This is a genomic window from Massilia sp. CMS3.1 (assembly GCF_051262535.1).
GTDB lineage: Bacteria > Pseudomonadota > Gammaproteobacteria > Burkholderiales > Burkholderiaceae_D > Telluria.
On the sequence record NZ_JBIMES010000017.1, the window covers coordinates 1 to 57,671 of the forward strand.

A 57,671-nucleotide genomic window follows, 5' to 3' on the forward strand; every position below is an offset into this window, starting at 1 on the left:
GAGCCCGCGGCCGGCGCTCCGCCGCCGAGGCGCGAGCCGGTGCGCCTGCGCTGGTGGCTGCTGGCGCTGGCGGCGCTGTGGGCGATCTGGTTGCTGGCCAAGCCGTCGACGCGGCGCATCGAAGCGCAGATGGACAAGGCGGTCGCGTTGGCGGTCGACTGCAAGCCGCGCGAAGCCCAGAGCGAACTGATCGCCTTGCGCGCAACGAAGGCCACGCCCGAACAGCTGCAGCGCGTGCAGAAGGCGCTCAACGAGGCGAGCGCCACCTGCACCCGCAAGCGCCAGCGCGACAAGGCCTGGCGCGAGGCGAAGACCTCGGTCGAGTCGGCGCTGTCCGGTTCTGCGGTCGAGCGCGCCCGTTCGCGCCTGCGCGCCTTTACCAAGCGCTGGGGCGAGGACGATGCCACGCGCGCCATGAAGGAAGAGATCGACGCGCGCCAGCCCGAACATCCGCGCGCCGACGAGGTCGAAGAAGGGAAGATGCGCTAAGAAACACGCGCAAGGTGTATGCTTGTGGAAACACAATCACTGGAGCAAAGCATGAAAACGACAACCATGTTCAGTGCGCTGCTGGTCCTGGCCATGGCGGCCGGCTGCGCACCCGACGAGAATGCAGTAGGACCTGCGCAAAAGGCCGGCAAGGCAATCGACGACGCCGGCGACAGGGTCGCCGCAGGACTGCGCGCGCCGCTGGAAAAGGCGGACGAGGCGGCGAAACAGCTGGCCGAGCGCGCCGAGGAAGAGCGCCGCCAGATCGCCGAACGGACCGACGAGGCGCGCGAGAAAATCAGGGACGCGACCCAGGAAGCCGGTCGCGGGCTGGAAAAGGCCACCGGCAAGGTCGGCGAGAAGGTCGAGCGTGCCGGCGAGAAGATGCAGGAAGCGGCGCGTTGAACCAAGCGGCGGGGGCGCCCGGCGGGACCTAGGGTCAGAGGCACACTGTAGCGACACAAACCTACGCGCTTATTCTTACATCCGGATACCCCCCCGTCACGATCGACATTTCCACGAACCCCGCGCGCCAGGCCTGCTCCAGGTTCTGCTCGACTTCCTCCATCGAGGTGCGCCCGAAGTTGGTAAAGCCGCGCACGCCATACGCCCGGTTGCGGCCGTGGCCCTTGGCCATGTACAGGGCCATGTCGACCAGGTTGACGGCGCGTTCCCATGGCAGCGCCTTGCCGTCCGGCGCCAGCGGGTAGGGCGCAAAACCGATCGACACGTTCACCGAGAGCGTCGTGCCCTGGAACTCGATGCTGGTCTCGCTGATGCCGTTCAGGAGACGGCGCGCCACGTCGTCCAGGCCGCTCAGCGGGATCGCCGGCAGGAAGGCCAGGAATTCCTCGCCGCCCCAGCGCACGATCATGTCGGTCTCGCGCAGGATCTCGCGCAGGCTGTCCGACATCTTGATCAGGACCGCGTCGCCGGCGCCGTGGCCCCAGGTGTCGTTGATGTGCTTGAAGTGGTCGACGTCCATCAGGAACAGCGCGCTGACCATCTCTTCGCCCGAGGTGCCGGCGCCGCGCTTCTCATCGACGCGGTGCCCGCGCATGAAGTCCTGGAAGTGGCGCCGGTTGTACAGACTGGTCAGCGGATCGCGCACGCTTTGCTGCTTCAGTTCCTGGTTCTTCAGGAACAGCTGCGCATTCGCGTGGCGCACCTTGCGGTACAGGAGGCCGACCACGACCGATGCCAGCGCGAACACCACGGCCAGCAGCCACCAGACGCGCTGCTGCAGGCGGCGGTTGTCGATCTCGACCGACTTGACCTGGTTCTCGCGCTCGAGCAGCACGATCTGGCGTTGCTTCTTGTCGGCGTTGTATTTTTCCTGAAGCTCGAGCATCGCCTTCTGGCGGCGCTTCTCGAACAATTCGTTCGAGAGCGTGCGCTCGCGGTGATAGGCGGCGACCGCCCCGGCGTAATCGCCCGCATGTTCGAGCGCGCTGCCGTATTCTGACAGCACGGTTTGCAACTCCGGTTTGTCGCCGGTCTGGAGGTAGACGTCCAGGCCGGCCTCGAAACTGCGTTTGCCCTCTGCCAGCTGACCGGTCGACAGGTAGGCCTGGCCCAGGTTCACGCGCGCTGTGGCCAGCGCCACATGATCGTAGATCTGTTGCGCAGCCTCGATCGCCTGCAGCGAATACGACTTCGCATTGCGATAGTCGCGCATCTTCAGGTAACAGTCCGACAGGTTCACCAGCGAACGCACGACCAGCGACCGGGCGCCGATCTTGCGCTGCAATTCCAGCGCCATCGTCTGCGCCTTGAGCGCGCGCGCCAATTGGTTGGTATCGACGGCCAGGCCATACTCGGTGCTCTTGAGCGTTGCCATGCGGCCCGGGGAGTTGGTCTTCCTGGCCGCTTCCGTCGCTTCCGCCAGCGCTTCGAAGCCCTTGTCGTACTCGCGCATCTGGCCATACAGGCGCGCCAGCGAATTGAGCACCATGACCAGATGGATCGCGGTGCCGTGCTGGCGGGCGTACGCCAGGATCGCCTGGGTCTTCTCTAGGGAAACGGGGAAATTGCCGTCCTCGGCATGCGCCTCGGCCGACGACACGCCGACGCGCACGCGCAGTTCGACGTTGTCGGTGGTGAGGGCCAGGCGTTCGGCTTCCCAGATCAGCGCATGCGACAGGGCCAGCTCGTTTTGCGCGTACTTGATATAGCCCTTGCGCACCAGGCCCTTGGCCAGCACGCCATTGTCGTTCGCGGCGCGACCGAATTCGATCAGCTCCTCGCACGTGGCGAGCGCCTTTTCATGCTGACCGACGCCCCCGTAGGCGACGCACAACTGCGCCAGCATCTCACCCTTGTCCTGAACCGATGCCGCACGCGCCTCGCGCTCGAGCGCGAGCAGCATCGGCAGCGCGCGTTCGGGAATGAAACGGTTGATTTCACGGATGTCGGCGAGGCGCTCGTTCAGCGGCGCGGCAGCCTGGCCCCAGGCACACGAGGAGGCCAGCAATAACGAGGCCAGCAGCGTCGCGATGCGACGGCGTGGCTGTCTGGTCGTGCGTGCTGCCGGCATAGCGCTCTTTCGATGGGGTGGCCGGAATCGCGTGAGGACGCGTTCCCATCTGTCATTATATTCTTGTTGCAGAGCAGAAACATCGTTTTTTTCACGCCGATATCGCAAAAAAGCGACGCTGGGAAGGCGATATCGGCGTCAGGTGATGTCGTCTCCAGCCGGCCACTCCCTGCTTGCCGAGGGCGCTGGCTCTGACTGTCGCTTAACTGCCGCGCGCCCGCGTGGTAAGCTGAACGACTATATGAAAAGGGAAAGTTAATGAACGGAATGGTGAAGACCGGCATTGCCGGCCTCGACGAAATACTGCATGGTGGCTTTCCACGGAATAACAACCTGATCGTCGAGGGCCCTCCTGGTTCCGGCAAGACCACGCTCGGCCTGGGCTTCATCTACCATGGCGCGCTCGATTATGACGAGCCGGGCGCCATCGTGTCGTTCGAACTCGACCCGGCCAAGCTGCTGCGCGACGCCGCCGGCTTCGACTGGGACCTGCAGGGCTTGATCGACCAGGGCAAGATCAAGATCATCCAGACCAGCCCGGCCGTGCTGCTGAGCGAATTTCGCAGCGATGACGGCGCCTTCACCGCGTCGCTGGTGGCGATGGGTGCGAAGCGCCTGCTGATCGACGGCCTGACGCCGCTGCGCCTGTATGCGGAGGCGAAGGATATGCCGTTTCGCGAAGACGTGCACCTCCTGATCGAAGGCTTGACACGCCTGGGCGTGACCACCATGGTCACCGCCGAAAAGGACGAGTCGATCACCGGCGTGCTGGCGCACGAACGGTTTGTGTTCGACACCATCATCTCGCTCACGCGCGAAGAAACGCGGCGCCGCGTGCAGCGCCGCCTGACGGTGATGAAGTCGCGTGGCCAGGACTTCATCGGCGGCAGCCACACGATGCGCATCGAGCCGGGAGTCGGCGTGCACGTGTACCGCCGCGCCCAGTCGCGCCCGCTTGCCGCGGAAAACCAGCCGACCTCGGAAGAGCGCCTGTCGACCGGTTCGCCGGCCATCGACAAGATGATGGACGGCGGCATCTATAAAGGCTCCGTCACGCTGGTGAGCGGCATTTCCGGCACCGGCAAGACGGTGCTCAGCGTGCAGTTCCTGACGAATGCGATCAAGGAAGGCCACAAGACCCTGCTCGTGAGCCTGGACGAGCATCCGGCCCAGCTGATGCGCAACGCGAAATCGCTCGGCTTCGACCTGCAGGCCGTGGTCGACGCCGGCGACATGTTCATCTATTACGAGTCGCCGCTGGAACTGGAACTCGATGTCCACTTCGACCGCATCGTCAAGCTGGTCGAAGAGAAGGGGATCAACTGCGTGGTGTTCGATTCGATCGCCGTGTACGAGATGACCAGCCGCAGCGAGGTGGCCGATTACCTGTACGCGCTGGCGACCTATTTCAAGAACCGCCTGGCCACGACGCTGTTCAACTATGAAAGTCCGGAATTGCTGGGCGTGTCGCAGATCAGCGAAGAGCTCAAGGGCTCGCACCTGGTCGACAACATCATCCTGCTGAACTACGTCGAGGTCTCCACCATCCTGCGCCGCGCGATCGCTGTCCCGAAAGTGCGCGGCAGCCGCAACCTGCAGGTGACACGCGAGTACACCATCGGCGTCGGTGGCCTGCTGCTGATCGACGAGAGCGACAGCGAGACCCGGGCGAGCGCAGTTCCGCAGCTGCCGTTTTCCTCGTATTACGGCTTGCTGTCGCGTTCACCGTCGCGCCAGAGCCCACAGATCGAGGAAGCCCTCGCTGCCGGCGCACCCATGCCGGAATCAGCGGACCTCCCGACCGAAAAGCCAGAGTGATCACTGTCAACCTGCCGGGTAATGCCCCGGTCGATTGGGAAGACTGGGACACGCCGCTGACGCAGTTCGCGGCGGCGACCGGCCTTGTGACGTCCGCCTTCGACACGGAGGGTGTACGCCGCATCGGGCCGAAGACCGGCTCGCGCCTGGCGAGCTTGCTGGCCCGTTCCAGCCTGTGGGCCGTCGATGGCCCCGGCACGGCGATCGAGCGCACGCTGGTGGACGCAAGTTGCGCCGACGGCAAGCCTGCCTCGGCGCAGTTCGGCGGCCTGCGCGTGTGCTCGCTGCCGCTGCTGCTGCGCGGCGAGGTCTACGGCGTACTGGTGTTCGGCTGGCGCTTCGCCGACTTCAGTTCACCGCTCGAGTGCGAGCGCATCGCCAAGCAAGTCGGCCTCCCGGGCCACCTGCTGTGGAGCGAAGTACGGCTCGATGCGCCGGTGTCCGAACAGCGCATGGGCACCTACGCGGCGCTGCTGGGTACGCTGGCGGCCACACTGGACCGGCAGCGCGAAACCATCGATGACCTGACGCGCGTGAACCGCACGCGCGAGCTGTTCCTGGCGACGGTGTCGCACGAAATGCGCACGCCGTTGTCGGCACTGTCGCTGCGCATCGAGCTGATGCTGCGCACGATGCCCGATCTGCCGCCAAAAGCGATCAGTGGACTCGAATCGATGCGCGTGCACGTGCGCCAGGAAACCGCCATGGTCGACGACCTGATCGACGCCGCGCGCACGCTCACAGGCCAGATGTCGATCACGCGCACGCAGGTCAATCTGGGGCAGGTCCTGCGCGACGCCATCTCGACCGTGGAAACCTTCGCGCACACCAAAAATATCCGGATGCTGGTCACCCCGAGCAATTACGGCGACCATATCCACCTGGACGCGGACGGCCGCCGCCTGCAGCAGGTGATTTGGAATTTGTTGATTAACGCGACCAAGTTCACGCCCGAGGGCGGCGTGATCCGCATCACGATCGGACGCATTGAAAACATGGTCGCGATCGACATCGCCGACTCCGGCCAGGGCATCGAGCCGGACGACCTGCCGCACGTGTTCGGCGCATTTACCCTGCAACAGCAAAACAACGCCACCGGACTCGGACTCGGACTGTACATCGCACGCCGCATCGTCGAGCTGCACGAAGGCTCCTTGAGCGTCAGCAGCGCCGGCCGTGGCCAGGGCGCGACGTTTGCTATCCGGCTGCCGTCCCACGGCTGGGGGCAGACCTGACCCCAGCTTTTTATACCGCCAGCTGCTGCAACAAATACAGGCGCTGATACAAGCCGCCCTCGATGCGCATCAGCGCGTCATGTGCGCCGGATTCCGTGATGCGCCCGTGATTCAACACCACGATCCGGTCGGCATCGCGAATCGTCGACAACCGGTGCGCGATCGCGATGATCGTCACATGGCCGCGTAATTCGTCCAGCGCTTCCTGAACGATCTGTTCGGTGGCGCTGTCGATGCGCGAGGTCGCTTCATCGAGCAGCAGGATGCGCGGCTCGCCGGCCAGCGCGCGGGCGATCGCAATGAGCTGCTTCTGGCCTGATGACAGGCGCGAGCCGCCTTCGCCGAGCGAGGTGTCATATCCTTCTTCGAGCGCCGTGATGAAATCATGCGCGTGTGCGGCGCGCGCCGCCGCTTCGATGCGTTCAAACGAGAGGCCGCGCCCCATGTCGATGTTCTCGCGCGCCGATGCGGCCAGGATGAATGGATCCTGCGGCACCAGGCCGACCTCGTTGCGGAAATGTTCGTTGTCGATACCGGCGATCGGTTCGCCGCAGATCTCGATGCGCCCAATCTCGGTCGGGTAGTAGCGCAGCAGCAGCGACAACAAGGTCGATTTGCCGCTGCCGGTGTGGCCGACGATGCCAAAAAAAGCGCCTTGCGGGATGTCGAGCGTGATGTCGTGCAGGACGTTCTGGCCCGGCACGTAGGCGAAACTCACATCGCGCACACGTACCGCCGGGGCGTCAGGGCTTGCCGCGAGCCGTGTCCCGAGCGCGCGGCCGGCCGCGTGTTCGGCCGCCCCCGCTTCGTCGAGCAGGTGCGACACGCGGGCCGTCGCCACCACCGCCTGCTGCAGGCCGCTGAACTGCATCGTGATCTGGATGAGCGGCTCGACCACGCGCGCGATATAGCTGATGAAGGCGTACAGCACGCCGACTTCGACCGCGCCGATGTCGCGCTGGCCGAAGCTGAAGATGACGACGGCCAGCAAAATGACATTCAACAGATCCAGTGCCGGGCGCAACAGGAAAGCGTTGGCCTTCAGCTCGGCCAGGCGCGAATGATAGTGCTTGTCGTTGGTGGCCGCGAAGCGTTCGCCGAAGCGGCCGGCCGCATTGCTCGCCTGGAGCACGGTCATGCCGCCGATCGACTCGGCCATCTGGCCATTGATCTCGCTGCGCAGGGCGCGCGCGCGCGTCACCGCAGGCGCGGACAGGCGCTGGTACAGCCAGACGATGGCCAGCACCGCCGGCAAGAGCGCGAGCACGATCAGCATCAGGCGCCAGTCGAGCCAGGCCATCGCGATCATGGTGCCGACCAGCACGATGCTCGAATCGAGCAGGACGAACAGCACCTGGATGTACAGCGTCTTGACCGCTTCGGTGTCGTTCGTCACACGGCTGACCAGCTGGCCCGTGATGGCGCGGTCGAAGAAGGCCATCGGCAGGCGCATGACGTGGCCGTAGACCCATTCGCGCAGGCGGCGCACCGATCGCATCGCCATGCCTGAGAGGCGAATCAGCTGCAGGTAGCGCAGCCAGGACGCGGCCCAGCCGGAGAGCAGCACGCCGCCCAGCAGCAGCCCCATGCGCGTCCAGTCGGCGTTACGCGGCAGCAGGTGGTCGTCGATCAGGGCCTTGCCGAGAATCGGGCCGATGACTTCCAGGCCGGCGGCGAGCATCAGCCACAGCGTCGCCAACATCAGCTGGCGCCGGTCCGGCCAGGCGGCGCGGCGCAGCAGGGATGCCGCTTGCGTGACCTGGGCGCGGCCGGGTTTTTCGATCATACTAGCTTGCGTCAAGGCTGGCCTCCAGTTGTTGGTAGCGCCACTGGCTGGCATACCAGCCATCCAATGCGAGCAGGGTGTCGTGGTCGCCCGATTCGACGATCCGGCCGTCCTTGAGCACCACGATCTGGTCGGCGTTGACGACCGCCGACAGGCGGTGGCTGGCGATGATCGCCGACAGTCCGGGGCGCGCCGCGCGCAGCTCGGCCAGATGGTCGAGGATGCGCGTCTCGGTGCCGGTGTCGACCGCGGATAAAGCGTCATCGAGCAGCAGCAGCGAGCTCTCGGCGAGCAGCGAGCGCGCGATCGCCACGCGCTGGCGCTGGCCGCCCGAGAGCGTAATGCCCTTTTCGCCGACCGCCGTATCGTAGCCCTGCGGGAAGCGCAGGATGTCCTCGTGGATCGCTGCCATGTCGGCCGCGCCCTCGATCTCGGCGCGGCTGGCGCCAGGGCGGGCGAGGGCGATGTTCTCGGCGATGCTGGCCGAGAACAGGAACGATTCCTGCGGCACCCAGCTGGTCGCCGCGCGCAGCGCATCGAGCTTGTAGGCCTCCAGTGGATGGCCGCCCCAGGTCACGGCACCGCTTTGGGGCGTGGCCTGGCGCAGCAGCACGCGCAAAAGCGTCGACTTGCCGGAACCGGTCGGGCCGACCAGGCCCAGCGTCATGCCGGGACGCAGCGCTACCGACACGCCGTCGAGCGCCGGCTTGTCCGCGCCGCCATAGGCGAAGCGCACATCGCGCAGCACGAGCGGACCGTCCTCGATGCGCTCAAGCTTGCCTTCGTCGACGACCGTGAGTGGCGCATCGAGCATCGGCTGCAACCGGGCCAGGCCCGCGCGGCCCCGTTCGATCAGGGACAGCACCCAGCCGGCCGCGAACATCGGCCAGATCAGCTGTCCGAGGTACATGGTAAAACTGGTCAGCGCGCCGATGGTCAGCTGATTGTTCCAGACCAGGTAGCCGCCCAGGCCCAGGGTGAGCGCGCTGGCGGCAGTGAGCGTCAGGCCGACCGCCGGTTCGTAGGCCGCTTCCCATTTCTGCGCAGTCAGGCTGGCGTCGGCCGCCTTGCCGGCAAGTTCCGAGAACTGCTGCGCGCTGCGCGCTTCCAGGCCGAGGGCGCGCACGGTGCGCACGCCCGAAAGCGATTCCTGCACATGGTCGTTCAGCGCCGAGAACCGTTGTAACGAATCCGTTTCGGCCGTATGGATGTGGCGCGAGATATACCAAAAGGCCAGGCCCATCAGCGGGAAGGGCAGCAGCGCGACCAGGGCCAGGCGGTAGTCGACCCCTAACAGCATCACGCCCAGCACCATGACAAGGGTGAGCGTCCCATCGAAGCCGGCCAGCATCGCTTCGCCGGCGGCCATCTCGATGGCGTCGATGTCGTTGGTCGCCAGCGCCATCAGGTCGCCGGTGCGCTGCTTCTGGTAGAAGGCCGGGCCCTGCGCGGAGAGACGCGCGTACAGGCGCGTGCGCAACTCGACGCCGAGGCGGTAGGCGGCCGAATACAGTCGGATGCGCCAGGAGACGCGCAGCACGTAGATCGCCACGCCGAGCGCCAGCAGCTGCATGATCCCGATGGCGAGGTCGTGGCTGGACAAGCTGTGCGCGGCCAGGCCGTCGATCATGGCGCCGACCTTGCGCGGCACCCAGACCGTGCACACGGCCACACCCACCAGCATCACCGCCGACGAGGCATAGGCCTTCCAGTGGCGCAGCACGAAGCTGCCGACCAGGCTTGCTAAACTCATGAGTTTCCTTGCGGTTGATGGCCGCGCCGCACAAATAGAAAAGCGGGCCGAAGCCCGCTAGTTTACTTTCTTTGGAAGTCAGGCGCAGCGCGCCTCGCATCCTGGATCAGTTCTGCTTGCGACGGCCCTTGCTGCCACGAATTTCCGTAACCTTGGTCGTCGTCGTGGTGTTGGCCACTGGCGGCGCGGCATCGACCGGCTCGACCTTCGGCAGCTCGATCTCGACCGAGACTTCCACTGGCACGCTGGCGGCCACCGGGTGCGGCGGCGCGATCGACATGTCGGTGATTTCGCTCGCCGCCTGGGCGATCGCCGTCGGCGCGGTGCTCGGCTCGATGTCGGAGGTGACGATCACGAAGGCGGGCGCGCTCTCCGGCTCGGCGACCGGCGCGTTGAATGGCGCTGGCTCCGCAGTCACTGCCGTTTCGGGCGCAGCCGCTGCAGTTGGCGCAACTGGCGCGGCTGGTGCCGCTTCAGGGCGTGCCGGCGTGAAGCTAGCGACCGCCGCCTCGACCGTCTGCTGCGCCGCAGCGGTGTTTGCCGTCGTGATCGCAGTGATCGCATCGGCGCTATAGCTGCGCAGCGGCGCGAACTTGGCGCCGGCGGCGATGGAGAACAGCTCGCGGCCGTAGTCGAAGATCGTGTGCAGCTGCTGCTCTGATTGCGAACTGAGTTGGGTCCCGAGCGCGAGCAGGTCGCGCGCTTCGCGTGCGGCCAGCAACTGGCGCATCGCGGCGGACGACTGTTCGATGGCGGTACGCGAAGCCTGGAACTGGAGCGCGAAGATGCGGCTGGTCTGGTCGAACGCCTGATCGCTGAACGTGCGCATCAGGTTGAGTCCATTGTCGAGCTGGGTCTGGCGTGCTGCTGAGAACTGTTCTGGAAGTGAAGTCATCTGAATCCCTTATCGATCGGTTATGGCGCACTGCAACATAATCAAGTGTAGCCCTGATATTCAGCGATGCCAATCGAATTCGATGAGTGTGTTATCTACGCAATATTGCAACGCAGCATCGTTACAATTTGGCACATAGAACACCACCGAAGGCGATGCGAAAATCGCTACAATTATTCATCATCACAGGAGCGTCCATGGACCTTGTCATCCGCAATGCCACTCTGGCCGACGGCCGCCGGAATATCGACATCGGGGTGATCGGCACCCGCATCGCCGCCGTCGAAGCGAACCTGTCCATACAGGGCGCACGCGAAATCGACGCCGGCGGCGACCTGGTCACGCCGCCCTTTGTCGACGCCCACTTTCACATGGATGCAACGCTCAGTTATGGTCTGCCGCGCGTCAACCAGTCCGGCACCTTGCTTGAAGGCATCGCGCTGTGGGGTGAGCTGAAACCGCAGCTGGCGCAAGAAGCACTCATCGAACGGGCGTTGCATTATTGCGACTGGGCCGTGGCGCGCGGCCTGCTGGCGATCCGCACCCACGTCGATATTTGCGACGACCGGCTGCTCGCGGTTGAGGCCCTGCTCGAAGTAAAGCGGCGCGTCGCGCCGTATATCGACATGCAGCTGGTCGCCTTCCCGCAGGACGGCCTGTTGCGCAGTCCGGGCGCCTTCGACAACCTCAAGCGCGCCATTCGCATGGGCGTCGACGTTGTCGGCGGCATCCCGCATTTCGAGCGCACCATGGCGCAGGGTGCGGAGTCGGTCAGGCTGCTGTGCGAATTCGCGGCCGAGCGCGGCTTGCGCGTGGACATGCATTGCGACGAGACCGACGATCCGCTGTCGCGCCACATCGAGACGCTGGCCTATGAAACCTGGCGCCTTGGCCTGCAGGGCAGGGTGGCCGGTTCGCACCTGACCTCGATGCACTCGATGGACAATTATTATGTGAGCAAGCTGCTGCCGCTCATCGCCGAATCGGGCGTGGCGGCGATCGCAAACCCGCTCATCAACATCACCCTGCAGGGCCGCCACGACACCTACCCGAAGCGGCGCGGCATGACGCGCGTGCCCGAACTGCTGGCGGCCGGCGTCGATGTCGCTTTCGGTCACGACTGCGTGATGGACCCGTGGTACGGGCTCGGTTCGGGCGACATGCTGGAAGTGGCGCACATGGGCCTGCACGTGGCCCAGATGACGGGGCAGGAAGCGATGCGCCAGTGCTTCTTGGCCGTGACCGAGACGCCGGCACGCATCCTCGGGCTCGAGGGCTACGGCATCGCACCGGGCTGCAAGGCCGACTTCGTGCTGCTGGGCGCCTCCAGCACGGTCGAGGCGATCCGCCTGCGCGCCGCGCGGCGCTTTGTCGTGCGCCGCGGGGAGGTCGTCGCCGAAGCGCCGCGCGCCACCTCGACGCTGCACCTGGCCGGACGCCCGGGCGCGGTCGACTTCCGTATCGGGCGCTGACTTCGCTTGCGCGAATGCTAGAATCGCCAGCCCGTTTCAGTCATAGAGAATCGTTGCCGAACCGTGAAAGATATCCAGATCCGCCCCGCCACCAGCGCCGATTTCGACGCCATGTGGACCATCTTCAGCGCCCATGTGAATGCGGGGGAGACCTACCCGTTCGAGCCTGATACCACCCGCGAGGCGGTGCAGGCCTACTGGTTCGGCCATGGCGTCACCAGCCTCGTGGCGGTGCTGGGCGAGCGCGTGCTGGGCATGTACCGCGTCATGTCGAACCAGCTCGGGCGCGGGCGCCACGTCGCCAACGCCTCCTACATGGTCAGCCCGGCGGCGCAGGGCGTGGGCGTGGGCCGCCTGTTGGGCGAGCACAGCCTGCTCGAAGCGCGCGGCCAGGGCTATCTGGCGATGCAATTCAATTACGTGGTCAGCACCAACACCGCCGCCGTCATGCTGTGGAAGAAGCTCGGCTTTTCAATCGTCGGCACGCTGCCCAAGGCATTCCGCCACAGGCGCCTCGGCTATGTCGACGCCTACGTGATGTACCAGTTACTCCAGGATCCCGACCACTGGCCCACGGCCGACGGGTAGGGCGCGCTCCAGGAGGCGTACGGGACAGCACCCTGCAGCGCCCAATGGTAGGATGGTTGTCAGTTCGATCACTTACGAAAGCCGCCCCTGTCCATGCTACCCGCCGAAGCCGGTCCCAACGCAGCCTTCTACGTTGTCCTGAACGCCGGTTCCGGCCATTCCGAAACCGCCTTGCGCGAGTCGACCATCCGCGATGTGCTGGGTGACGCAGGGCGCACCTGCCATCTCGAGATCGTCGACGACCCCGCCAAACTCTGCGACATCGCGCGCCGCATGGCGACCCAGGCAAAAGAGAATGGCGGCGTCGTGGTCGCGGCCGGCGGCGACGGCACCATCAACACGGTCGCGCACGAGGCGGTGCGCCAGGGCTGCCTGTTCGGCGTGCTGCCGCAGGGGACCTTCAACTATTTCGGGCGCACCCACGGCATCCCCGAAGAACTCGATGAAGCCGTACGCGCGCTGCTCGATGCCCGCGTCACGCCGGTCCAGATCGGGATGGTCAACGACCGCATCTTCCTCGTCAACGCCAGCGTCGGCCTGTATCCGCAGCTGCTCGAAGCGCGTGAGGAGGACAAGCGCCAGTACGGGCGCAGCCGCATCGTCGCCATTCTGTCGGCGCTGAAAACCACGCTCGGGCGTTACCGTCCGCTGCGCATCGCGATGGATGCCGAAGGCATCACGCGCAAACTGCGTACGCCGACCCTGTTCGTCGGGAACAACCGGCTACAGATGGAGCAGGTCGGGATGGAGCCGATGAGCGTGGCCCTGGAGGAGGGCGAGCTGGCGGCGATCGCGCCGCGCCAGGTCGGCAAACTCGGGATGCTCGGCCTGCTGCTGCGCGGCGCGCTCGGGCGCCTGGGCGATGCCGACAACCTGGTCGCCTTTTCCTTCAAGCGCTTGAGCGTCAAGCACGCCGCGCTGTCGCCACGCCGGCGCATCAAGGTCGCCACCGACGGCGAAGTAACGCACATGCGCATGCCGCTCGAGTTTCGCGTGGTCGAGGGAAGGCTGATGCTGCTCAAACCCGCAGCCGCCCCTGATGCTGGCGCCGACGCCAAGGCGTAGTGCGCGCCCGTGCGCTTGGTGTATGTGAAAAAATAAGCGATGACTATCCGACCGGACTTCGCGGCGCTGTTTGCGGCGTCGCCCTACCCCTACCTGCTGATCGATACGGACTTCATCCTCATCGGTGCGAATCCGGCCTATTTGCGCGCGACCGGAAGGACTGCCGATGACCTCGTCGGCAAGCATATCTTCGACGCTTTCCCGGCCAACCCGCTCGACCCCGATTCGACCAACCTCGATGAAGTGCGGGTCTCGATCGAGTTCGCCATCTCGACGCGCCAGCCCCATACCAGCGCACTGCTGCGTTACGCGATTCCCGTCGAGACGCCCGATGGCCCCGGTTTCGAGGAACGCTATTGGAGCGCGGTGCACAGCCCCGTGTTCGACGACGACGGCAAGGTCATCTACGTGTCCCAGAACGCGATCGATGTGACGGACCTGTACCGTTTCGACGTCGCGACCAGGAAGTACTACCTGAAGCAGGATGCGAATGCCGTGCCGGACATTGCACAGATGAACCGGCCGCAGATGCACGAGGCGATGACGCGCATCCTGAATGCCGAACGCAGCGGACTGCAGATCCTGTTCGACCAGGCGCCCGGTTTCATCGCGGTGCTGACCGGCAAGGACCATACCTTCGACACGGTCAACGAAGCCTTCTATCGGCTCGCCGGCCATCGCGACATTGTCGGCAAGCCGGCACTGGACGCGCTGCCGGAACTCGCAGGGCAAGGCTACAAGGAGCTGATGGACGAGGTGTGCCGGACCGGCGAGCCGGTGGTCCTGCGCGAACGCCGGATCGCCTTGCGGCGCGATGCCGGCGACGCGCTGGAGGACCGCTATGTGGACTTGCTGTTCCAGCCGATCATCGGCCCGGACAAGCGGGTGAGCGGCATCTTCGCACAGGGGAACGACGTCACCGGGGCCCACCGTGCCAACCAGGCCCTGTCCGAAAAAGTGCAACAGCTCGAAGAGATCCGCGCAAACCAGACCTTCCAGCTGGCGCTCGCGGACCGGATCCGCCAGCTGGACAACCCGGAAGACGTTACCGCCGCCGCCGCCGAACTGCTGGGACGCAAACTCGGCGTCTCGCGCGTGCTGTATGCGGAAGTGGACGACGAACGCGGCACACTGTTCATCCATCGCGACTGGACCGTCGAAGGGTTCGCCAGCCTGGCAGGTCAAAGCAAGACCATGGACGACTTCGGGCCGGCGATGATTGCGGACCTGCGCGCCGGCAAAGCGGTCATCAACGGCGATGTGGAGCAGGATCGCCGTACCGCCGGCTACCTCGGCGCCTACGAAAAGATCGGGGTGCGCGCCGACTTGCTGGTGCCGCTCGTCAAGGCCGGGCGACTGCGCTGCGTCCTGACGATCCACAGCGCGACGCCACGGGTCTGGCAGGAGGAGGAATGCAGGCTGGCCCGGGAAACGGCCGAGCGCACCTGGTCGGCCGTGGAGGCGGCGCAGGCGCAATCGGCCCTGCGCACGGAACGCGACCAGAGCCAGTACATCTTCGACAGCATGGCCGAAGGTTTTGCGATACTCGACCGCGACTGGACCATCCTGCGCATGAATGCGGAAGGGCTGCGCATTACCCAGCTTTCCGCTGCACAGGTCATCGGGCGCAACCACTGGGACCTGTTTCCCGAACTCAAAGGCACGAATACCGAAACGGTCTATGCCCGGGTCATTGAAACCGGCAAGACGGAGATCATCGAAATTCCCCATATGCTGCCTGACAAGACGCACATATGGAGCGAAATCCGCACCCACCGCTCGCTCGATGGCGGCATCGCGTTCTTCTTCCGCGACGTCACCGAACGCAGGAGGGCGCAGGAACAGCTCGAGACCGCCGACCGCCGCAAGGACGAATTCCTGGCCATGCTCGCACACGAGCTGAGAAACCCGCTGGCGCCGATCGGCGCGGCCGCCCAGCTGCTGCAGATGGCCAAGCTCGACGAGGCGCGGGTGCGCCATACGAGCCAGATCATCGGGCGCCAGGTCGAGCACATGACACACCTGATCAACGATTTGCTGGACGTCTCGCGCGTGACGCGTGGTCTGGTCACGCTCGACAATGCGCCGCAGGACGTCAAGCAGGTCGTCACGGAGGCGGTCGAGCAGGTCACGCCCCTGATCCAGGCGCGCCAGCACCGCCTGGCTTTGCACCTGCCGCCCGATACGACGCTGGTCATGGGCGACAAGAAGCGCCTGGTGCAGGTGTTGACGAATATCCTGGCCAACGCCGCCAAGTACACGAACGACGGCGGCAACATCACCGTAAGAACGCATGTGGACGAAGCGCATGTTCATGTCGACGTGATCGATGACGGCATCGGCATGGCGCCTGAGCTGGCAGCCCATGCATTCGAGCTGTTCTCGCAGGCCGAGCGCAGCTCGGACCGCTCTGCCGGCGGGCTGGGCCTCGGCCTGGCGCTGGTGAAAAACCTGACCGAACTGCACCGCGGAACCGTGGCCTGCCGCAGCGAAGGGATGGGCCACGGCAGCACGTTCAGCGTCTGCCTGCCGCGCCTGCATGTGCAGGAGTGCCCGGACGACGGTGCGCATGAAGCGCTTTCCCTGACGCCGGGCAGCCGCTCCTTGCGCGTCCTGATCGTGGACGACAATGTCGATGCCGCCACGATGCTGGCGATGCTGCTGGAAGCATCGGGCCACCGGGTCCTGGTCGAGCATGAGGCAAGCGCGGGGCTGGCACGGGCACAGGCGCAGCGCCCGGACGTCTGCCTGCTCGACATCGGCCTGCCCGAAATGGACGGCAACAAGCTGGCCCAGCGCATGCGCGCGCTGCCCGAAACGGCAGGGGCGGTGCTGATCGCGGTGACAGGCTATGGCCAGGAAGGCGACCGCCGGCGTTCACTGGCGGCCGGATTCGACCACCACCTGGTCAAGCCGCTCGATCCGAAGCAGTTGTTTGCGATACTCGATACGGTGTGAAGCTGGCGCAGGCGTCCTTCACGCGTTGAATCGGCACAAGATCAGGTGCGCAGCCGATGGTCGCGCGTTTTCAATTCACTTGCTGCACCCGGACGCCGAACAAATCGAAACGGTTCGACGGCCCTGTCGCGCCGCCGGCGCCGCTGAAGCTGGCATTGCTCTCCAGGTAGCTCATGTTATAAAAATCGCCAAGGCGCAGGCGGTAGGCGCCAGGCTGCAGGCGTGCGTGGAGCGGCGTCGACAAGCCCGCCGGCGCTGCGCCGCGCCCAGGCAGCGTGTGCGGCAGCTGGATCACACCTCCCGCCACCGTGCGCCCGGCCGCGTCCTCGATCGCTAACCATTTCACGCCGCCGCTGATCCCCAGGTTGATCTGATGCGCCTCGTTCCGGTAGCGCAGTTGGAATGCATACTCGCCGCCGCTGTCGATGCGCAGGTCGCGCAGCTCGAAACGGTCTTGTGGGGCGCCCCAGCCGGCGAGCCGGGCCACTGCTCCTGGCCTCGCTTTCAGGTTCGACGACACGCGTGGGTCGGAGACAAGAATGTCGCTCGCGGTGCCGGCGCAGCGCGGGGCACTGTGGTGACTGCGGTTGCCGGAGACCGGGTACGCGGCCTCGATGGCGTAGCAGGCGTAGGGGTGCGGCGCGGGGTCGGTCCAGGCGCCGGGCGCGACCTTGGCGGCGACCTGTTTGCCGTCGCGGTAGACGTGGTAGACGGTGCCGGCGCCATTCCCCCCGCTGCCGAAGCGCAGGCGCGCGTGTCCGGCCGCATCGCGTTCGACGGTGTGAATAGCGGGTTCGCGCGGGCCGAACACGGCCGGCGATTCCACATACGGATCAGCGTTTACGCGCGTCATCGCGTGCTCGCCCGCGACCACGGCGCCGAGCGCGATCTCGATGGTGTCGCCATCCTGCAGGCGCGCCCACGGGATGGTGGCCGCTACTTGGGCGCCGTTCAGCAGCACCTTGTCGACCTTGTGATAGCCCTGGGCGCTGCTGGCGGCCGGCAGCAGCAGGCGCACCGATACGCGCGCACCGTGCAGGCGCAGATTGTGCAGCGTGGCTTGAGCTGTCCCGGCAAAGCGCTCGCGGCGCACTCTGGTGGTCACAAAAGGCTGCAGCTTGACCCCCTCATCGGTGGCGCTGACGCCGAACACGTTCTCGACCACCATGCCGAGGTAGGCGCCGACGGACCACAGCTGGCGCCGCGAATTGATGACGGGGCCGATCAGGGACGGGTTCTTCTCGTCGAGCAGCAGCGGCTGGCCCGAGAGCCACTCCAGGTTTTCCATGTTCGACATGTTCAGCGCAGCGCCGCGCATCAACGAATCATAGGCCGCGTCGGCCACGGCCACATTCCCGACCTGGGCCGCCGCTTTCAAGCCATAGCCGGTGACAAAAGGCCACATCGCCCGGTTGTGGTAGACCGGCATGCCCGGCTGCTGCGGCCAGATCACGGGTGGGCCCATCGGGCCGTGCGGATAGCGCGCGAGGATGCTGCTCGCCTGGTTCGCGCTGGCGATGCCGGTGACGATCGCCAGCGACTGCCCCAGCCAGTCGAATTTGTGCAGCGGCGCCTTGTCGAAGTGGGCGGCGGTGAGGCTGCTGTACATGCCGGCGTCCGGCAGCCAGAGGCGCTCGTTGATGGCGGCTTTCAGTTGCGCGGCCCAGGCCTCGTAACGCGCCGCGCGCACCGCGTCGCCGGCGTCGCGCGCCAGGCGCGCGGCGAGCGTCAGCGCCTTGTAGTGGGCGGCGTTGGTCGAGACCGATTTGGCCCCCGCCATGGCCGCGAGGTCGTTCGTGATCCAGGCGGCGTAGCTCTGGTCGCGCCAGTCGAGGAAGGATTGTTCGCCCGTGTACAGGCCATCGCTCCCGTCGAAGGCGGCGATGCGGTCATTCTCGATCGTGTTCGACAGGGCCCTCAAGGCGCGTGCGGCAAACGCCGCGCGTTCTTGCGCGGGCAGGGTGCGCAGGACTTCCTCGGCTGCGAAGGCCCATGCGACGCGGTCGGTGCTGACCGGCCAGCTGCCGCCGCTGCCGGTGTCCTGCACGATCTGCAGGCCGTCCTTCATTCCCGCCACCTGCGGGGCCTTCGGCAAGCCGGCGCGAAAACCCGCCAGCTTGAATTCGAGCGAGTTGCGCACGCGCGCCGGGTCGAGCAGGCCCAGCCCCAGGTCGGCCGCGTACGATAAGTCGCGCGTCCAGACGTAATGCCATTTTTCGCCGGTCTCGAAGCATTCGCAGGCAATGGCGGCGCCGCCCTTGTAATTGCCATCGCGGATCTCGCTCACCGCGTTCTGGCGCATCTCGTGGGCGGCCAGCGCGAACAGGGCGTCGAACGCGAGGTTACCGCTGCGCACATGAGGCAGGTCGGCGCTTTCGGCATACGTCGTGTGCTGCGGCACCGGGTCGCGCAACTGCATGGTGCTCGAGTGGGTGTAGCTGCGCAGCTGGGCTTCGGGGTCCTTCAGTGAAAAGCGCGCGGTCTCCCCCTTGCCGTCCCAGGTAGCAAATGTCAGCGTGGCGACGCGTGCGCGGCCCGCATGCGGGTCAGGCGCCGGAGCGCCCTTGCGTTCGGCCAGGCGCGTGATGCGCAGGACGGGGACAGCGGGTTTGCCGGCATCGAGCGTGAAGCGGTAGGTGCCGGTGCTGCGCACGAAGAGCGTCGCTTCCGGGCCGGCGCGGGTGGCCAGGCGCAGCGCCTGACCCGGCTTGACGGCGACGCTGCCCTCGACGCTCGGCACCCATTCGCGGCGCCAGTCGCGCGTGCCGAGTTTGAAGCCGTGGTTGCCGGGGCTGACCAGGATGTCGGCTTCGTAGATGCCTTTGCCCTTGTGCTGCAGGGCGTTATCGAGGCCCCAGCCATTGAAGCCGCCGCGGATGAAGAAGGCGTCGCGCAGCGGGCCGGGATCGGCAGCGGCCGCGCTGCTTGCGGCGAGGAGGGCGGGCAGCAGCCAGCGTGGCAAGCTCATGGGAGCGTTCTTCTCATATTTAACGGTATTCGTGTCGTTCGATGATGCCACGTAGCGCATCCTGCGAGCGCAGCACGGGGAAGTCTTGGCTGCGGTAGCGCTTTGGCGTGACGAAGCCCAGCGTGCCGATCGTGCTTGCGTACGAGGGGCGCGCTTGCTTGACTGCCAGCGTACGCCCGTCGAGTCTTGCGCGCCGCGTCGCCAATGTCAGCGTGACCGCCTTGCCCGGCGCCAGCGTGAACGCGGTCTGCGAACGGCTTTTGTCAGGATTCAGCCAGGCCATGCGCAGGGTACGCGGCTTCTCGCCGCGCAGGGTAAAGGTCCAGCGCTGGCTGCCTTTGGCCCGCACGAAATCGACTGCGATGTCTTCATCGACACCAAACGGGAGCAGGGCGCCGAAGCGGGACCACGCTGCGGGAATCGCCGGCTCGAAAGCCAGCGTATCGTTCGGCAGGTCGGGCCGGAAACCGACGTAATCCTGGTAGCCGTTGCGCGCGTATTCCGCCACGCTCCAGGACTGGGCGAAGGTGCCGGAGGGTTGCAGGCGGCCGTTCTCGTGCGGCAGCGCGTCGAGGTTTTCGCTCATGTTGCCCAATGTGCCGAGTCCCAGGATCTGCTTGCCGAGGTGTTGGGAGAGCGCCCAGCTCAGGTCCTGGTAGCCGAAGCGGTTCAGCGCCGTGACCGTAAAGCCCGCGTTCCAGCCCCAGATCGTGCCGTTGTGATAGGCCGCATCCTTGTGGTGGAAGGCCGCGTTCTCGTGGCGCGGATGAAAATACGGGTCGTCCTGGCTCAGCGAAGCGATACCGTAGGGGTAGAGCAGCTGGGTGACGGCACTCTTCGTCACGCGCGCCTGCACTGCGCCGGGCACGAAATCATCGAAGGGGATGGTCGCGACCATCAACTGGTTCGGGCGTACTTTCAGGTCGCGGCTGCCGTCGGCGCGCAGGCGGTCGGCCATGAGCTTGCCGTCCCAGAACAGGCGGAGAAAACTGGCCCGGGCCTTGGCGGCGAGCGCGTTCCATTCGCGCGCGCGTTTCTGGTCGCCGGCCTGGGTCGCCAGCCAGGCGCCGGTGTCCAGGGCCGTGTACCAGAGCGCCTGGATATCGTTCGCGCGCGGGCCCCGGTCCGACCAGGGTTGGTGGGTAGCATTCTCGACGCGCGCATCCATCCAGGTATCGGAAGCAGCATGGCGCAGCAGGCCGTCGGCGTCGACATAGTTCGCGATCGCGCCCTCGAAATAGGGCACCGCCAGCTTGTACATGTCGGCGGCAAAGGCTTTGTCGCCCGTATAGCGGATGTATTCGTGCGCTTCGCGCAGCATCCACGGCGTGCCGTCGACCGTGTTGTAGATGATCTCGTCGGGCGAGACCCGGTTCGGGATGCGCCCGTAATCCTTGTCGCGTGGCGTAGCCAGATTCTGGAAGCGCGCGAAGTTCGCCAGCACGGCCTTCGCGTCGGCGAATTGGCCCGACACCAGCAGCGTGCCGGGCAGGGCGATGAAGGTGTCGCGGCCCCAGTTTTCGCGGAACCAGGGTAGGCCGGCCCAGATGCCGGCGCCGTATTCGTCGACCACGAACAGGCGCGAGGCCGCCTTGGCCCAGTTCAGCGCCTTGTTGTAGTCGAGGTCGCTGGTGGCGAGATAGCTGCGGGTCAGGGCTGCGTAGCTGGCGCGGCGTTCGTCGCCGATCGGGTCGCCACTTGCCAGGGCACGTGCGCGGCCGGCCGCTTGCGCCGCGCTCCCACCAAAGGCGGCCACCACGGTGAACGAGGTCGTGGCCGCGCTCGCGCGCAGCAGCAAGCCTTCTTCCAGCGTAAATGGGCGGTCGGCGGCGAGCGCCATGAACTGCGTGGCGCCATTTCCCGGGGCGACGATGACGACGCCATCGCTGAACGTCAGCGCGCCCGCCGTCCTCAACAGCGGCTTCAAGCCCAGCATCGCCGGCCGCTCGGATGTGAGGCGCAGCGCCAGCGCATGCTTTTTCGACAGTAGCGCCAGTTCCTCGAGGCTGCCGTTGGCGTAGCGTACGCGGTGGCCGAAGGGCAGCACCTGTTCGCGCCCTGTTGCGCGCTCGTTGCGCGCGCCATCGACCACGCTGACGTAGTTGTGGAAGACGGTCCCGCTCTTGACCACATAGCCCGCCCCGGCTTCATGGCTGTGCGTGAAGCCTTCGAAATAGCCGGCCAGGTTGTCGCCGGCGACGAAGCGCGCTTGCCGGCCAGGCGCGGCCTCGATCGCCATCGCGTCGAAAAAGGCATCGACGCCGGGTTTCTCGACGGCGGCGGCGGGCGCCAACAGGAGGGCGAGGCAGAAGGAGAGAATGGAGCGCCGCATCATGCCCCCGGCAGTTCGACGAGAAGTGTCGCTTTCGGCGCCAGGCGCAGTTCGCGCGTCAGGTCGACCGTTTTGCCGCTCAGGATGTCGACGCCGGAAGCCGTCCCCTTCAGCATTTCCTGGAAGCGCGCAACCGGCAAGCGCATCTCCTTGTCGTTGTTGTTCATCGCGACCATGATGCGCTTGCTGTCGTTATAGCGGAAGTAGACCCAGGTATTGTTCTCGGGGCCGAAGTGCATCAGGCTGCCGGTATGGATGACGGGTTCGCCCTTGCGCCAGGTGGCGAGTTTGCGCACCAGGTCTTGCGCCGCGCGCTGGCGGGCACCGAGGCCGGTGCCTTCGAAAGCGTCGACCTTGTCCCCAAGCCAGCCGCCGGGGAAGTCACGGCGGTAGCTGGCGTCGTCGCGCCCCTTGACGGTGCTGGTCATCAGGATCTCGTCGCCGGTATAAAACTGCGGGATGCGCGGCATCGTCATCAGGAACACCATGTTCATGCGGTAGCGATCGACGTCTTCGCCGGCGATGCTGTACATGCGCGCCATGTCGTGGTTGCCGCCGAAGAGAACCAGCTTTTCCGGTTCCGGATACAGGTAGTCGAGCGAGAGCGTCTGGTAGACCTCGTTGAATCCCTTGTCCGGCGTGACGATCGCGGTGCGCATCGCTTCGACCAGCGGGAAGTCCATCAGGCTCGGGAGCGAGGACGTGTAGCCGTCGAAGTTCACCTTGCCGCGCTGCCAGCGCGCCACCACCGGCACCAGCGTACTCCACTCCTCCCCCACCAGGTTCAGGTTCGGGTATTCAGTCATCAGGCGCTTCGTGTACTCGGTGAGGAAAGCGCCGTCCGAGTAACTATAGGTGTCGATGCGCAGGCCCGACAAACCCGCGTACTCGATCCACCAGATGTTGTTCTGGATGAGGTAATTTGCCACCAGCGGATTGGTCTGGTTCAGGTCGGGCATGCTCTCCACGAACCAGCCGGCCGTGAAGTTATGGCTGTCGGCTTTGGCGGCGTATCTGTCCTGCACCGAGACGCGGTGGTGCGTGGTCGGCACGAACTGGTTGCCGAAGTTGATCCAGTCCGGCGTCGGCAGGTCCTTCATCCACCAGTGGTGCTTGCCGATGTGCGACAGCACCACGTCCTGGATCAGGCCGATGCCGCGTTTTTTCGCCTCGTGCGACAGCCGCACGAAGTCCTCGTTTTGCCCATAGCGCGGATCGATCCGGTAGTGATTCGTGGCCGCATAGCCGTGGTACGAATACGCCGGCATGTCGTTCTCGATTAGCGGCGTGGGCCACAGTTGGGTGAAGCCGAGGCCGGCGATGTAGTCGAGGCGGTCGATCGCACCCTGGATGTCGCCGCCATGGCGTCCGCCCGGATGCTTGCGGTCTGCCTTTTCCAGCATGCCGGGGACGCTGTCGTTCGACGGGTCGCCGTTGGCGAAGCGGTCCGGCATGATCTGGTAAATGGCGTCGGCATTGCCGAAACCCTGGCGCTGCGCTGAACCGGATTCGCGTGCGCGCAGCTGGTACGGCTGGCGCAGCAGGCCGCCGGGGCCATCGAACACGATGTCGAAGCTGCCGGGCTTCGCATCGGGCGCGATCTCGAGATCGATGAACAGATAGTTTGCGCTATGCACCCGCGTACTGGAGACGATGCGCACACCGGGATAGTCGATCTTTGGCTGCATGCGCCCGATTCCCGCGCCATGCACCATCAGTTGCACACCCTTGTGCTGCATGCCGGTCCACCAGAAGGGCGGCTCCAGATGCGCGATCGCCGGCGCGCCCATGGCGGGCTGGAGAAAGGCAGCGGCAATAAAAAGTGTTGCAAAAGTGCGTCGCATGGCGGGACTCGGCTGAAAAAGGTGGAGACGGAAAAGCGACAAGGATAAAACCCGTAGTTTGCCTACATAGAAAGCAGCCCAGCATGACACTGATGTGCATTTTCACTCTAGGATGACGTGAGAATACTATACAAGCAGCATGACATCAAATCGACAAGCTTGCTAGTTTAAGTACATACGCAAGCGCGCTTGCGCGCAAGGTTCCGAACCCGTCCGTCGGCCAGGCCGGAACGCCCGTACAGATCAAATGTCGTCGACATCGGAATGACATCGATACCATTTTGGAATTTGCACCAAAACAGTGCATTTACGCACTGGCTTGGTGAATAGCAAGCAACATGTAGTCCGACTACACGTGTTGACGGAGGCATTTGTAGCTGCGATACAACGCCAGCATGGTTCGCTCTATAGGCGCGCCCGGGAGAGGCAGGAGAAACGTAGTTCGGATGAACTCCCGTTGACAGTGCATCTAGTTTTAGTACAGAATTCTTGCCAGAACGTCTAAAAAGACGTTATTTCCAGATCCCGTGCCATGGCTGTGCAGCTGTCTTCGGGAAAATTACATAGATTGATCTGAGGGACACATGAATATCTTCGCAAACAAGCGCGCCGCCCGTACGGGCTCTGGATTCCAGCTCAGCCCGGTTGCGGCCGGCTGCGCTATTTTTGTGTCGGCCATGGCCGGCAATGCTGCCGCCCAGACCGCCGTCACCGAACCTGCCGCCGAAGCGCCGATCCAGACCGTCCAGGTCACCGGCATTCGCCGCGCGATCGAGACTGCGATCGCCACCAAGCGTGAGGCGACGGGCATCGTCGAAGCCATCTCCGCCGAAGACATCGGCAAGCTGCCGGACATCTCGATCGCCGAATCGCTGGCCCGCCTGCCGGGCCTGTCGGCGCAGCGCGTCAATGGCCAGGCGCAGCAGATCAGCATCCGCGGCACCTCGGGCGACCTGTCGACCGCACTCCTGAACGGCCGCGAGCAGGTCAGCACCAGCTCGGACCGTACCGTCGAATACGACCAGTACCCATCGGAACTGATCAACGCGGTCACCGTCTATAAGACGGCCGACGCCGGCGTCGTCGGCCAGGGCCTGTCGGGCACGGTCGACCTGCAAACCATCAAGCCGCTGTCGCTGCGCGAACGCGCCATCAGCGTCAACGTGCGCGGCGAGAAGAATTCGGCTGGCTCGATCAGTGCCGGCTCGCCGGACACGGGCAGCCGCATCAGCGCTTCCTATATCGACCAGTTCGCCAACCGCACCATCGGCGTGGCCATCGGCTACGCACGCCAGGACAAGCCGAACGTCTCGCGCCAGTTCGAGACCTGGGACTGGGTCGACAACAGCCGGGTAGTGCCCGGCTCGACCGTGAAGGTCCCGAAGGGCATCAAGGCGCTGGCGACCACCGGCGACCAGGTGCGCGATGGCATCATGGGCGTGCTGGAATACCGTCCGAACAAGATGTTCAGCTCGACCCTGGACATGTACCACTCGCGCTTCGACCAGACCGAAATCCGCCGCGGCATGGAAATCCCGCTGCAGGATGACGGCGACGTGCGTTTCTCGAACCCGACCATCGTGAATGGCGTGATGGTTGCCGGCAATGCCAACAACGTCAATCCAGTCGTGCGCAACAACCGTTTGAAGCGCGACGACAAGCTGTCGGCGATCGGCTGGAACAACCGCTTCACCAGCGGCGACTGGGTCGGCATCATCGACCTGTCGAGCTCGAAGGCCAAGCACAAGGAAGAACTGATCGAGATCAACGCCGGCCGCGCAAGCCGCCAGACTCTCGGCTTCAACTACGGTGATGGCACCATCCCGAACCTGAACCTGTCGGGCAGCTACGACGATCCGTCGCAGATCGCCATCGGCGGCCAGTTCGGTGAAGGCTATGTGAATGCCCCGAACCTGACCGACAAGCTGAACTCGGCCCGCGCCAGCGTCGAGTACAAGTTCGCCGAAGGCGCGTTCTCGAGCGTCGAAGTCGGCTTCAACGTCTCGAAGCGTTCGAAGGACAAGGAGCATCTGGAAACCGGCTTCTCGAAGCTCGGCAACGGTACCTTCGCATCGAACGTCGTCAATGGCTCGCAAGACCTGTACGGCCTGCCGAACACCCTGAGCTGGGACATCGACGGCGTGCTGGGCCAGAACTTCGGCCCGTTCACCCCGGCGATCCTGGTGCCATGGGGCGCGACCAAGAACTGGACCATCGACGAGAAGGTCAAGACCGGCTACGTCAAGCTCAACATCGACACCGAACTGATGGCGATGCCGTTGCGCGGTAACGTCGGCGTCCAGGTCGTCAAGACCGACCAGAGCTCGACCGCCAACACGCTGCGCGCCTGGCCGTTCGCCGACCTGGTCCCGCTGACCGACGGCAAGCAGTACACCGACTACCTGCCAAGCCTGAACCTGTCGTGGAGCCTTCCGGACCAGCAATTCGTCCGCTTCGGCGCCGGCAAGACCCTGGCGCGCGCCAAGCTCAATGAGCTCAACGCCGCACTGGAAGTCGGCCTGACCGCGCAGAGCACCGGTACGCCCTACGGCAATGGCGGTAACGCCCAGCTCGACCCATGGCGTGCCAAGGCAGTCGACCTGTCGTACGAGAAGTACTTCGGCAACAAGGGTTATGTCTCGGTCGCCGGTTTCCACAAGAAGCTCGACTCGTACATCTACCAGCTGACCGGTCCGCGCGATTTCTCGGAATACCGTTTGGTGGGCGCGACCAGCAATATCGGCACCATTACCCAGCCGAGGAATGGCGAGGGCGGCAAGCTGCAGGGCCTGGAACTGGCTGCTTCGGCTCCGCTGGAGATGCTGCACCCGATGCTCAATGGCTTCGGCGTCAGCGCCAACGCCTCGTTCACCAACAGCGAAATCGAGGTCAAGGACCAGCGTTTCGGCAGCCTGGCCATCCCGCTGCCTGGCCTGTCCAAGCGCGTGATCAACCTGACGGCCTACTACGAGATGAACGGTTTCTCGGCCCGCGTCAGCGAGCGCTATCGTAGCGACTACGTCGGCTCGATCGGCGGCATCGGCGGCGCGACCGAACTGACGTTCGTGAAAGCGGACAAGGTTGTCGACCTGCAGCTGGGTTACGACTTCCCGCAAGTCAAGGGCTTGTCGGTGCTGTTCCAGGTGAATAACCTGACCGACACCGCCTTCGAGACCTATGCCGGCACTCCGGATCGCCCACGTGGTTACACGAAATACGGTCGTCAAATGCTGCTGGGCCTGAACTACAAGCTGTAATTTCAGTCCCCTGCCGCACCCGGCCCTTGCAGGCTTCGTTGCCTGCAAGGGCTTTTTCTATTGCAAAACTCGTGACGTGTCGGCAATCGCCCCACGTCCACGCGGGCGACAGTGTAAACTGTCGGTTTCGTATTAACTTAAGAGCAACTCATCCATGTCTGACACCCCACTCCCAACGTTTTCCGACCTGAACCTCTCTGCGCCTATTTTGAAGGCACTCAAGGACGTCGGCTACGAAGCACCGTCGCCGATCCAGGCTGCCACCATTCCGCTGCTGATGGAAGGCCGCGACGTGCTGGGACAGGCGCAAACGGGCACCGGCAAGACCGCCGCATTCGCGCTGCCGGTTCTCTCGCGTATCGACACCAAGCAATCGGCGCCCCAGGCGCTGGTGCTGGCGCCGACGCGCGAACTGGCGATCCAGGTCGCCGAAGCCTTCCAGAGCTACGCCGCCCACATGAAGAACTTCGCTGTCCTGCCGATCTATGGCGGACAGAGCTACGGCCCGCAGCTGCAGGCATTGCGCCGCGGCGTGCAAGTCATTGTCGGCACCCCGGGGCGCGTGATCGACCACATGCAAAAGGGTTCGCTCGACCTGTCGCAGCTGAAAACCCTGGTGCTGGACGAAGCCGACGAAATGCTGCGCATGGGTTTCATCGACGATGTCGAGCAGATCCTGAAGCAGATTCCGGCAGAGCGCCAGATCGCGCTGTTCTCGGCCACCATGCCGCCGGCGATCAAGCGCATCGCCAAAACCTACCTGCGCGACCCGGCCGAAGTGACGGTCGCCGCCAAGACCGGCACCGCCGACAACATCACCCAGCGCTACTGGCTGGTGTCGGGCATGCAGAAGCTTGAAGCGCTCACGCGCATCCTCGAAGCGGAACCGTTCGACGGCATGATCATCTTCGCCCGTACCAAGCTCGGCACCGAAGAGCTGGCGACCAAGCTGCAGGCGCGCGGTTTCGCCGCCGTCGCCATCAACGGCGACATGGCCCAGCAGGCGCGCGAACGCACCATCGAGCAGCTGAAAAGCGGCAAAATCGACATCCTGGTCGCCACCGACGTCGCCGCGCGCGGCCTTGACGTCGAGCGCATCAGCCACGTCATCAACTACGACGTGCCGTCGGACCCGGAAAGCTATACCCACCGCATCGGCCGTACCGGCCGCGCGGGCCGCAGCGGCGACGCAATCCTGTTCATCACGCCGCGCGAGCGCAGCCTGCTCAAAGCCATCGAACGCGCCACGCGCCAGACGGTCTCGCAGCTGACGCTGCCGACCATCAAGGCCGTGAACGACGTGCGCATCGCGAAGTTCAAGGAGCAGATCACGGAAACCCTGGCCGCCGGCGGGCTGGAGCAGTTCCGTGCGCTGATCGAAGAATTCGAGCAGGAACAGAACATCCCGGCAGTCGACATCGCCGCCGCGCTGGCCAAACTCGGTCGCGGCGACGTGCCGCTGCTGCTGGAAAAGCAGGACCGCGAGCCGAAGGCAGGCGCCTGGGAAGAGCGCCCGGCGCGCACCGATTTCGTCGAGCGCCTGCCGCGTGCGCCGCGTGACGACGGTCCCCGCACACCGCGCGATGCCGGCTTCAAGAAGGAGCGTGTCGCCCGCGCACCGGACGAAGGCATGGCGACTTTCCGCATCGAAGTCGGCCACGCGAATGGCGTCAAGCCGGGCAACATCGTCGGCGCGATCGCCAACGAAGCCAACATCGACGCCAAGCACATCGGCCGCATCGAAATCTACGACGATTTTTCCACGCTCGACCTGCCGGCCGACCTGCCGCCTGACCTGATCGATCACCTGAAAACGGTGTGGGTGGCAGGCCAGCAGCTCAATATCACGCGCGACGGCGAAACGCCGGCGCCGAAGAAGGCAGCAGCACCCGGCAAGAAGGCGTTTGCAGGCGGCGATCGCCGCGTGGGCGAGAAGCCGGGGTTCAAGTCGGACAAGCCGCCTTTCAAGAAGGCGAAGCCGAAGGCTTGATGGTTGCGGCTTGCGCCGTAATCAGGTGAGGAGCGGGGAACCAGTCCGGTGGACTGGTTCCCCGTTTTTACTTGTAGGCTGCAGCCTCGGCTTAGTTCGCAAACATCCACAACAGCGCCTCGCGCAATTGGCTGCGCCAGAACTGCTCGTTGTGCTGCGCCCCCGGCACGATCTTCAGCACCGTCGCATCCGCCGGATAGCCGCTCTTGCGCACCACGCCCGCCATGCGCTCCACATCCGGCACCATCGATTCGCCTTCCTTCTCTCCCATCAGCAGGTAGACCCGCGCATCCTTCGGCAGCGGGTGATTCGCCATGAAATCGAACGAGGGCGCGGCCGTCCAGTACGCAGGCGAAAACACGCCGGCCTTGCTGAACACTTGCGGGTACTGCGCGATCGCGTAGTGCGACGCCAGCCCCCCCATCGAGCTGCCCATGATCGCCGTATGGAGCCGGCCGGGCAGGGTGCGGTAGTTGCTGTCGATGAGTGGCTTTAAGGTCTTGACGATGAAGTCCGTATATTGGCGTCCCTCGGCTTGCCCGAAGCGGGTGTTGTCCCAGGCGTTCAGCTCCGTGATGCGTTGAGCGGCACCGTTGTCGATGCCGACCACGATCAGTTCGAGCTTGCCTTCTTTACTGAGCGCGTCCAGCGTTTCGTCGACCTTCCACTCGCCGGCGAAGGCGGTGGCGTCATCGAACAGGTTCTGCGCGTCGTGCATGTACAGCACCGGATAGCGCTTGTTCGAGGTGGCGTAACCCGGCGGCAGGTACAGGCGCACCTGGCGCTTGCGGTCCAGGCCTGGCATCTCGAGCAGCTCGGGCAGCAGGCGCACCCCGGGCAGGGCGGTCGAGGGTTTCGTGCTTGGCGCGATGTCGGCGCCGATTGCAGGTGCGGCCAGCAGCGCGGCCAGAAGAACGAAGGAGGTGCGAATTGGTCGCATAAAAGATGTCATGATGAGTGTGATGCGGCGAGCGTGGGCAGGACGGCCGGCATGGTCTTGTTTTCGCGTACCAGCAGCCACAACACGCTCGACACCGCCAGGCAGCCGCCACAAATCAGGAACAGGACACGCTTGTCCGGCGTCGTGGTCAAGACGAAGCCGACCACGGTCGTGGCCAGCTGCGGCAGCACCACCGACAGGTTGAACAAGCCCATGAAATAACCCATGCGGCTTTTGTCGACCTTCTCGCTCATGATCGCGAACGGCAGGCTGACCACTGCCGCCCAGCCGATGCCGACCACACCCATGAGCACATACAAGGCGCCGGGCGAGCGCGCGAACAGGGCGATCGCGAAGTAAGCCAGCGCCATGATGCCGATGCAGGCCGCTTGGGTGCGCACGCGGCCGAAGCGGGTGACGAGGGGCGCGAGCACCAGCGCCGGCAGCAGGAAGCCGACCACGTTCATCACCGCGAACGAGATCGCAATCACATGACCCGACTGCGCCGCCGCCTGCTCGACCGTCGCGCCGGGCGCCACCACATGCTGCTGGATGAACGAAATGATATACACGAACATCGCCTGCACCCCGAACCAGGTAAAGGCGTGCGCCGTCCACAGGCGCCACAACTGGCCCCAGTCGGTAGCGCTAGCGGCAATGACCCCCTGCGTGGAAGGCGCCAGCTCGCGCGGTTCTTCGATCAGCAGGGTCGGCAGGATCGAGAACACCAGCACCAGCACCACGCCAACCGAGATCAGCGTGTAGTTATCGATGAAGGCGCCGATGAGGTAAGCCATCACGCCCCAGAAGCCGGAGATGGTCTGCATCCATGTATAGCCGCGCGTGCGCGCCTCGCCGTCCGGGGTCACGTCGGCAATGATGGAGCGCGTCGGGTTGAAACCGATGTTGATCGACAGGTCGAGCGTCAGCGCGATGATCACGGCGACGACCAGCAGGTTGCCGATACCGAGCAGGTCGGCGACAACCTCAATGCGCGGCAGCAGGAACACGGACAGTGCCGCCAGCACGCCGCCGATCAAAATAAATGGCCGCCGCCGTCCGCCCCAGAACCAGGTCTTGTCGCTGATGAAGCCGATGATCACCTGGCCGAGGATACCGGCCAGCGGACCGGCCGCCCAGACGATGCCGATCTCGTGGATGTCGAGGTGGTACTTGGTGCTCAGCAGCCAGCTGAGCGCCGAAATCTGGATACACAGGGCGAAGCCCATGGCCGTGGCCGGCAAGCTGGCCACGGCATAAAAGGAATTGCTCAGCCGGCGCTGCATGTCGAGCATGGTTGTCTCCGTGTTGTTGTGTTATTTGACTACAAAGCCCGCCGTGAACCTGGCGCGCGTGGCGATTTTACTACGCATTATTCGAATTGACACTCGGAAAACGCCATGTTATTTTGCTACAAATCGCCCGTCCTCATGGCCTTCGGACGGGGACGCTCCCCAGCCACTTTCTCGACCCTTCGCAAGCAGCGCAGTATCGACGGCGGCACGTGGCGCGTTCGCCACATACACAGAGCCCGGTTCGATGCCGGGCCATTGGGGACACAGATGGACATGCATACCAAGGCGCTCAAACCGCGCCTGTCGTTCTGGCAGTTGTGGAACATGAGCTTCGGTTTCTTCGGCATCCAGTTCGGCTTCGCGCTGCAGAACGCGAACACCAGCCGCATCTTCTCGACCCTCGGGGCGAATCCCGATGACCTGGCGCTGTTCTGGCTCGCCGCGCCGGTCACGGGCCTGCTGGTGCAGCCGATCGTCGGCTACCTCTCCGACAACACCTGGCACCCGAAGTGGGGACGCCGCCGTCCGTTCTTCTTTATCGGCGCATTCCTCGCCATGATCTCGCTGTTCCTGATGCCCAATTCGACGGCGCTGTGGATGGCGGTCGCCGTGCTGTGGATGATGGATGCCGCGATCAACGTCTCGATGGAGCCGTTCCGTGCCTTTGTGGGCGACAAGCTCGATGTCTCGCAGCAGACCGCGGGCTATGCGATGCAGACTTTCTTCATCGGCTGCGGTGCGGTGATCGCCTCGCTCCTGCCGACCATTTTCACGGCGCTTGGTGTGTCGAACGTGCCTGTCGACGGGCTCATTCCCGACACCGTGCGCTATTCGTTCTATGCCGGCGCGCTGGTGTTCATGGGCGCCGTCAGCTGGACCGTGTTCACGGCCGACGAACTGCCGCCGCCGGATATGGAAGCGTTCAACCGCGAGCGCGCGAATGCACGCCGATTCGGCGTCGCGTTCACTGAAATCCTCGGCGGTTTTGCCAAAATGCCGAAGACGATGGTGCAGCTGGCCTTTGTCCAGTTCTTCACCTGGATCGCCCTGTTTGCGATGTGGATTTATACGGGCAGCGCGATCGCCGATTCGGTATACGGCACCCGCGACGCCCAGTCGGCTGCCTTCCAGGACGCCGGCAACTGGGTCGGCATCATGTTCGCCGTCTACAGCGGCGTGTCGGCACTGGCCGCCTTCATCCTGCCGATCTTTGCCCGCGCCACCAGCCGCAAGACCGTGCATGCCACCTGCCTGGCGATCGGCGGCATCAGCCTGGCCAGCATCGTCTTCATCGATAGCAAAGAAATGCTGATGCTGCCAATGGTCGGCGTCGGCATCGCCTGGGCCAGCATCCTGACGATGCCGTACGCGATCCTGGCGGGCGCCTTGCCGGCCAAGCGCATGGGCTACTTCATGGGCCTGTTTAACTTCTTCGTGGTGATCCCGCAGATCGTCAGCGGCCTGCTGCTCGGCTTCGTCACGCGCGAATTCTTCAATGGCCATACCGTGCAAACGCTGGCCTTGGGCGGCGGCTGCATGCTGCTTGCTGCCGTATTGACCCTCGCCGTCACCGACAAGGCACGGAACTAAACCCTGCGCCATGCTTTTCACCCCTGTCGTATCGTAACGTTTTATCAACTAACGAACGCATTCACTCAGGAGCGAAGCATGACGATTCAGACCGTGGCAACGACGCCATTTGCCGGCCAGCGCCCGGGTACCTCGGGCCTGCGCAAGAAGGTGACCGAGTTCCAGCAACCGGGCTACCTCGAGAATTTTGTCGAAGCGATTTTCCTGAGCCTGGGCGATTGCAACGGGCGCACTGTGGTGCTGGGCGGCGACGGCCGCTATTTCAACCGCGACGCGATCCAGACGATCCTGCACATGGCCGCCGCCCATGGCGTGGCGCGCATGCTGGTAGGGCAGGGCGGCATCCTGTCGACGCCGGCGGTCAGCTGCGTGATCCGCAAGCATGGCGCGTTTGGCGGCATCGTGCTCTCGGCCAGCCACAATCCCGGCGGCCCGGACGGCGACTTCGGCATCAAGTACAACATCGAAAACGGCGGACCGGCGCCTGAAAAAATCACCGAGGCAATCTTCGCCAGGACGCAAGCGCTGTCTTCGTACCGCATCAGCGATGCGCCGCCGGTCAATCTCGATGAGATTGGGACGACCACACTCGATGGCATGCAGGTCGAAGTCATCGACCCGGTGCTTGATTACGCCGAACTGATGGGACGCCTGTTCGACTTCGACGCCATCCGCGCGCTGTTCGGGCGCGGATTCAGGATGAAATTCGACGGCATGGGCGCCGTCTCCGGCCCGTATGCCAAGGCGATCATCGAAGGCGTGCTGGGAGCACCTGGCGGCACCGTGATCAACGGCGAACCGCTGGAAGACTTCGGCGGCCACCATCCGGACCCGAACCCGGTCAATGCCGCCGAACTGATCGCCCTCATGAACGGCCCGGATGCACCGGACTTCGGCGCGGCCTCGGACGGCGACGGCGACCGTAACATGATCGTCGGGCGCGGCATCGCGGTCACGCCTTCCGACAGCTTGGCCATCATCGCCGCGAACGCGACGCTGGCGCCCGGCTACGCGGCCGGCATCAAGGGCATCGCCCGTTCCATGCCTACTTCGATGGCTGCCGACCGCGTGGCCGAAGCGCTCGGCATCGCCTGCTACGAGACCCCGACCGGCTGGAAGTACTTCGGCAACCTGATGGATGCCGGCATGGTGACGCTCTGTGGCGAAGAGAGCTACGGCACCGGTTCAAGCCATGTGCGCGAAAAGGATGGCCTGTGGGCGGTGCTGTTCTGGCTGAACATGCTGGCCGCCAGCGGCAAATCGGTCGAGCAGTTGGTGAGCGAGCACTGGGCGCGCTTCGGGCGCAACTACTATTCGCGCCACGATTACGAAGCCGTCGACGCGCTTGCCGCCGACGCCACGATGACGGCCTTGCGCGACAAGCTCCCGACGCTCGCCGGCCAGACCCTGGGCGAGTACCGCGTGGCCCTTGGCGACGATTTCGTCTATACAGATCCGGTCGATCACTCCGTCGCCTCGCGCCAAGGCGTACGCATCATCATGACCGACGGTTCGCGCATCGTATTCCGCCTCTCGGGCACCGGCACCGAAGGCGCCACCGTCCGTCTTTATCTCGAACGCTACGAAGCCGACCCGGCGCGCCACCATCTCGACACGCAGGAAGCCTTGTCAAGCCTGGTCGCGATCGCAGAGAGCGTGTCCGAACTGCGCCAGCGCACCGGCCGCCAGCAGCCGAGCGTTGTCACCTGATTCACCTTGACAGGAACCCCATGAAATTACCCGCACTTGCCGTCTCCCTGATGTTCGCCTTCGGTGCAGTCAATGCGGCGGCCGCTGCCCCCGCACCCTGGGCGGCGCCCGTAAAACCGTTTGTCTGGGAGAACGCGACCGTCTACTTCCTACTGACGGACCGTTTTAATAACGGCAATCCGGACAATGACCATGCCTATGGCCGCATGGATGACGCGGCCAAGCTACGCGGCTTCATGGGGGGCGACTTTGCCGGCATCACGGCGAAAATCAAGGAAGGTTATTTCAGGGAGCTGGGCGTGACCGCGCTGTGGATCACGCCGCCCGTCGAGCAGATCCACGCCGGCACCGACGAGGGGACCGGCAAGAGCTATGGCTTCCACGGCTATTGGGCACGCGATTTTACGGCGATTGACGCGAACCTCGGCACCGAGGAAGAGCTGCGCACGCTGGTCGATACGGCGCACGCGAACGGCCTGCGCGTGCTGTTCGACGTGGTGCTGAACCATACCGGTCCGGTCACCGACGCCGACCCGGTCTGGCCGGCGGACTGGGTACGACTAGGGCCGACCTGCACCTACAAGGACGCGCGCACCACGATCGAGTGCACGCTGGTGAAAAACCTGCCGGACATCCGCACCGACAGCGACAAGCCCGTGGCGCTGCCGCCAGGCCTGGCGTCCAAGTGGAAGAAAGAGGGCCGTTACGAGCGTGAAGTCAAAGAGCTCGACGCCTTCTTCAAGCGCACCGGCTACCCGCGCGCACCGCGCTACTACCTGGCGAAATGGCATGCCGACTGGGTGCGCAAGTACGGCATCGACGGTTTCCGTGCCGACACCGTCAAGCACACCGAGCCTGGCGTGTGGAAGGACCTGAAAAAGGTCGCGAGCAGCGCCTTCGAGGACTGGAAGAAGGCCAATCCATCGAAGAAACTGGGCGATACGCCCTTCTACATGACGGCCGAGGTGTACAACTATGGCATCCATCACGCCCGTGCCTTCGACCTGGGCGGCTTGACGGTCGACTATCCGGCGCAGGGCTTCGACAGCATGATCAACTTTGCGATGAAGACCGATGCAGTGGAAAGCTATGAAAAACTGTTCAGTGCGTATTCGCAGGCGCTGCAAGGCCCAATGAAGGGCACTTCGGTCCTGAACTACCTCAGCTCGCACGACGATGGCGAGCCCTACGACCCGCTGCGCCAGCGTCCCTACGAGACGGCCAATAAACTGCTGCTCGCGCCCGGCGCGGCGCAGATCTATTACGGCGACGAGACCGCGCGCCTGTTGAAGATCGAGGGCGCCGAGGGCGACGCCACGCTGCGCTCCTTCATGAACTGGGACGAGCTGGCCTCGAACGCCCAACGTGGCCTGAACCGCGTGGCCGATGTACGCGAGCACTGGGCCAAGCTCGGGCGCTTCCGCCAGGCCCATCCCGCGGTCGGCGCCGGCGTGCACCGCATGATCCAGCACTATCCGTACACGTTTAAACGCACCTGGGAGAAGGGCGATGTGACTGATCGCGTCGTGGTGGCGCTGGGTCTGCCGCTGGACAAGCCGACCGCCGTGCTGGTGTCGGGGGTGTTCATGGATGGCCAGACCGTGCGTGACTGGTATTCGGGGAAGACGGCGGTCGTCAAGGGGGGCAAGGTGCAGTTCGATGCGCGCAATTCGGTGGTGCTGATCGGGCAGGAGTGAGGGCAGGGATGCGGGCGTACGCCCGCCCGTCATCGAACGGTCACAGGAACGTCATCGCTTAGTCATCTGGCAAGCTTACTCTTTCGGTCACCTCCACCGACCGAGCCTGCCCGATGAATGTCACCTCGCCGTCCGACCGCGCCATCCTGCGCCCCTCCCTGATCGCCATTGCCGCTTCCGCCCTGTGCGTCTCGCTGGCCCACGCCGCCCCGGTGGACGAGATGCCCGCGGTCCAGGACACGACGCCGGCAGGCGCCGTTGCCACGGTCGAGATCTCGACCCGCAAGACCCGCTCCTCGGTAGCCATGACCGGCACCGAGATCCAGAAGGTGATGCCCGGCGTGAATCCGCTCAAGGCCTTGCAGGCGCTGCCCGGCGTGAGCTTCCAGACAGCGGACCCATGGGGGAACAACGAGCAGAACCTGTCGCTGTTCGTGCACGGCTTTAACGGCCAGCAGCTCGGCTACACGATGGATGGCGTGCCGCTCGGCGATCAGCAGTACGGCAACTACAACGGCCTGGCGCCGCAGCGCGCCGTCACCAGCGAGAACGTACGCAGCGTCGTGCTCTCGACCGGCGCCGGCGACCTGGGCACGCCGTCGACCAGCAACCTGGGCGGCACGATCGAGACCTATTCGAGCGACCCGCTGGGACGGCGCAACGTCAGCCTGCAGCAGACCGTCGGCAGCCACAAGGCCAGCCGCAGCTTCGTGCGCTTCGATTCAGGAAACCTGGGGGGCGGCAGCAGCTTTTACATCTCGGGCCTGCACCACGAAGCCAAGGCCTGGGATTTCAACGGCCGCCAGAGCAACGACCAGGTCAACGCCAAGTTCGTCCATCAGGGAGAGAAGGGCAAGCTGACCATCTTTGCCGACTGGTCCGACAAGATCGAGCCGAACGAGGATTCGAGCCTGCACCAGGCCGGCCTGAATTCGCCCTATACGCGCCCCTTCCTGTATCCGGACTTCGCCGCCGCGCTGGCTTACCTCGACCGCAGCGGCGCGCCGCCGGCTGCTGTCGGCGCGAACTTCCGCAACTACTACAGCGACGCCCAGCGCACCGATAAACTGGCCTACGTGAAGTACGACGCGTTCCTGACTGACGACCTCACCTGGACCAACCAGTACTACTTCCACCACAACGACGGCGTCGGCGTGGTCGCGGGGCCGATCAACCAGGCCGGCCTGCCGGCGCTGTTCCGGGTCTACTATCCGAACCAGGACCTCAAGACGGTGTTCGGCAATTCCGGCTATGCGACCCGCACCACCGAGTACAAGATCAACCGGCAGGGTGCAATGTCCACATTGCGCTGGGACTTCGGTGCGCACCGCATCCAGACGGGCCTCTGGTTCGAGCATAACAACTCGGGCGCCTACCGCCGCTGGTACGCGCTCGACGTCAACAACCCGAGCACGCCCTACCAGCGTCCATCGAACCCCCTCATCACGCAGTACGGCAGCGACATCGACAACAAGGTCGTCCAGTTCCACCTGCAGGACGAATGGAAGCTGCGCCCGGACCTGACGCTGCAGGGCGGCTTCAAATCGAGCCTGCAATTCGCCGAAGGCGTGTTCCCGGTGCAGCAGCTGCCGGCTGCGCTCAGCGGCGGCTCGCAAGGCCTGCCGGAAGGGAAGATCACGACCAAAAAATGGTTCCTGCCCCAGGTCGGCGCGCGCTGGGACATCTCCAGCACGGACCAGCTGTTTGCCAACATCCAGAAGAACATGCGCCAGTTCGTGACCTACGGCGGTGGCGGCAATTCGCCGTGGAGCCTGTCGTCGCAGCCGGCCTTCGACTACTTCAAGGCGACTGCGAAACCGGAAACCTCGGTGACCTATGAACTGGGCCTGCGCGATTCGCGCGCACTCGACATGGGGGCCTTGACCGCCTTCGACGGCCAGGTGACGCTGTACCACGTAAACTTCAGCGACCGCCAGCTGGCGATCAGCTCGAACCCGATCATCACCTCGTTCGCCGGCGGCACCACGATCCTGTCGAACGTTGGCAGCGTCAAGACCGACGGCGTCGATATCGGCGGCACCTTGCACTTCGGGCGCGCGTTCACGTTCTACGATGCCGTCTCCTACAACCGTTCCACCTACCAGGACAGCTACCTGTCCGGCACCACCGTCGTTCCGACCGCGGGCAAGACCGTGCCGAATACGCCGAAGTGGATGAACAAGTTCGTCGCCACTTTCAAGCCGGGCGCCGACCTCGAGTTCGCGCTGGCGGGCGACTTCGTCGGCCGGCGCTACGCGACTTATACCAACGACCTCGATGTGCCGAGCTACTTCCTGCTCGGCCTGAACGTCTCGGGTAAAGTACCGTTTTCGACGGGCTTCCTGAAAAACATGCGCTGGAGCGTGAACATGACCAACCTGGCCGACCGCAAGGGCGTGTTGCAGCCGAACGTCGGCCAGGCGAGCGGCAGCTACGCGACTTACCCGATCCCGCCGCGCATGGGCTTCTTCACGCTGAAGGCGGACATCTGATGCTACTGCCGATCCCCACTAGGCCGGCGCGCCGCCTGCTGCTGCGCGGCCTGGGGACAAGCCTTGCGCTGGCCGCCTTGCCCGATCTGGCGCGGGCAGGATCAGTGACGCGTCTCGACCCGAAGGCGGCGCCAGGGGTGTACGCGCACCGTGGCGCCAGCGCCCTGTATCCCGAGCACACGCTGGCGGCGTATGCGAAAGCGATCCACGATGGCGCCGATTTCGTCGAACCTGACCTCGTCTGCACGAAGGACGGGGTGCTGGTTGCGCGTCACGAGAACGCCATCACCGACACCACGGATGTGGCCAGCCGCGCCGAGTTCGCGGGCCGCAAGACCCGCAAGACCATCGACGGCGCGGCACACGAGGGCTGGTTCGTCTCCGACTTCACCTTTGCCGAACTCAAGACGCTGCGCGCGACCGAGCGCTTGCCGAAGATGCGCGGCACCAGCCACGACGGGCAATTCCAGCTCGTCAGCCTGGAAGAGATGATCGACTTCGTCGCCGCCGAGTCGGCAGCACGCGGACGCGTGATCGGCTTGACCCCGGAGCTGAAGCATTCGACCTGGTTCGGCGCCGCCGGCCTGGCGCTGGAAGAGCGCCTGGTCTCGACCCTGAACGCGCACGCCTACACGCGGCGTGCGCCGGTCACGGTGCAATCCTTCGAAACGGCGAACCTGAAGGGGCTGCGAAAAACGCTGGGCCGCTCCACCCATATCCGCCTGGCCCAGCTGGTGGTGGCTGGCGGCCGCAACGACGCCCTGCGGCCAGCTGACGTGGCACTCGCCGGCGGCAGCCTGACCTATGGCGAGATGGTGTCGCAGCGCGGCCTGCGCGTGATGGCGGCATATGCCGACGTCGTCGCGCCGATCAGCCGCGCCGTGATCCCGCTCGGGGCCGACGAGCGCCTGGGCAGGCCGACCACGCTGGTGGCGGACGCGCATCGGGCCGGCCTGCAGGTCGTCGCCTGGACCTTCCGACCCGAGAACGCTTTTCTTGCGGCCGACTTCCGGGACGACGCCGGCCCCAATGCGCGCAACGAAGCGGGGTCGATCGCGGAAATGCGGCGCTACCTCGAGACCGGCATCGACGGCCTGTTTTCGGACGATACCGCACTGGCACGCCGGGCGATCGGCGCCTGATTCGGTACAACACCGGAGCAACGCGTATCGCCAATCTCGACTAGACTTTCTCCATCCCCCTATTCGAGACTCCCATGATGCCCGCCACGCCTGTTCGTCTTTCCCGCCTTGCGCAAGCCCTTGCTCTGTCGCTGGCCTCCCTGGGAGGCGCCCATGCCGCCGACGAACCCGCCTACGGCCCCGAACTCGAAGGGTTCACCTATCCGGCGCCGGTCAAGCAATTCAATTTCACCTCGCAGGGCGTGAAACTGCACATGGCCTACATGGACATTGCCCCGCAAAGCAAGGCGAATGGCCGCACCGTCGTTCTCCTGCATGGCAAGAACTTCTGCGGCGCGACCTGGGACGCGAGCATGAAGGCGCTGAGTAAGGCCGGTTACCGCGTCGTGGTGCCCGACCAGATCGGCTTCTGCAAATCGAGCAAGCCGCAGCACTACCAGTACACCTTCCAGCAGCTGGCCGAGAACACGCGCGCGCTATTGGAGGCGATCGGCGTGAAGGGGCCGACCACGGTCATGGGCCACTCGACCGGCGGCATGCTGGCCGTGCGCTATGGCCTGATGTTCCCGCAGCAGACCGAGCAGCTCGTGCTGGTCAACCCGATCGGGCTGGAAGACTGGAAGGCGCTGGGCGTGCCGTCGCTCGGCGTCGATAAATGGTATCAGCGCGAACTGCAGACCACGGCCGACAGGATCCGCAACTACGAGAAAGCGACCTATTACGTCAACCAGTGGAAGCCGGAATACGAACCGCCGGTGCAGATGCTGGCCGGGATGTACCGGGGGCCGGGCAAGGAGATCGTGGCGTGGAATTCGGCGCTGCTGTACGACATGATCTATACGCAGCCGGTGGTCTACGAGTTCCCGCTGTTGACCATGCCGACCTTGCTGCTGATCGGGTTGAAGGACACGACCGCGATCGGCAAGGATGCGGCGCCGGAAGCGCTGCGGCCCAAGCTGGGGAATTATCCGGAACTGGCGCAAACGACGGCAAAGGCGATTCCGAAAGCGACGCTGGTGACCTTCCCCAACATGGGACATGCGCCGCAGATGCAGGATCCCGCAGCTTTTCATGCGGCCTTGTTGAAAGGGCTGGGCACGGCGGCTGCAAAAAAGGAGTGAGTTGAACGGCAGTTGGTTTCGTAGCAATCAAACAATGCTATCCTGTGCGGCTACAGACGTATCCCAGCCGCAAAGCAGCGATGATCACTGAACCAGACACAGAACAAAAATCCAGCCGGGCCTCCTACGCCGACGGCCCGCGCCTGCTGGCCGACATCGGCGCCACCCATGCCCGCTTCACGCTCGAAACCGCGCCCGGCGTGTTCCGCCAGACGGCGGTCCTGCGCTGCGACGACTACAGCGGCATCGTCCCGCTGCTGAACGCCTACCTCACCGGGCTCACCGAGCAGAAGGGCGAGCGCATCACGCACGCGGCTTTTGCGATGGCCAATCCGGTCAGCGGCGACATGGTGCGCATGACGAACCGCGACTGGCAGTTCTCGACCGACGAAGTGCGCCGCACGATGGGCTGGTCGACGCTCGTCATCGTCAACGACTTCACCGCGCTGGCGATGGCGCTGCCGGGTTTGGGCAGCAGCGACGTGCTGCAGGTCGGCGCCGGCAAGGCCCAGCCGCATGCGGTGGCGGGCGTACTCGGCGCCGGCACCGGTCTCGGTGTCTCGGGCGTGATTCCGACGGCCGACGGTTTTGTTACCCTGGGCAGCGAAGGCGGCCACGTGAATTTCGCACCGGGCGACGAGCGCGAGTTCGCGATCCTGCAGTACGCATGGCGCGAGTGGCCGCACGTGTCGAACGAGCGCATCATGTCCGGACCCGGCATGGAACTCATCTACCGCGCGCTGGCTGAACGCAACGGCGTGCAAGCGCCGCCGCGCACGGCCGCCGAGATCGTCGCCTGCGCGCTCGACGACCAGGATGCGCTCTGCCTGGAAGTACTCGAATGCTTCGCCGGCATGCTGGGCGGCGCGGCGGCGAACCTGGCGCTCACGCTCGGCGCCTTCGGCGGCATTTTCATTGGCGGCGGCATCGTGCCGCGCATTGCCCAGTGGTTCGCGACCTCGCCGTTCCGGGCGCGCTTCGAAGCGAAAGGGCGCTTTACCGATTACCTGGCGCAGATCCCGACCTATGTGATCATGACGCCGAACCCTGCCCTGCGCGGCGTGTCGACAATTTTGTCCGAACACCTGCGCGGGCGCAGCGGTGCCAACACGCTGATGGAGCGCGTCCAGCACCTGCAGCACGAACTGTCGCCGGCCGAGCAGCGTGTCGCCACGCTCGTGCTCGAGCATCCACGCAAGGTATTGTCCGAGCCGATCGCCGAGATCGCGCGCCTGGCCGACGTCAGCCAGCCGACCGTGATCCGCTTCTGCCGCTCGCTCGGCTTCCAGGGCCTGGCCGAATTCAAGCTGAAATTCGCCGGCAGCCTGACCGGCTCGATCCCCGTGCGCCACAGCCAGGTGCGCATGAGCGACAGCACCCATGACCTGTCGGCCAAGGTGATCGACAACACGGTCTCCGCGATCCTGAAATTCCGCGACGGGCTCGATGTGCACGCGATCGACCGCGCGATCGCCCTGTTGAAAAATGCCGGCAAGGTCGAGTTCTACGCGATGGGCAACGCGCGCGTCGTTGCGCTCGACGGCCAGCATAAATTCTTCCGCTTCCGCATCCCGACCACGGCGCACGGCGACGCCCACTTGTTCCAGCTGGCCGCCGAACTGCTCAAACCGAACGATGTCGTGATCGCGATTTCGACGGCGGGGCAGGCGCCCGAACTGCTGTCGGCAGTCGACGCCGCGCGCCGCGTCGGCGCCAGCGTGATCGCCATCACCAGCAGCAAGTCGGCCTTGGGGAAAAGGGCGCATGTCTGCCTCGCGGTCGATCATGCCGAAGACAGTACGATCTTCCTGTCGATGATTTCACGCATCCTGCAACTGCTCCTGATCGACATCATGGCGGTCGGGATCTCGCTGGGAGCGCAGGCGGAGCAGGATGGCGATATCGAAGCGCGCAAGCTGCTCATTTCGCACCTGGATATGTAAAAAAAAGCTGGGATCAGGTCTGACATTCGGACACGACCTCTACCCTAAGCAGCGAGCACTTGGCGAGGGTCAGGAATGAAATTATTGTTGAGCTTGTGTCCGAATGTCAGACCTGACCCCAGCCTTGGGGGTTTCATCATCGCACTGGTGCTGGCCGTGCTGATGCCGGCGCTTGCGTTTGCTGCAGAAAGTAATGTCCAGCAGAGTCCGCGCGCCACGGTGTCGCTGGTCAGCGACCATGCCGCTGTCAGCCCGGGGCAGACACTGCGCATCGGCCTGCGCCAACGCCTCGCACCGCACTGGCACACGTATTGGAAAAATCCCGGCGATGCGGGTTCGCCGCCCAATATCGAGTTCAATTTGCCGGAAGGCGTCACTGTCGGCGAGATTGCCTGGCCGGGCCCGGATCGTTTCATTATCGGGCCGGTTGCCAGCTATGGTTACGAGAACGAGATTGTCTTTCCCATGACCTTGTCCGTTCCGCAGAATGCGCGCCCCGGCAGCCAGGTGGTGATCGAGGCCAAGGCCGATTGGGTGGTCTGCGAGAAGGAATGTATTCCGGAAGAAGGCAAGTTCCGATTGGCCTTGCCTGTCGCGGCGAGTGCGCGCCCGGCAAGCGCTGTCATCCGCGCGTCGTTCGATTTGGCCGATGCCCGGCAGCCGCAATCACCGCCCTGGAAGGCTTCGGTCATTGCTGGCGAATCGACACTGCAACTGCGCGTGGAGGGCGAGGGCATTTCTTCACGATCCGTGCAATCGGCCCTGTATTTCCCGGAAAGCTGGGGTATCGTCGACCACGTCGGTAAACAGGCGCTCGAGGTAGAGGACGGCAGACTGAGCTTGACGCTGCCGAAAGGTCAGGGCTACCAACCGGGGCCATCAGCAGGATTGCTGGCGATTACGGACGGTGGAGGACAGAAACGCTGGTTCGCGCTGGCGCTGACACCCACCGCGGCCGCTGCTGTTGAAACTCCCGCCAGCCTGCCCCTGTGGCAGATGGCCGCCTTCGCTTTCCTCGGCGGCTTGATCCTGAATCTGATGCCTTGCGTGTTTCCTGTACTGGCCATCAAGGCCGCGGCATTGGCCGGCATGTCCGGCACCGATCGCCGCGCGGTACGTCTGTCCGGCGTGTTTTACACGCTGGGCGTATTGGCTGCATTCATGGCGCTTGCCATTGCATTGCTGGCAGTGCGTGCAGGCGGCAACGCTGTCGGCTGGGGCTTTCAGTTCCAGTCACCCCTGTTCGTGGCGGCAATGTGCTGGTTGATGCTGGCAATCGGCTTGAATCTGTCCGGCGTATTCGAGGTGGGTGCTTCCCTCGCCGGCGCCGGCCAACAGCTTGCGCAGCGCAAGGGGCACGCCGGCAGCTTCTTCACGGGTTTGCTGGCAGTGGTGGTGGCGACACCCTGCACCGCCCCTTTCATGGGAGCGGCGATCGGTTCGGCGCTGGTGGCGCCCGCTTTTGTCAGCCTCCTTGTGTTCGCGATGATGGGCGTCGGTCTGGCACTGCCTTTCCTGCTACTCGGAATCGTCCCGGCAATCGCGCAAAGCTTGCCGCGACCCGGTCTATGGATGCTCAGGCTGCGCCAGGCCATGGCCTTTCCCATGTATGCCACGGCCGCGTGGCTGTTGTGGGTGCTGGCCCAGCAGGCGGGCGAAGCCGGTCTGCGCATGGCGCTGGCCGGCATGGTACTCGTCGGCCTGGTGGGCTGGCTGGTGGGCCTGGGCCAGCAAGGCGTGAAGAAGAGTTGGTGGCCACGCGGTGTGGCGCTGCTTGGGGTTGCCGGGCTGATTGGGCTGATGGTCACCTTGCACACCACCGAGCCACCGCAGGCCTCGTCCGGCCCGACAGCAACGCGTGCCGAACCTTATAGTGCCGAGCGGCTCGCCAGCCTGCGCGCCGAGGGCAAGCCGGTCTTCGTCAACATGACCGCCGCCTGGTGCATCACCTGCCTGGTGAACGAACGCACGACCTTGTCGACAGCCGCCGTGCAGCAGTCCATGCAGGATCACGATGTGCTCTACATGAAGGGCGACTGGACCAATCGCGATCCTGCCATCACGGCATTTCTACGGTCGTTTCAGCGTGATGGTCTGCCGTTTTATGTCTATTATCCGGCGCGCAAGGAGCCGGTGGTCTTGCCGCCGGTGCTGACACAGGCGATCGTAACGGATACATTCAAGCTGGAGCAGTAATTCGATTGGCCTTACCGGTTTTTCCGGTTTTTCAACCATGTACTTTTACAGGAGGGATTTCATGAACCGTTTTCCACGCCGCGCCATGCTGCGCACGACTGCATTGACGGCAGCCCTGTTGGGCAGTAGCTGGACATTGGGCGCTGCGTCAGCAATGGCTGCACCCACAATCGGACAGGCAGCGCCGTCCTTTGTTGCGGTCGACAGCAAAGGTCAGCAACACAAGCTGGCTGATTTCAAGGGCAAGGTCGTTGTCCTGGAATGGACCAATCATGAATGTCCTTACGTGCAGAAGCACTATAAGTCGTCGAATATGCAGAATCTGCAAAAGCAGGCGAAGGATGCGGGCGCCGTGTGGTTGAGCGTGATTTCGTCGGCGCCCGGCGAGCAGGGGCATGTCGCCGGCGTCAGGGCCGATGAATTGACCGCCAGCCGTAGTGCTGCACCCGCCGCGGTCTTGCTCGATCCGCAAGGCGACATTGGAAAATCCTACGACGCGCGCACCACGCCGCACATGTATGTAATCGATGCCAACGGTGTATTGCGGTATGCGGGCGGTATCGACAGCATCGGGTCCAACAAGGTGGCCGATATCGACAAGGCCGATCCCTTTTTCAAGACCGCGCTGGAATCGGTCGTGAAGGGCGACAAGGTTGCGCAGCCTGTAACGCGCCCTTATGGTTGCGGCGTGAAGTACAAATCCTGAACCTGACATGTCATTCGTTTTACCAGCAACGTCAATCAGCCCGCTGCAAAGGTGGGCTGATTGACGTTGCTGACCGTTTCCAGCTGGGGTCAGGTCTGACATTGAGACACGTCCTCTGCCATAGCCCTCCAGGATTCTTCAAAGCAGCTACTACCCGGCCGAGGGTAGTGATGAAAGTATTGTTGAGCTTGTGTCCGAATGTCAACCGACCCCAGCCTTTTGCTTTCACGTTGTAGCAATCAGGAAACTGCAATATGATCCAGAACCCAGGTGTGCCGCACCGACTGTTCTTCCTATTCTGAGGATCTGATTGCATGAAGCGTTTCCCCTCGACCCTTTTGCTGGCCGCGTGCCTGACATCGACCGTATCGGTCCCGACACACGCCGCGACTCCGAAACAGCCGGCACCAAAGGCGGCACTGAAAGTGGACTTCCAGAAGTTCACGCTGGCGAATGGATTGCAGGTGGTGTTTCACATCGACCGTTCCGATCCGGTCGTTGCCGTGAACCTGACGGCGCATGTGGGGTCGGCCCGTGAGAAAGCCGGGCGCACCGGTTTCGCGCACCTGTTCGAACATCTGCTGTTCCTCGAATCGGAAAACCTGGGCAAGGGTGGCCTCGACAAGATGAGCGCGCGTATCGGCGGCTCTGGCGCCAACGGGTCGACGTCGCAGGACCGCACCAATTATCTGCAGACGGTCCCCAAGGACGCGCTCGAAAAAATGATCTGGGCCGAAGCGGACAAACTAGGCTGGTTCATCAACACCGTCACCGATCCCGTGCTGGCAAAGGAAAAACAGGTCGTCAAGAACGAGAAGCGCCAGGGCGTGGACAACGCGCCGTACGGGCATACTTACTACGTCATCAACAAGGCCCTGTACCCGGCGGACCATCCGTACAACTGGCAGGTCATCGGTTCGCTCGACGACCTGCAAAATGCCCAGCTCGACGACGTCAAGGAGTTTTTCCGCCTGTGGTACGTGCCGAACAATGTCACCCTGGTGCTGGCAGGCGATTTCGATCCGGTCCAGGCGCGCAAGTGGGTCGAGCAGTATTTTTCCGAGATCAAGCGCGGTGATCCGATCAACGCCATGGCCAAGCGTCCTGGCGTAGTCAAGCAGACCGTGAAGCTGGTCCACGAAGACAATTTCGCCAAATTGCCCGAACTGAATATGGCGTGGCCGACCGTCGAAGACCTGCACGCGGATGCTTACGCGCTTGAAGTGCTGGCCGAATACCTGTCCCAAACCAAGCGCGCGCCGTTCTACAAAGTCCTGGTCGAAGACAGCAAGCTGGCGCCAAACGTCCAGATCGGGAATAACACGTCCGAACTGGCGGGCCAGTTCATGCTGAGGATTCGTGCATTTGAAGGAAAACCCCTCGATGAGGTGGCCGCCGCGGTCGACCAGGCGTTTGCCAAATTCGAACAGGAAGGCATTCCTGAGAAAGACCTGAACCGGATCAAGGCCGGCCTCGAGACCCGTTTCTATAACTCGGTCTCCAGCGTGCTCGGCAAATCGGCGCTGCTCGCCGAATACAACTATTTGACCGGCAATCCAGGCTATGTCGCGGAGGGCGTCAAGAAAACGCTGGCCGTGTCGGCTGCCGATGTGCGGCGCGTGTACGCCACCTATATCAAGGGCAAACCCTACGTCGCGACCAGCTTCGTCCCCAAGGGCAAGCTGGCGCTGGCCCTCTCCGGCTCGGCCAAAGCCGAAGTCGTCGAAGAGAAAGTGGTGCAGGGCGCGGAAACTGCGGTCGACGCGAGTGTGAATGCCGCCTATACCAAGACCCCATCCGCATTCGACCGCAGCAAAGAGCCGGCGTACGGCGCAACGCCTGCCGTCAAGGTGCCGGCGGTGTGGGACACCACGCTGTCGAACGGCATGCGCGTGGTCGGCATCGAGAACAGGGAAGTGCCGCTGGTGCAATTCGATATCGCAATCGATGGCGGCCTGTTGCTCGACCGGATCGACAAGGTAGGCGTTGCCAACCTGATGGCGCGCATGATGACGCAGGGAACAGCGCAGAAAACCCCGCAGGAACTGGAAGAAGCGATCCTGCAATTGGGCGCGACGATCAATGTAGCGGCACGTAGCGAAGATATACGGGTCAGCGTGACAACCCTGGCGCGCAATTACGACGCCACCCTGGCCCTGGTCCAGGAAATCCTGTTGCAGCCGCGCTGGGACGAGAAGGAATTCGCGCTGATCAAACAAAGCGTGCTGAGCCAGATTCGCCAGCAGGAAGCCGATCCGAATGCGCTGGCCAGCAGCAATTTCAACAAGCTGATCCATGCGAAGGACGATCTCCGTTCGCGCAACATCCTTGGCACGTCGGATACCGTCAATGCGATCACCATCGACGACCTGAAGCGGTATTACCGTGCCAACCTGTCGCCGTCAAACGCACGCATGCATGTGGTCGGCGCCATGCCGAAAGCGGCCGTTGCGCGCTCGCTTGCCGGGCTCAACCGCGAGTGGAAGGCCAAACCCGTCACGCTGCCGGCGGTGTCAACCGCAGTCGGCCAGGCGCCCGGCAAAGTCTACTTTGTCGATGTGCCGGATGCGAAGCAATCGGTGCTGCAGGTGGGCTACCGGGCGCTGGCGGTCACCGACCCGGACTATTACCCGGCCACGGTGATGAACTACATCCTGGGCGGCGGCGGTTTCGCTTCACGCCTGACCCAGCAACTGCGCGAAGGGCAGGGCTACACCTACGGGATCAACTCGAATTTTGCCGGCAGCAAGAGCGCCGGGCCATTCACCATCGCCAGCGGCGTGCGCAGCAACGTCACGCTCGAGTCGACCCAGCTGGTGAAACAGATCCTGCAGGACTACGGCACGACCTATTCGGCGGCCGACCTGGACACCACGAAGAACTTCCTCGTCAAGAGTAATGCGCGCGCTTTCGAGACCTCCGCTGCGAAACTGGCCATGCTCGATAACATCAGCAAGTACGGCTGGCGCGCCGACTACGTCAAGGAGCGCGAGCAGATCGTGAAGGCGATGACGCTGCCGCAGATCCAGGCCTTGTCGCAAAAATACCTTGATCCGTCGAAGATGGTCTGGCTCGTGGTCGGCGACGGGAAAACCCAGCTGCCGCGGATGAAGGCGCTCGGCTTTGATGAGCCGGTACTGATCGCTAAATAATCGACATGAAGCATAGTGTAAACAGCGGTCTGGTCTATTCCACCGATGGCGGACGCATGTGCCCCGACTGCCGTCAGCCCTCCGCGCAGTGCGTGTGCAAGGCCAAGGCCGTGGCCGCAGGTGACGGTGTGGTACGAGTGTCACGCCAGACGAAGGGCCGGGGCGGCAAGAGCGTCACGCTGGTCAAGGGACTCGCGCTCGATGCCGCTCAATTGGCCTTGCTGGGCAAGCAGTTACGCACGGCATGCGGTTCCGGCGGGACTGTGAAGGATGGCGTGATTGAGGTGCAGGGCGACCACTGCGAGCTGGTCATGGAAGTGCTCAGGGCGAACGGCTACGATCTGAAGCGATCTGGTGGCTGAAACATTAAGACGCAGAACGTCTGCATTCGACTCAGTCCGTGTAAAACTCATATCGATGTGACTGGGAGCTCAATCGTACCGACGGGCGACTATCCTGGAATATAAAGAAGCGGTTCAAGCCGCCTCCATGGCTTGATGGTCGTGTATAGGTGCTCGACAGTCGCGCGCTGGATTCCCCCGGCGTCCGTCGTCTTTTCAGATGATCCCATTGAGTCATCCACCGCTGTGAGCTTGGCGTACACTAATCCTTGACTAGGTTGGCTCTGCAGTTCGATGCCCGCCTCACGACAGCCAAAACTTCTTCACCTTTGAGGTCGCCGCAGTGCGCAATTTGACGCGCACCTGCCTAAGGGCGACCGACCGTTGGAAAGCGCAGAGAGAAGTCAGCCGACCCGTGTCAGCCCATCCCGGGCCAAGGGCGGAACGAGAATGCGCGCCAGACGCCTTGTCAATGAGCTATGCAATGTGGCAACTGCCCTCATCTGCATGGCGGGTTGCACACGGCTGGTTGAAACTTTATCCGAAACGGCCAGCGATGAAACAAGACCGGCCACGAGAAACGAAGGACGCAGGACCGTCGTTGAGCGTTTCTACAGGGAAATACATCTTTATTTTAACTGACCGCTCTTGTTGAGGAGTACGATTAGAGCGGGTGCATTCAGCCACCGACCGCCTGTGACGGGCATTTTCGTTAGTTCTATATAAATATTACATTGCAACCGATCATCGCCCGAGGTGTCGCGAACATGTCATGTCACTGTATTTCTCTTTTGGCTTAATGGAACAAACATGACAACAATTGATAATGCAGACACCACGATCTTACTGATTGATGACGACGCTGCGATGATCGACTATTTGTCAATTCTCCTAGGCGACAAAGGATCACTGATCAGCGCGCTCAGCGGCGAGACGGGTATCGCGCTGGCGTTGAGGATTCGTCCTGACCTTATCTTGCTTGACGTCTCGATGGACGGGATTGACGGATTCGAGGTGTGCCGTCGACTGAAGGAAGATGTTAGTACGAGAAACATACCGATTTTGTTTGTGACCGCAGGAGACGATGAAGAAGTCGAGGTAAAGGCTCTTGAGTTAGGTGCAGCCGATTTCATTGCCAAACCCCTCCGACCTTCTATCGCGCGTGCCCGCGTCGATACGCAACTGGCGCTCCGGAGGAGCACATTAATGATGGAGGAACTGGCGAACCTGGACGGTTTGACAGCTTTATTCAATCGCCGTTTTTTTGACGGTAAGCTGGAAACGGAAATCGCCAGGCACCGGCGCCAGAAGCAGCCGCTCGCGGTCGCGTTAATCGACGTCGACCATTTCAAAAAATACAATGACAGCCTGGGTCATCAGCGTGGTGATGATTGCTTGAAGACAATCGCCAGGACGCTTGGCAATTGCGCGCGGCGCCCCGGCGAAGTTATCGCTAGGTACGGCGGAGAAGAATTCGTCATCCTGATCCCGGATTGCGCTATCGACGACGCGACCAGGTATGGCGCACGATTGTGCCAGATGATTAATGACCTCGCGCTCCCTCATCCTGCCGCCGCCGCTCATGTCACGATCAGCGTTGGCATACATTCTCAAGTCCCGGATGCGAGCGCGACGGGGCGTCAGTTCCTGGAGCGAGCGGACCGTGCCCTGTATCGCGCCAAGGCAAACGGTCGAAATCAAAGCATGTTGGTAGAGTGATGATGAAGGGTGTCGTGCGCCATGCGCGCCAAGGGCAACGATTTTGCTCGGCAATGATGATTGTGTTGGGAGTCGTCGGTGTTGCTCTGTTCGCCTTCCCGCTGTCGAATCCTGCAGGACTATTCGCCTACGTGCAAAGAATGGGACTCAATACGCCCATGCTGTTTGCGGTGTGCGGTGTCGCGCTTCTTACAATAGCGCCGTCGGCGTCCGAAAAAAATTCGATTCAACTGGCAAAGTTCGCTCTCGCATGCGCACTGCTGTATTCGATGGCGTTACTGGCGCAAAGCGTGTTTGATATCCGATTGGGCTTGGATTTTGTAAGGCGAACGATAGCGGCAACAGCCGACAATCCTCACCCTGGAAGACCGGCGCCAAATACCTGCCTTTGCTTCGCAATAGGAAGCGCCGCTTTACTCACCTATCTGCGGTCCCCTCGCAGTTTTCGCGATGGCGCGATCCTCTCCGTGGCCGGCGGACTCATCGTCATCATCGCACTTCTGGCGGCGTTGTCGTTCACGCTCGAACTTGGCGCCTTGTACAGGTTTGCGAAGTTCAACGTCATGTTACCGACCACGTCCGCGGGCCTGATTGCCTTTGGGTTTGGATTGATCTTCCTTCGCACTTCAATTGCTAATCCTGCTGACGATAACGTTGCCGCTATCAGCAGCAAGCTGAGCGCACGCGTGGGGACGATCTTGCTTCTCGTCGTGACGTGCACGGGCGCGGCCGGCTTCAGTCTATTGAGGGAGGGTCTGGAACAAGCTGTGCTCGACAATATTGCGCTGACAGCAACAGCGAATGCGACATCGTTGGAAAATACATTGAACGAACGTCTTTGGTTGCCAAAGACGATTGCATCACGGCCGATGGTGGTCGATACGCTCAACAGCCTAGACGTTTCTCCCGACGATAGCAAGGTGACGGAGTTCCTGGGAAGCGTCGGTTCGAGTTTTCTGACTGCCGGCATCGAACATATTCGTTTCTATTCAAGTACCGGGGTATTGCTGTTGGAACGCGGACGTCCCCTGGCAGGTCGCTCCCGGGAAAAACTCAAAGTCAATGCCCGCGACCAGTCCGCTTTTCTTACATGGAATCAGGGATATATCCTCTCCGTCGAGAATTGGGTTGTCAAGAACGGCAAGACGATAGGAAGGGTAGTAGTCGAGGAGCGACTGCCGGCCTTCGACAAGTTGGTCGTTGACGTTCGCAGGGCTGGAGACGCGGCGGATATCCTGATATGCGGTCGAGAAGATAACTTTGCAGTGTGCGCACCGAGTCTGCTTTATGCAAGTTTCAATCGCGTGGCGATGTTCAAACCTGACGGCACGCCGAACCTGCCGATTAACCGCGCGTTGCTGGGCGAATCCGGAACAGCCCGCGTCAAGGACATCCGTCAGATCCCCGTGCTGGCTGCATTTACGCCGATCGGCAAGTATGATCTGGCGATGGTCGTAAAAATCGATGAAGCGACAGTGTACGCACCCATGCGCAAGAGGTTCAGCGAACTGGGCGCTGTTATAGTCATCATCATTCTGGTGGGTGGAGTGGCCGTCCGGCTGCAGGTTCAACCTGTGCTGAATCGTCTGATCAACGAACAAACCCGGAACCAGATTATTTTGGCGAACTCCAATGATGCGTTTATTGCATTGGACGCCGACGGCGTTGTTCGGGGCTGGAATGCGAAATCTGTCTCGCTGTTTGGCTGGTCGGAGCGTGAAGCGATCGGGGCGACTTTACCCGATCTGATCATCCCTGTCGAAATGCGGCAAATGCACACCGACGCGCTCAAGATGTTTGCGCATACCGGCGTTGGTCCGGTTGTCAACAAGACGATCGAAGTAAAGGCATTACGCAAGGATGGTTCGTCGTTTTTGGTCGAACTGTCAGTGACTGGCTACAAAGAGGGCGATCGATTCGTTTCGAACGCGTTCGTTCGCGATATTACGGCCAAAAAAGAGGTAGAGCGAAAGATTGCTGATAGCGAAGAATTCTTGAGAAGGGTAACGGACAATATTCCCGCTTTCGTTGCCTATGTCGATTTATCTCAACGCTACCGTTTTGCAAATGGCGCCTACCGGACGAAACTAGGGGTGGATCCTGAAAAAATCCTGGGGAAGACAATTCAGGAAGTTGTTGGCGAATCGATGTATGGGAAGTTGAAGCCACATATTCTGAAAGCGCTGTCAGGCACAAGTGTGCACTTCGAACTGTCAATTGAACTTAAACCGGAACAGGATGTTTCTCATCTCATGTTCGACTACTCGCCTGCGTTCGATCGACAAGGTGTGCTGACTGGATTTCACATTCTATCGACCGATATCAGTGAACGAAAGAACGCAGAGATCAAGCAAGCCGAGAGTGAGCGGCGCGCGGATCTGGCGAATCAGGCAAAAAGCGAGTTTGTCGCCAACATGAGTCATGAAATCCGGACGCCGTTGAACGCGGTCCTGGGCATAAGCCATCTGCTGGCCGCGACCCCACTCAGCACAGATCAGCGTCGATACCTTACCATGGTGGAAAAATCGGGTCTGTTGTTACTGAATATTTTGAATGATGTGCTGGACTTTTCCAAGATCGAGGCCGGGCGCCTCGACATCGGTTCTGTCACGTTCAAGCTGGACGACACACTGGCATCAATCGCAACGCTGATGACTGTAAACGCTGCTGCAAAGCCGATTCAGTTGGCGTTGGGGGCAGCCGTGCAGGTGCCGGCTGAACTCAGTGGTGACCGATTCCGCCTGGAACAAATACTGATGAACCTGGTGACCAACGCCATCAAATTTACCTCCGCAGGTGAGGTTGCGCTATTTGTCGACATGCTCGATGTCCCCGCAAACGCAGAAATCATGTTGCGTTTTTCGGTGCGTGACACCGGTATCGGGATGAGCGCAGAGCACATGGCCAAAGTGTTCAACGCGTTTGAACAGGCCGATGCGTCCACCACCCGCCAGTATGGGGGAACCGGACTTGGACTGACGATCTCCCGAAGACTTGCGCGCTTGATGGGTGGGGACATTACCCTCAGTAGCAAATTGGGGTCAGGAAGCTTGTTTGAGGTGGACTTGCCGTTCGGGCGCGTTCCCGCCACCCGGGGGCCGCACGCGTATTCGGGTTTTTCTCGCCCCCTGCGCGTTCTCGTTATTGATGACAACTCGACCAGCCGAAATTACTTGGCAGCAACCGTCCAGAGGGCAGGATGGCTTGTTGCCGCAGCTTCCGCGAACCCAGGGTCGATCAACGCTGCCCTAACTGCGCAATCTGGCGAAACGTTCGATGTAGTGATTGCCGATATTGACATGTACGGAAAAATCGGAGCGGAGGTAATGCATGCGGTTCATTCCTCAAACGGCCATGTCGAGGTCCCCATCATTCGCATGGTCAGCGGGTTTGAACATAACTCTGCAGACGGGCAAATTACGTCGGGCGGTGATCCGGTTCTGCTTAAGCCGGTAACCGGCGCAAGTCTGGCAGATGCGCTTCACCAAATGCTTTCAAATGAATGTTTACCGCACACCTCGCGTCTTGAAAAGGGTGTCGACGGGTTGAAATCGTTGGCCGGCGTAAAAGTGCTGCTGGTTGAAGATAACGAACTCAATCAAGTAGTTGCGAATGGCGTATTGATCCACGCGGGAGCCACTGTGACAATTGCCTCGGACGGCAAGCGTGCGATCGACATTATCCGTGAACGTACCGGCGACTTCGACATCATTCTCATGGATGTGCAGATGCCGGTCATGGACGGCTTTGAGGCCTCTCGTTTTATCAGGGGCGAACTTCAAGTCACCACGCCAATCATCGCCATGACGGCGGGGGTGCTTGCCGAAGAGCGAGCTTCTTGTACTGCCGCCGGGATGATCGATTTCATCGGTAAGCCGATTGAAGTCGACCATATGCTTGAGACAATACTGAATCACACGCGAAAAGCCGGCGTCTCGACAGAAAAACGCATGGAAACTTCCAAGCGTCCGGGCATATTTGACATCACGGCACTACTCACACTGAGCGGGAATAATCCTCAGAAAAAATCTGTACTTATCCGGTTGATTTCAGGAATAGTCGACCGCGCGATTGATGACCTGCACCAAGCCGAGTCTGCATGGCGTGAGGGAGCGACCGACGAACCTTCCAAAGTGTTGCATGCGTTACGCGGCTCCGTCGGCAGTTTGGGCGCAAAGCAATTTACGACAGTGTCACAAACACTCGAGCGCGCAATCCGATCAGGCCACCCGGATGTTGCGGACCTTTGGGCTGATGCCGAGGTATCTTTGCAAAGAACGGTGACCGCCGCGGACGCATGGCTCAAAGAACAATGCTAACCGCCACAGGTGCACCGTTAGACACTGCCACCCGATAGTGACCCCAGCAGTGGAACATGACCCCAGCAGGGAACAGGCCGCATCGTCTTACTTAGCAAACACCTGGCTGATATCCCCAAACGCCTTGAACTCCAGCGCATTGCCCGACGGGTCCATGAAGAACATCGTCGCCTGTTCGCCAACCTGGCCTTTGAAACGGACATGCGGTTCGATCACGAAACGGGTGCCGGCCGCGCGCAGCTTGGCGGCCAGCGCTTCCCAATCCGTCATCGGCAGGATCGCGCCGAAGTGCCGCACCGGGACGTTGTCGCCATCGACTTCATTGGTCGATGCGTTGCCGCATTCGTCGGGCGCGAGATGGGCCACCACCTGGTGGCCATGGAAATTGAAATCGATCCACGCATCGGAGCTGCGGCCTTCCGGGCAGCCGAGCAGGTCTCCGTAAAAACGCCGCGCTTCGGCAAGGTCGCGTACCGGGAAAGCCAGGTGGAACAAAGGGGTGGATTGCATGGAAATCTCCAGAAAGTAAAAGGGTGAAGGTGCGTCAGCGGTAGTAGCGCAGGTGTGTCTCAGCATCGAGCTCGCTCAAATCATTAATGCCCAGCATCGCCATATTGCGCGACACTTCCTGCTGCAAGAGCCCGATCGCATGTCCGACTTCCGGCCTCGCCGCCGACCGCGGCCGCATAACCGAAGGGGCGGCCGACGAACACGCATTTCGCACCCAGCGCCAGCGCCTTGAGGACATCGGCGCCGCGCCGGATGCCGCTGTCCATCATGATCGGGATGTCGGGGCAGGCCTCGACGATGCCCGGCAAGACGTGCAGCGGAGCGACCGCGCCGTCGAGCTGGCGGCCGCCGTGATTCGAGACGATGATGCCGTCCGCGCCCATGTCGCGCGCGATGCGGGCGTCATCGCGGTGCAGGATGCCTTTCACGATGATCCTGCCGGGCCACATTGTGCGGATCAGGGCGAAGTGCTCCCAGTTCAGGTGGCCGCGGTCGGCGAAGTCGCGCGTCACCGACTGCGACAGGATCGGCGCGCCGCGCCGCGCGTAGTTGTTTTCGAAATGCGGCATGCCATGCCGCGCAAGCGTCTGGAAGAAGGTGCCGAACAGCCAGCGCGGATGCGACAAGCCCTGCCACATCAGGCTCACACTTGGCCGCAGGGGTGAGGTGAAACCGGCGCGGGCGAAGGTCTCGGGATTCGGCGTGACCGGCGTGTCCACGGTCAGCACCAGCGTCCCGAAGCCGGCAGTGCCGATGCGGTCGATCAGGGCCGTGATGTTCGGCACGTCGCCCGGCAGGTAGGCCTGGAACCAGGGGCCGAGTTTTTCCTGCGCCACGTCTTCCAGCCGGATCAGCGAGGAGCCGCTCATGATCATCGGGATGTTGGCGCGCGCCGCCGAGCGCGCGAGCACGAGGTCGCCGCGATAGGCGGAGAGCGCGCTGATGCCAAGCGGGGCGATGCCGAAGGGCGCGCCATACGTATGGCCGAACAGCGTAGAACGGCGGCAGCATCAACACGCCGCCGCAACCTGCGTTCACCGCATGGCGCGTCAGCTCGACCGCATCTCCAATCGCGCAGGCGCCGGTGCCGGGCATCATGCGCTCGGGGGGCAGGCCGGCATCGAGCAGGGCGTCGAGCAGGCGGTGTTTTTCGCTCAAGGTGAGGGAAGTGGCTTCCGAGTTGGTGCCGAAGATCGACAGGCCGACTTGTTGCTTGAGCAGCCATGTGCAGTGCCGGGTGAAGCGTTCGATAGACGGTGTCAGGTCCGCATTGAAAGGCGTAAGAACCGGCGAAAACACGCCGCGAAGACGAGTGGAGGTGGTCATGAAGCTCCCGAAATGATGAACGCCTGCGAAGCGCTACCAGTCCATACTAAACAGCCTTCGACTCAACAAAAACAGCATTCTTGACACTTCAGAATCAAGGAAAAGTGGATGAAGACGCGAGCGCAAAAAGGCCAGTCCCGGCGCGAACTGGCCATCTGCCGGCCCGGAAGGCCCGGCCGGCGCATTGCGATCATGCGTGCCTATTTATACGAATACGTCGCCGTCGCATACAGGAAACGCCCGCGCGGATCGCCATAGCTGACATCGTAGCCGCCGAGGAAGTTCGAGGTCAGGTTGGTGTAGGGCGGGTCGCGGTCGGCCAGGTTTTTTACGCCTAACGCGAGCTTGGTGTTCTTCAGACCCGCGTAGGCCAGTTGCAGGTCGAAGGTCTGGTAGGAGCGCACTTTGCGTTGCGGCGTGCCGGCAGGCGCGAGGTTGGCCAGCGCGTCCTTGTAGGCCTTCTGGTAGTTCTGCAGCACCGTCATG

The 57,671-nt window shown here is 63.2% G+C and carries 34 protein-coding genes and 2 pseudogenes (1 of these 36 running past the window's edge); 23 read left to right on the forward strand and 13 right to left on the reverse strand.

Translation table 11 applies throughout. The features are described 5' to 3' along the window. Together ACHAC9_RS21090 and ACHAC9_RS21095 are read left to right on the forward strand one after the other, a co-directional pair. Nucleotides 1–489 (forward strand): hypothetical protein (locus ACHAC9_RS21090; RefSeq protein WP_435763106.1); only part of this gene is annotated, 489 nt, incomplete at its 5' end. Between the two features lie 51 nt (nt 490–540). Beyond that, nucleotides 541–894 carry a hypothetical protein gene (locus tag ACHAC9_RS21095; protein ID WP_435763108.1) on the forward strand — a complete coding sequence of 118 codons (354 nt, stop codon included), beginning with the start codon at nt 541–543 and terminating at the stop codon, nt 892–894. Nucleotides 895–955: 61 nt separating this feature from the next. On the opposite strand, the gene ACHAC9_RS21100 is transcribed toward ACHAC9_RS21095, so the two are convergent. Then, nucleotides 956–3,025, reverse strand: a complete 2,070-nt coding sequence (locus ACHAC9_RS21100) for a diguanylate cyclase (RefSeq protein WP_435763110.1) — start codon at nt 3,023–3,025, stop codon at nt 956–958. A 258-nt stretch (nt 3,026–3,283) separates the two neighbouring features. On the opposite strand from ACHAC9_RS21100, the gene ACHAC9_RS21105 reads away from it, so the two are divergent. Further along, nucleotides 3,284–4,843, forward strand: a complete 1,560-nt coding sequence (locus ACHAC9_RS21105; RefSeq protein ID WP_435763112.1) for an ATPase domain-containing protein — start codon at nt 3,284–3,286, stop codon at nt 4,841–4,843. After that, the gene (locus tag ACHAC9_RS21110) at nt 4,840–6,078 is read left to right on the forward strand and encodes a sensor histidine kinase (RefSeq protein WP_435763115.1); all 1,239 of its coding nucleotides are present in this window, start codon (nt 4,840–4,842) and stop codon (nt 6,076–6,078) included. Before ACHAC9_RS21105 ends, ACHAC9_RS21110 begins: the two co-directional genes overlap by 4 nt. Before the next feature lie 10 nt (nt 6,079–6,088). Here the strand turns inward: ACHAC9_RS21110 and ACHAC9_RS21115 are convergent, their stop codons facing one another. The 3 genes from ACHAC9_RS21115 to ACHAC9_RS21125 form a co-directional block, all read right to left on the reverse strand. Beyond that, complete coding sequence (locus ACHAC9_RS21115) at nt 6,089–7,864, reverse strand: ABC transporter ATP-binding protein (protein ID WP_435763203.1); 1,776 nt, start codon at nt 7,862–7,864, stop codon at nt 6,089–6,091. Between the two features lies 1 nt (nt 7,865). Next, entirely contained in the window at nt 7,866–9,617 is a 1,752-nt protein-coding gene (locus ACHAC9_RS21120; protein WP_435763118.1) for an ABC transporter ATP-binding protein, read from the reverse strand. A gap of 106 nt (nt 9,618–9,723) precedes the next feature. Continuing rightward, nucleotides 9,724–10,512, reverse strand: a complete 789-nt coding sequence (locus ACHAC9_RS21125) for a phasin family protein (protein ID WP_435763120.1) — start codon at nt 10,510–10,512, stop codon at nt 9,724–9,726. Nucleotides 10,513–10,709: 197 nt separating this feature from the next. Here ACHAC9_RS21125 and ACHAC9_RS21130 point away from each other — a divergent pair, with 197 nt between their 5' ends. From ACHAC9_RS21130 to ACHAC9_RS21145, 4 genes are all read left to right on the forward strand, one after another. After that, on the forward strand, nt 10,710–11,984 hold the full coding sequence (locus ACHAC9_RS21130) for an amidohydrolase family protein (RefSeq protein WP_435763122.1): 1,275 nt from the start codon (nt 10,710–10,712) through the stop codon (nt 11,982–11,984). Nucleotides 11,985–12,047: 63 nt separating this feature from the next. Continuing rightward, nucleotides 12,048–12,572, forward strand: a complete 525-nt coding sequence (locus tag ACHAC9_RS21135) for an N-acetyltransferase family protein (RefSeq protein ID WP_435763124.1) — start codon at nt 12,048–12,050, stop codon at nt 12,570–12,572. Between the two features lie 93 nt (nt 12,573–12,665). After that, nucleotides 12,666–13,637: a diacylglycerol/lipid kinase family protein gene (locus tag ACHAC9_RS21140; protein WP_435763126.1), complete on the forward strand. Its 972-nt coding sequence runs from the start codon at nt 12,666–12,668 to the stop codon at nt 13,635–13,637. Nucleotides 13,638–13,676: 39 nt separating this feature from the next. After that, a complete protein-coding gene (locus ACHAC9_RS21145) occupies nt 13,677–16,595 on the forward strand; it encodes a PAS domain-containing protein (protein ID WP_435763128.1) in 2,919 nt (972 codons plus the stop codon). Between the two features lie 70 nt (nt 16,596–16,665). On the opposite strand, the gene ACHAC9_RS21150 is transcribed toward ACHAC9_RS21145, so the two are convergent. The 3 genes from ACHAC9_RS21150 to ACHAC9_RS21160 are packed head-to-tail and all read right to left on the reverse strand — an operon-like array spanning nt 16,666 to nt 23,739. Next, nucleotides 16,666–19,563 carry an MGH1-like glycoside hydrolase domain-containing protein gene (locus ACHAC9_RS21150; protein WP_435763131.1) on the reverse strand — a complete coding sequence of 966 codons (2,898 nt, stop codon included), beginning with the start codon at nt 19,561–19,563 and terminating at the stop codon, nt 16,666–16,668. Nucleotides 19,564–19,582: 19 nt separating this feature from the next. Continuing rightward, entirely contained in the window at nt 19,583–21,898 is a 2,316-nt protein-coding gene (locus ACHAC9_RS21155) for an amylo-alpha-1,6-glucosidase (RefSeq protein WP_435763133.1), read from the reverse strand. Continuing rightward, nucleotides 21,895–23,739, reverse strand: a complete 1,845-nt coding sequence (locus tag ACHAC9_RS21160) for a glycoside hydrolase family 13 protein (protein ID WP_435763135.1) — start codon at nt 23,737–23,739, stop codon at nt 21,895–21,897. Before ACHAC9_RS21160 ends, ACHAC9_RS21155 begins: the two co-directional genes overlap by 4 nt. A 584-nt stretch (nt 23,740–24,323) precedes the next feature. Between ACHAC9_RS21160 and ACHAC9_RS21165 the strand changes: the two genes are divergently transcribed. Together ACHAC9_RS21165 and ACHAC9_RS21170 are read left to right on the forward strand one after the other, a co-directional pair. Continuing rightward, nucleotides 24,324–26,996 (forward strand): TonB-dependent receptor, encoded by a 2,673-nt coding sequence (locus ACHAC9_RS21165; RefSeq protein WP_435763137.1) that lies wholly within the window; start codon nt 24,324–24,326, stop codon nt 26,994–26,996. Between the two features lie 154 nt (nt 26,997–27,150). Then, nucleotides 27,151–28,986, forward strand: a complete 1,836-nt coding sequence (locus tag ACHAC9_RS21170; protein WP_435763139.1) for a DEAD/DEAH box helicase — start codon at nt 27,151–27,153, stop codon at nt 28,984–28,986. Nucleotides 28,987–29,077: 91 nt separating this feature from the next. Here ACHAC9_RS21170 and ACHAC9_RS21175 read toward each other — a convergent pair whose 3' ends face one another. Further along, entirely contained in the window at nt 29,078–29,926 is an 849-nt protein-coding gene (locus ACHAC9_RS21175; RefSeq protein WP_435763141.1) for an alpha/beta hydrolase, read from the reverse strand. 8 nt (nt 29,927–29,934) lie between these two features. Beyond that, nucleotides 29,935–31,221 carry an MFS transporter gene (locus ACHAC9_RS21180; protein ID WP_435763143.1) on the reverse strand — a complete coding sequence of 429 codons (1,287 nt, stop codon included), beginning with the start codon at nt 31,219–31,221 and terminating at the stop codon, nt 29,935–29,937. Between the two features lie 267 nt (nt 31,222–31,488). On the opposite strand from ACHAC9_RS21180, the gene ACHAC9_RS21185 reads away from it, so the two are divergent. The 13 genes from ACHAC9_RS21185 (at nt 31,489) to ACHAC9_RS21245 (ending at nt 55,349) form a co-directional block, all read left to right on the forward strand. Next, nucleotides 31,489–32,811, forward strand: coding sequence for an MFS transporter (locus ACHAC9_RS21185; protein ID WP_435763145.1), 1,323 nt, complete (start codon nt 31,489–31,491; stop codon nt 32,809–32,811). A 78-nt stretch (nt 32,812–32,889) separates the two neighbouring features. After that, nucleotides 32,890–34,521: an alpha-D-glucose phosphate-specific phosphoglucomutase gene (locus tag ACHAC9_RS21190; protein WP_435763147.1), complete on the forward strand. Its 1,632-nt coding sequence runs from the start codon at nt 32,890–32,892 to the stop codon at nt 34,519–34,521. 20 nt (nt 34,522–34,541) lie between these two features. Then, the gene (locus ACHAC9_RS21195; protein WP_435763149.1) at nt 34,542–36,218 is read left to right on the forward strand and encodes an alpha-amylase family glycosyl hydrolase; all 1,677 of its coding nucleotides are present in this window, start codon (nt 34,542–34,544) and stop codon (nt 36,216–36,218) included. A gap of 113 nt (nt 36,219–36,331) precedes the next feature. Continuing rightward, the gene (locus ACHAC9_RS21200) at nt 36,332–38,710 is read left to right on the forward strand and encodes a TonB-dependent receptor (protein ID WP_435763152.1); all 2,379 of its coding nucleotides are present in this window, start codon (nt 36,332–36,334) and stop codon (nt 38,708–38,710) included. Further along, a complete protein-coding gene (locus ACHAC9_RS21205; protein WP_435763154.1) occupies nt 38,710–39,852 on the forward strand; it encodes a glycerophosphodiester phosphodiesterase in 1,143 nt (380 codons plus the stop codon). Before ACHAC9_RS21200 ends, ACHAC9_RS21205 begins: the two co-directional genes overlap by 1 nt. Nucleotides 39,853–39,929: 77 nt before the next feature. Continuing rightward, nucleotides 39,930–40,973: an alpha/beta fold hydrolase gene (locus ACHAC9_RS21210; RefSeq protein WP_435763205.1), complete on the forward strand. Its 1,044-nt coding sequence runs from the start codon at nt 39,930–39,932 to the stop codon at nt 40,971–40,973. Between the two features lie 80 nt (nt 40,974–41,053). Then, the gene (gene glk / locus ACHAC9_RS21215; RefSeq protein ID WP_435763156.1) at nt 41,054–42,916 is read left to right on the forward strand and encodes a glucokinase; all 1,863 of its coding nucleotides are present in this window, start codon (nt 41,054–41,056) and stop codon (nt 42,914–42,916) included. Between the two features lie 75 nt (nt 42,917–42,991). Then, complete coding sequence (locus tag ACHAC9_RS21220) at nt 42,992–45,112, forward strand: protein-disulfide reductase DsbD family protein (protein WP_435763159.1); 2,121 nt, start codon at nt 42,992–42,994, stop codon at nt 45,110–45,112. 61 nt (nt 45,113–45,173) lie between these two features. Beyond that, entirely contained in the window at nt 45,174–45,818 is a 645-nt protein-coding gene (locus ACHAC9_RS21225) for a redoxin domain-containing protein (RefSeq protein ID WP_435763162.1), read from the forward strand. A 314-nt stretch (nt 45,819–46,132) separates the two neighbouring features. Next, nucleotides 46,133–48,970 carry a M16 family metallopeptidase gene (locus tag ACHAC9_RS21230; protein WP_435763164.1) on the forward strand — a complete coding sequence of 946 codons (2,838 nt, stop codon included), beginning with the start codon at nt 46,133–46,135 and terminating at the stop codon, nt 48,968–48,970. 5 nt (nt 48,971–48,975) lie between these two features. Next, the gene (locus ACHAC9_RS21235) at nt 48,976–49,332 is read left to right on the forward strand and encodes a translation initiation factor Sui1 (protein ID WP_435763166.1); all 357 of its coding nucleotides are present in this window, start codon (nt 48,976–48,978) and stop codon (nt 49,330–49,332) included. A 789-nt stretch (nt 49,333–50,121) separates the two neighbouring features. Next, nucleotides 50,122–51,030, forward strand: coding sequence for a diguanylate cyclase domain-containing protein (locus tag ACHAC9_RS21240; protein ID WP_435763168.1), 909 nt, complete (start codon nt 50,122–50,124; stop codon nt 51,028–51,030). Further along, a complete protein-coding gene (locus ACHAC9_RS21245) occupies nt 51,030–55,349 on the forward strand; it encodes a response regulator (RefSeq protein WP_435763170.1) in 4,320 nt (1,439 codons plus the stop codon). Before ACHAC9_RS21240 ends, ACHAC9_RS21245 begins: the two co-directional genes overlap by 1 nt. Before the next feature lie 87 nt (nt 55,350–55,436). Here ACHAC9_RS21245 and ACHAC9_RS21250 read toward each other — a convergent pair whose 3' ends face one another. The 4 genes and pseudogenes from ACHAC9_RS21250 to ACHAC9_RS21265 all read right to left on the reverse strand — a co-directional run. Next, on the reverse strand, nt 55,437–55,859 hold the full coding sequence (locus ACHAC9_RS21250; RefSeq protein WP_435763172.1) for a VOC family protein: 423 nt from the start codon (nt 55,857–55,859) through the stop codon (nt 55,437–55,439). Nucleotides 55,860–55,893: 34 nt separating this feature from the next. Next, nucleotides 55,894–56,851 (reverse strand): annotated as a pseudogene (locus ACHAC9_RS21255) (alpha-hydroxy acid oxidase); the annotation flags it as partial. 1 nt (nt 56,852) lies between these two features. Then, nucleotides 56,853–57,185, reverse strand: a pseudogene (locus ACHAC9_RS21260) (dihydrodipicolinate synthase family protein); the annotation flags it as partial. A gap of 200 nt (nt 57,186–57,385) precedes the next feature. Then, a protein-coding gene (locus ACHAC9_RS21265) for a TonB-dependent receptor (protein ID WP_435763174.1) crosses the window boundary here: on the reverse strand, nt 57,386–57,671 show its 3' end. The gene runs 2,522 nt beyond the window's last position; only the last 286 of its 2,808 coding nucleotides appear in the window; the start codon falls outside the window, past its right edge; it ends in the stop codon at nt 57,386–57,388.

Bases quoted from the DNA above. Each gene is read 5' to 3' on its own strand.
- ACHAC9_RS21095 (WP_435763108.1), top strand. From the start codon at position 541: ATGAAAACGACAACCATGTTCAGTGCGCTGCTGGTCCTGGCCATGGCG.
- ACHAC9_RS21100 (WP_435763110.1), bottom strand. From the start codon at position 3,025: ATGCCGGCAGCACGCACGACCAGACAGCCACGCCGTCGCATCGCGACG.
- ACHAC9_RS21105 (WP_435763112.1), top strand. From the start codon at position 3,284: ATGAACGGAATGGTGAAGACCGGCATTGCCGGCCTCGACGAAATACTG.
- ACHAC9_RS21115 (WP_435763203.1), bottom strand. From the start codon at position 7,864: ATGATCGAAAAACCCGGCCGCGCCCAGGTCACGCAAGCGGCATCCCTG.
- ACHAC9_RS21120 (WP_435763118.1), bottom strand. From the start codon at position 9,617: ATGAGTTTAGCAAGCCTGGTCGGCAGCTTCGTGCTGCGCCACTGGAAG.
- ACHAC9_RS21125 (WP_435763120.1), bottom strand. From the start codon at position 10,512: ATGACTTCACTTCCAGAACAGTTCTCAGCAGCACGCCAGACCCAGCTC.
- ACHAC9_RS21130 (WP_435763122.1), top strand. From the start codon at position 10,710: ATGGACCTTGTCATCCGCAATGCCACTCTGGCCGACGGCCGCCGGAAT.
- ACHAC9_RS21140 (WP_435763126.1), top strand. From the start codon at position 12,666: ATGCTACCCGCCGAAGCCGGTCCCAACGCAGCCTTCTACGTTGTCCTG.
- ACHAC9_RS21145 (WP_435763128.1), top strand. From the start codon at position 13,677: ATGACTATCCGACCGGACTTCGCGGCGCTGTTTGCGGCGTCGCCCTAC.
- ACHAC9_RS21150 (WP_435763131.1), bottom strand. From the start codon at position 19,563: ATGAGCTTGCCACGCTGGCTGCTGCCCGCCCTCCTCGCCGCAAGCAGC.
- ACHAC9_RS21155 (WP_435763133.1), bottom strand. From the start codon at position 21,898: ATGATGCGGCGCTCCATTCTCTCCTTCTGCCTCGCCCTCCTGTTGGCG.
- ACHAC9_RS21160 (WP_435763135.1), bottom strand. From the start codon at position 23,739: ATGCGACGCACTTTTGCAACACTTTTTATTGCCGCTGCCTTTCTCCAG.
- ACHAC9_RS21165 (WP_435763137.1), top strand. From the start codon at position 24,324: ATGAATATCTTCGCAAACAAGCGCGCCGCCCGTACGGGCTCTGGATTC.
- ACHAC9_RS21170 (WP_435763139.1), top strand. From the start codon at position 27,151: ATGTCTGACACCCCACTCCCAACGTTTTCCGACCTGAACCTCTCTGCG.
- ACHAC9_RS21175 (WP_435763141.1), bottom strand. From the start codon at position 29,926: ATGCGACCAATTCGCACCTCCTTCGTTCTTCTGGCCGCGCTGCTGGCC.
- ACHAC9_RS21180 (WP_435763143.1), bottom strand. From the start codon at position 31,221: ATGCTCGACATGCAGCGCCGGCTGAGCAATTCCTTTTATGCCGTGGCC.
- ACHAC9_RS21185 (WP_435763145.1), top strand. From the start codon at position 31,489: ATGGACATGCATACCAAGGCGCTCAAACCGCGCCTGTCGTTCTGGCAG.
- ACHAC9_RS21190 (WP_435763147.1), top strand. From the start codon at position 32,890: ATGACGATTCAGACCGTGGCAACGACGCCATTTGCCGGCCAGCGCCCG.
- ACHAC9_RS21195 (WP_435763149.1), top strand. From the start codon at position 34,542: ATGAAATTACCCGCACTTGCCGTCTCCCTGATGTTCGCCTTCGGTGCA.
- ACHAC9_RS21200 (WP_435763152.1), top strand. From the start codon at position 36,332: ATGAATGTCACCTCGCCGTCCGACCGCGCCATCCTGCGCCCCTCCCTG.
- ACHAC9_RS21205 (WP_435763154.1), top strand. From the start codon at position 38,710: ATGCTACTGCCGATCCCCACTAGGCCGGCGCGCCGCCTGCTGCTGCGC.
- ACHAC9_RS21210 (WP_435763205.1), top strand. From the start codon at position 39,930: ATGCCCGCCACGCCTGTTCGTCTTTCCCGCCTTGCGCAAGCCCTTGCT.
- glk (WP_435763156.1), top strand. From the start codon at position 41,054: ATGATCACTGAACCAGACACAGAACAAAAATCCAGCCGGGCCTCCTAC.
- ACHAC9_RS21220 (WP_435763159.1), top strand. From the start codon at position 42,992: ATGAAATTATTGTTGAGCTTGTGTCCGAATGTCAGACCTGACCCCAGC.
- ACHAC9_RS21225 (WP_435763162.1), top strand. From the start codon at position 45,174: ATGAACCGTTTTCCACGCCGCGCCATGCTGCGCACGACTGCATTGACG.
- ACHAC9_RS21230 (WP_435763164.1), top strand. From the start codon at position 46,133: ATGAAGCGTTTCCCCTCGACCCTTTTGCTGGCCGCGTGCCTGACATCG.
- ACHAC9_RS21235 (WP_435763166.1), top strand. From the start codon at position 48,976: ATGAAGCATAGTGTAAACAGCGGTCTGGTCTATTCCACCGATGGCGGA.
- ACHAC9_RS21240 (WP_435763168.1), top strand. From the start codon at position 50,122: ATGACAACAATTGATAATGCAGACACCACGATCTTACTGATTGATGAC.
- ACHAC9_RS21245 (WP_435763170.1), top strand. From the start codon at position 51,030: ATGATGAAGGGTGTCGTGCGCCATGCGCGCCAAGGGCAACGATTTTGC.
- ACHAC9_RS21250 (WP_435763172.1), bottom strand. From the start codon at position 55,859: ATGCAATCCACCCCTTTGTTCCACCTGGCTTTCCCGGTACGCGACCTT.